Here is a 57,671-nt window from a genome sequence, read left to right on the forward strand (position 1 = left end):
GGTGGACATGGGCGGGACCACCACGGACACGGCGGCCCTCGCAGGCGGCGCGGTCTCCGTGTGCGACAGGGGCTCCAACGTGGGCGGCCACATGACCCACGTGAAGGCCCTGGAAATCCGCACCCGGGGCCTGGGCGGCGACAGCCTGATCCAGATGGAGAAGGGAGAGACGGTGATCGGTCCGCGGCGCGTGGCCCCCATGGCCTGGCTGGGCGCCCATCACCCGGGGACGGACCCGGCCGTCACTTACCTGGAAAGCCGCATCCACCGCTATGCGTCATCGACCCGGGGCATGCAGGTGCTGGCGCTCAACGGGGCCGCCGGGGATATGGACCTCACCGGCCCGGAGCGGGAGATCATAGCCCTCCTGACCGCCCGGCCCTGCAGCATCGATGAACTCCTTGAACGGACCGGGGCCATGATCGAGCGGGCCCTGCCCATCCGGCGGCTCGAGGAATACGCCGTCATCCAGCGCTGTGGCCTCACACCGACGGACCTGCTCCACATCACCGGCCGCTTCGACCGGTGGGACGGCCGGACGGCGGCTCGGTACGCCGCGATCTACGCCGCCCAGGCGAGGACGGACGTGTTGGAGATGGCGCAAGCGATGCTGGAAAAGGTTGTCCGGGAGCTGGCGCTGGAGCTGCTCAAACGCGAACTGGACGGCGAAACCGATCCGGACGCCATCCACACCTGCCCCGTCTGCCGGACCCTGGTCGAGAACCTGTTCGCCGGCGGCAGCGATCATTACCGCGTCCGGATCGACCTGAAGCACCCCATCGTGGGGATCGGGGCCCCCATCCACTATTTCCTGCCCCGGGCCGCCGAATTGTTAGGCGCCAAGGCAGTGCTGCCGCCCGATGCGGACGTGGCCAACGCCATCGGCGCCATCACGAGCGACGTGGTGGTCAAACGCCATGTCCGCATCATTCCGGACCAGGCCGGCGGCTTCCTCATCGAAGGCATCCCCGGCACCCGGCAGTTCCGGCAGTTCGAGGCGGCCGACGAATACGCCCGGGACCGGCTCGTCGCCATGGTCCGGGACCAGGCCGCCGTCTCCGGCACCAGCACCCGGAGGGTCGAACTCGTCACCGAGGACCAGGTCCCCAGGGCCGCCGGCGGCGCCGAGATCTTCATCGGCCGGGTCATCTCGGCCACCCTGGTCGGACGCCCCGACCGGGTGCTCCAGGGGGATTGAACCGGGGCGGCGCGGACTCGGCCGGGGTTCAGCATGCCGCGCTTGTGGAGGCGGGGCTCCGTATCGCCGATCAGCGGGGGGTCGCCCAGCACCGCTTCGGTGACCGGGCTCCCCAGCCGGCCGGCGCAGCCCCCGGGCGTGATGAGCTGGGCGTTGATACCGAAGCGGCCCAGCCCCGACAGGCACCTCGAACACGCGATCCGGCTCGTCCAGCCGGACCCGGGTGACGGCCAGAAGGGGCGGGCGAGGGCCTGGGGGTATTGAGGCCGGCCGACCGGAATTCCTCGAACCCCTTGATGATCCCCCGGGCGCAGCCCCCGGCGCTCATATGCGCACCTTGACCTTCCGGATGAAGAGATCGACCAGGATGCCGGCACCGAAGGCCCATGCCATGTTGGGCACGGCCAGGGCGATGCCCGCGATCAGCAGGGCGACGAAATACTCCTCGTTGGTCTTGAGGCTCCGGAGCAGCGGGCAGAGCTCGAGGCCGGCGAAGACCAGGAGAACCCCCAGGACCGAATTGGGGATGAGGGCCAGGAGGGTGAATCCCAGTTCGCCCAGGACCAAAGCCATGAGGACGAAAAAAAAGCCGATCATGACCGGGGCGCCGCCGGTCCGGGCGCCGAAGCGGTAATGGGCCGCAAGCCCCCCGGTGCCGTGGCACATGGGCACCGCCCCGAAAAAGCCGGCGGGGAAATTGACGAGGCCCATGGTCAGGGCGAATTTTCCGGCGCTGGCCTTGGGGAGGAGGGGGTTTTTCGGAAAGAGGGTGGCGCAGGTGTCCGCCGTACCGACGCAGGCGTTTCCGATGGTGAGGGGGATCTGGGGCAGGATGAGCATGATGAAGGCGGTCCAGAAATCTCCGGCGGAGGGGCGGATGAGGTCCATGCCGGTCGGGCCGATGGACAGGGATCGGCCGCCGAGCCCGCCCAGGGCCAGCCCCGCGGCGATGCCAAGGGCCAGGGCGGCCAGGGCCGCCGGAAACCGCCGGTTATCCAGCAGCAATAAGATCAGGGCGAAGACGGCGAATCCGATGATGAGATTGACAGGGTATCCGGCGAGTCTTCCCTGAATGCCGGAGATGAAGAGGTCGGGCGATACGATCAGTTCGATGCCTTTTTTGAGAAAGATGAGGCCCAGGGTCAACTGGATCCCCCGGACCACTGCCTGGGAAAAGAGCTTCGCGATCCGGTCCACCAGGCCGGTGAGGGAGAGCACCAGCAGCAGCGCGCCGAAAATGATGCCCGAGGCCCCGATCACCGATTCCGTGATGATCGCCGGGTAGGCGATGGCGATGGCGCCCACCGCCTTGAGCGGCTGAACCGGCACCGGGAGCCCGTAATAGAATCCCGAAAGGAGATAAAAGAGCCCGAAGGCCAGAAAAACGGTGGTGGGACTCAGGCCGTTGATCAGGATCATGGCGATGACGATGGGGAGCATCGTCCCCAGGTCCCCGAAGGCGCCGGCCAGCTCCACCCGGTCGAACCGGAGGCTTCGGCCCCCGGCGGCGGTCGCAAGCCCCTCGGATCGCCGGCCCGGGTCGGATGAGCCGCGGGAATGACGCTTTTCGTTTTCGACTCCCTTTTCCATCATGATCACCTCGCTTCTGTTGAAAACAGCACGATTATAATAATTATCGTGATAGTAGTCTGTAACGGTTTTCCGAGGGCCTTGTCAAGTTTTTCAGGGCTGTCTGCAAAAAAGGAGATCGGCCCACGCAGAGGCGTTGACCAGGAGAGGTTTTCGAGCATCGTGAACCGGGATGCCGGGGTGGATGATCCCCGGGGTCAACCGGGAAATCGGGCAGACCATGAAGACGAGGCTGCTGAGGAAGAGAAGCGCCGGAGGTTCACAGCCAGGGAAGGCCGGAGAAAATGGCCGGTCAGGCGGGGGTGCCGGAATCGTCGGGGAGGGTTTGTTTCAAGCCGCAGTTCTCCAGGCTTTTTTCGATGCATTCAGAGCAGCTGGCCCCGGTGATCTTCTCCCGGGAGAAAAAGGTCTTGAAATTGGCGATCCAGTCATCCCCGGCGCGCGGGCATTTGTGCACATACTCGATGAACTGCACGAGGCGGTTGATGGCGATCTTGTCCATGGCATGCTCCATCCTGCAGGCGTTCTCCTCCGCCCGGCCTTCATCCAGCAGCAGGACGCTGTGCAGAAAATCCTTGATGACGTGATGCCGCCTCAGGATTTCCACCGCGATTTTTTCCCCTTCGGCCGTCAGGGTGATGAAGCTGTATGGCTTGTAGTTGATCAGCCCCTTGTCGGATAGAGTTCTCAGGGCGGACGTAACGGTGCCGCTCAGGACACCGATCTTCTCTGCAATGTCCTTGACCCGGGCGACGGTGTTTCCCCGCTGCAGCTCCAGGATCGTTTCCAGATAATTTTCCAGGTTTTCGGAAAGCCCTTCCATGGTTCCCTCTCTCGTTTCTCGGCGGGAGTATGGATGTGGATCGACGACGCGATGGCTCAAAAGATCGCATACAACCAATGATGTGTCAAATATTTTATCAGCCTCACAAGATTGTTACCCTACCGGCAAAAAATGTTTGGGAGGCCATATTTTCAGGCTGTCCACACGTCAACCCCGTCCTGCGGCCGGCGATGCGCCGGTTGGACCATCAAGGCGCAGGATGGCATCCTGAACCGTCCATCTTTTCAACTAATTGCGTTCTTCGCCTGCGCCCGGTGACAGGTTCCTTAAAACCGATTTAAATCCATGAATTCAATGTGGTCATGCTGATGTAAAAAATTGCAATACCCCTTGACACCCGCAACGGGTTTATTACTATCTTACTAAAAAAGCTATCAATAATGTTTTTTGGGTGCAGACATCATTCAAGGAGGTCCCCCATGGATATCAAAAAACCGCCTCCCTGGAATTGCTTCAAGAAGAAAGACGAAAATGCCGGCAGCATCGTCCCCGTGCACCACAGCCGCCGGTGCAACCCCGGACGGCGCCATGCGGCCGAAAAATTTTGATGGAGCGGGATCATGGCCAACAGCTATTTCGCCATTTTAGGCGTCACCGCCGATGCCTCTCCCGAAGAGATCCGTTCGGCCTACCGCCGGCTGGTCAAGGAGTTCCATCCCGACCATTTCGAGGGCGGGAGCGAGCCGTTCATCCAGATCCAGGAAGCCTACGCCGTTTTAGGAGACGACCGCCGGCGGAGAGAATATGAAAAGAGCCTTCGGCAGCGCCTGGAAAACCCCGCGTGGGGGCATGCCCCCCGTCCATCGCCGGAACCCCTCATCCCGAAACAGCGCCCTCCGCATCTTGGGAATATCACGCCCATCGGATCGTTCCAGACCCATGGGCCGCGTATAGAAGACCCATCCCCATCCCCCGGGCACCCCTTTTTCCGCCGGGTACGGGCCGGGTTCCGGGGGATGGAAAACCTGGCCGTCGAGGTGCCCCTGACACGCGAACAAGCCGCGCGCGGCGGAAGCGTGGCGGTGATGATTCCCGTACGCGCCGTCTGTCCCGAATGCGGGGGCCTTGGCGGGGGGGGTTTTCATGTCTGCCGCCCGTGCGCCGGCAGGGGCGTGATTTCCGGAGAGACGCCGGTGCGCATCCCCTTCCCGCCGGGTCTCGCACGGGATCACGCCGTCACGGTTTCCCTGGCGCCCCTCGGGATGCAGGGCCTTCACCTGACGGTCCGGTTCCATCCTGCCGACGTCTTCTGAACAGTCTGACGCCGTCGACCGCCTTCGGAGGGATTTCTGCTCGTTGACACGGACAGGATTCCTTCAATAAGGTTCGGGATCAGCGCTCCCCGGCACCCTCTCAACCCCGCCCGACATTTGGCATCGCCGCCCACTGGAAACCCGGCAAAGGCGACCTATATTTAGGGTGGTTTTTCAGGGTGCGCACAAATTCACGCATGCTTTTTTCGGGTGGCGTCGGGAGGGATGATGATGCGAAGGCTGTTGCAGCAAAAAGTGATCGATCCAATCGTAAAACTGCTCCGACAGGGCATCTCTCCGGAAAAGCTTGCCCTCTGCATGGCTGTCGGGGTCGTCATCGGCGTCTTTCCGGTGATCGGTTCCACGACGCTGCTCTGCACCGTCGCGGCACTTTTTCTGCGGCTGAATCTGCCAGCCATGCAGGTGGTCAATTACCTCGTGTATCCCCTTCAAATTGCATTGCTGATTCCGTTTTTTCATTTTGGGGCCTGGTTGTTCGACATCGAGCCGATCCCCTTGTCGGGAACGCAGTTGATCGCGATGTTCAAAAGCGAGCCCGGGGAAACGGTCCTGCATCTGTGGGATACGACGCTGCGCGCCATTGCGGCCTGGGGCCTCGTCAGCCTCCCGGCTGCGGTGTTCCTGTACTATCTCCTTCGGCTGATTCTGCGCCGCAGCAGCCGATTGACGGCCGACACGCCCGCTTCACGGAACCCTCAACCCCTGGATGCTCGACAATCGAAAGGATGACCTTACCATGGACTTCTATAAGCTCAGCATCGTCTACGCGGCCAGTTTCTTCGTTTTTATCATTGTGGATTTCATCTGGCTCGGATGGGCGGCCCAATCGTTTTATCACCGCCAACTTGGGGAGCTGCTCAGCCAGCGGGTCAACTGGCCGGCGGCCATCGCCTTTTACCTGATGTACATCGTGGGGCTGATGATCTTCTCGATTGCGCCTGCGATAAACCGGGGCTCGCTTTCCAGCGCCGTCGTGATGGGCGGCCTGTACGGTTTTTTCACCTATGCCACCTATGAGCTGACCAATTACGCGCTGATTCGCGATTGGCCCCCCGCCCTGGTCCCGGTGGATATCGCCTGGGGTGTCGTCCTGTGCGTCATCGTCTCCGCGGGCGGATACTCGGTTGGCCGTTGGCTGCAACCCTGAAACGGACATCACCTTGAGCCCGCCCGGCGCGCAGAACCAGGCCAGAAGCAGCAGCCATTTTCCGATGTTCTGCATAAAGGCTCGCCCGGGCGGCAGACGTTTCATTTCCCCCCCCTTCCGAACGGTATTCCCAGCTTCCGCATGCGATGCCTCAGGGTGCTGGGGTTCAGGCCCAGAAGGGCCGCCGCGCCTTTGGGCCCCTGGACCTTTCCGCCAGTAATGCCGAGCACCCGCGCGACATGCCTCCGAACCGCTTCGTCCAGTTCCAGGGCGGCGTCGCCGGGCTCGATAGACCCCCGGGTCAGAGGGGGCGGCGCGGAAACGGGCGCGGCCGCGTCGTCGAACCGGAGGAGCCCGCCGGGGTTCACGGCCTGGTTCCGGATCAGCTCGCGCTCCACGGCATTTTCCAGCTCCCGGACGTTGCCGGGCCAGTCGTAGCGCTGGAGGCGTTCAACGGCGCCCGGCGCGGGCGACGGCCGGTGCGTGAGGTTCAACTCGCGGACCTTGCGGTCGATGAAATGGTAGACGAAGGCGGGAATATCCGCCTTCCGGTGCCGCAATGGCGGAATGGTGATGGGAAAGACATTGATCCGGTACCACAAATCCTCCCGGAAGCCGCCCGCCTCGACCCTGGCGGCCAGGTTCCGGTGGGTGGCGGCGATGACGCGGACATCCACGGGGACCGGTTTGGCGCCGCCCACCCGCTCGATCCGGCGCTCTTGGAGAATCCGCAGGAGCCTCACCTGCGCCGCCGGCGGCAGTTCGGCCACCTCGTCGAGGAACAGGGTTCCGGTGTGGGCGCGCTCGAAACGGCCCCGCCGCATGGCCGTGGCGCCGGTGAACGACCCCTTTTCGTGCCCGAAAAGTTCACTGTCGATGAGGCCTTCGGGGATGGCCCCGCAGTTGACCTTGATGAGCGGACCGTTCCGGCGGGGCGAAAGGTAATGGATGGCATTGGTGACAACCTCCTTGCCCACGCCCGTCTCCCCGAGGAGGAGGACGTTGCTGTCCAGGGGGGCGACCTGCCGGACCATCTCCATGACCCCCTTCAGGCCGAAGTCCTCCCCGACGATCTCGTTTCCCGATATCCGGTGCAGCTCCCGGTGGAGGTACCGGTTATCGTCGGCGAGGAGTTCCTGGAGGCGGAGCACCTCGCGGTACCGCAGGTGGTTGGACATGGCAATGGCGAAGGGGTCGTGAAGGAGGGACATGAGCCGGGCATGCTTCTCGGTGAACCTCCTGCGGCCCCTTGCGACAGCGCCGACAAACCCCAGGGCCGCCCCGCCGATGCCCAGGGTCATGCCGATGCCCGTAAAATCGGAGATGCCCAGGGCGGCGGCCATCTCCCTCGATGGCGCGGACAGGTTCGCCGAGTCGATCCGCACGATCTTTCCCGTGCCCGACTGGATGTAGTCGATGGCTGCCCGGGACAGCCGGACCGGTGCGCTGATATCGTGGGCCACGTCGAAATCGGCATGCCGGGCCAGAACCCGGATGCCCCCGATCTCCGGATCGAAGATGGAGAGATCCACGAGCTCCAGGGGGATGTGCCGCTTGAGGTAGACAAAGCAGTCCCCGAGGGCCTCCTTGAGATCGAGGCTGCCGCAGATCCTCACCGTTCCCTCGTGAAAAAAGATCATGTCATCCATGTGACCGGGCTCCCTGTATCTGCCGTATATACCATTTTTTGTTTAAAGTACCACATGCAACAGTTATTTTCTATCGGATTTGATATCCAGATAGCCCGCCAGACTTCAACTATTTGTAATCAAACATGATAACAATATGGCATGATTATCGCTTACAACAAGACCCGCCAGGCCTTCGGACACCCCGCAGCGCCGCCGAGAAAGCCTCGGGGCAACGCAGGACATGCGGCAGCCTGAAAAGGGAGCGCACAGGCATGAAAAAGAAGCGATCGCAGCAGGAGAGCGGATATCGGTCGGAGCGATGTCTGGAAATCATCAGCATCCGCCTCTACGATCCGGCGGACCGGATGAAGATCATGGACGTGCTGGAGCGCACGGCCGGGCGATCCCCGGCAGTTCGCTTCTCCCTCTTCCGCAATGCCGCGGTGGAGGGGGACTGGGCGATCCACATGTGGCGGCCGCCTGTTTCCCGCGAGGGATGCAAATCCCAGGAAGCCCTCTGCCTGTCCGAACTCCTGAAGGAGCTCGGCCTCGTGCATCATGGCGTCTGGCTGCCGGCCGGCAAAGAGGATCAACCTTAACAGAAAGGGATCAGATGAATACAACACGATCGGAGAGTAACACGGGACGCCCCGGCCTCGGCGCGCTCCCCGGGTGCATGCTGCCCGTTCTGGCCCTGATGGTTCTCTGCCGGGTAAACGGGGCACTGGCCGCGCCGCCCAAGGCCGGTCCGCCCCAGATGCCTCCGCCGGTGGTGAGCGTCGCCGTCATCGCCGAAAAAACGGTCAATCCGCCCATGACGTACGTGGGGAGGGTCGAAGCGATCCAGGCCGTGGACCTGCGCGCCCGCGTGGAGGGAACCCTGGAGCAGGTCAAGTTCAGGGAGGGCGGCAGGGTGAAGTCGGGCGAACGGCTATACGTCATCGAGCAGGCCGCCTACAAAGCCCGGATGGACGCGGATCAGGCCAGGATCGCCGAGGCCCGAGCCGCCCTCGCCAAGGCCCGGCAGTACCGGGAGCGCCTCCAGTCGGTGCGGAAAGGCGGCGTCTCCAAAACCGATCTGGAAACGGCGCAGGCGAACGAACAGGAAGCCCAGGCCCAGGTGGATGCCGCCACCGCCAACCTGGCCCTGTCCCGGCTGAATCTGGAATACACCACCATCGAGGCCCCGATCACCGGGCGCATCGGGGCCACCAACATCACCTCGGGCAACCTGGTCGGGCCGGACTCCGGCATCCTGGGGCGAATCGTTCAACTGGATCCGATCCGGGTGGTCTATTCGGTGAGTGAAACCGATCTGGTGAGCGTTCGCCTGAAATCAACGGCGGAGGGGGTGGACGAAGAGAAGATGAAAGCCCGCCTGGTCCCCCAAATCCGCCTCGGCAACGGCGCCATGTACGAGATCCCCGGCCGCCTCGACTTTTCCGACAACGAGGTGGACCCCGCCACCGGCACCATCGCGGTGCGGGCGATCTTCGACAACCCGGACGGCATCCTCCTCCCGGGCCAGTATGTCACCGTCCTGCTCAGCCTCAGCAACCCCCGGAAGATGCCGGTGGTGCCCCAATCCGCGGTCCTGGAAGACCGGGACGGACGGTATGTGTTCGTGGTGGACGGCGAGAGCCGGGCGCAGCAGCGCCGCATCACCACCGGGGCCCCGGTCGACACCGACTGGGCGGTGTCGTCGGGCCTCATGGCCGGCGAGACCGTCATCGTTTCGGGCGTCCAGAAGGTGCGGCCGGGCCAGGCCGTCAATCCCGTCACGGCGGACAAGCGATAGGGAGATCCGAAGATGTTTTCCAAAATATTCATCGACCGGCCCCGGCTTTCGATGGTGATTTCCCTGGTGATCACCTTCGCGGGTCTTCTGGCCCTCTTCAACATCCCGGTTGCAGAATACCCTGCCGATATCGTGCCGCCGGAAATCCAGGTCCAGGCCGCCTATCCGGGCGCCAACGCCGGAGAGGTGGCGGCGTCCGTCGCGGCGCCCCTGGAGGCCCAGATCAACGGCGTGGACGACATGCTCTACATGGCGTCCTCCTCCACCAACAACGGCAGCTACAGGCTCTCCGTCACCTTTGCCGCAGGCACGGATTCGAATATCGCCCAGGTCAACGTCCTGAACCGCGTCCAGCAGGCCCAGTCCAAGCTGCCGCCCCAGGTGACCGAGCAGGGCATCTCGGTCCGCAAGCGCTCCTCGGACATGCTGGGCGTCATCTTCTTCTACTACGAGGACGGCAGCACGGACATCCTGCCCCTGTCCAACTGGGTCAGCATCAACATCCGGGACGCCCTCCTGCGGGTGGGCGGCGTCAGCGACGCCACGCCATTCGGTTCCCACGACTACACCATGCGGGTCTGGATGGATCCGGAGCGCCTGACCGCATTGGGGCTCACCGCGGACGACGTCATCGGCGCCATCCAGCAGCAGAACCTCCAGGCAGCCGCGGGGGCCGTAGGCACGGCGCCGGCGCCCCCCGGGCAGCAGGTGCAGTACATCATCCAGGCCCGGGGGCGCCTCTCCACCGTGGCGGAATTCGAGGAGATCGTCATCGAGACCAACGCCCAGGGCGGCATCGTCCGGCTGAAGGACGTCGCCCGGGTGGAGCTGGGCAGCGGCAATTACGCGTCGGACGACTCCCTGAACGGCCGGACGGGGGTGCCCCTGGCCGTGTACCAGTCCCCCGGCTCCAACGCCCTCGAGACCATGGCCGGCGTGAAGGCCGAACTCAAACACCTCGAATCCCGCCTGCCCCCGGGGGTGAGCTACGGCGTCATCTACGACGCCACCCGGTTCGTGGAATCGACCATCGAGGAGATCACCTTCACCCTGACCCTCACCTTCGTGCTGGTGGTCGCCGTGACCTTCCTCTTCCTCCAGGACTGGCGGGCCACCCTGATTCCTACCCTGACCATACCGGTCTCGCTGATCGGCACCTTCGCCCTGCTCATGGCCCTGGGATATTCCGCCAACACCGTCACCCTCTTCGCCCTGATCCTGGCCATCGGCCTTGTCGTGGACGACGCCATCGTGGTGGTGGAAAACGTCCAGCGGATCATGCAGGAGGAGGGGCTCGCCGCCAAAACGGCTGCCGTCCGTTCCATGGAGCAGGTGACCGGGCCGATCATCGCCACCACCCTGGTCCTCCTGGCCGTGTTCGTGCCGGTAGGCTTCCTGCCCGGCATCACGGGCCAGCTCTACCGCCAGTTCGCCGTGACCATCTCCGTGGCGGTGCTCCTCTCCTCGGTGAACGCCCTCACCCTGAGCCCGGCCCTGTGCGCCGTCCTCCTCCGGCCGCCCCGGACCATCCGCCGCGGCCCCCTGGCCTGGTTCAACCGCGCCCTCGCCGGATCCAGGAACCTCTATGTGGCCGTGTCCGGCTGGCTCGCCCGAAAATTCATCCTTGCCGTCCTGGTCCTGGCCATCGTGGGCTTCGGGGCGTGGCGGCTCTTCGGCATGCTGCCCACCAGCTTCCTGCCCGAAGAGGACAAGGGCTTCATCATCGTGGATGTTCAACTCCCCGAGGCGGCCGCCTTCACGCGGACCACCGAGCTGGTGGACGCGCTTTCGGCCCGGATCAAGGCGATCGGCGGCGTGGATTTCGTCATCGGGATCCGCGGATTCAGCATCATGAGCGGCTCCGGCGAAAACGTGGGCCTCGCCTTCGTGGGGCTTGCGCCCTGGGGCGAGCGGACCACCCCCGATCGCCAGGTCGGCGCCGTTCTGAACAAAATCCGGCAGATCGCCTTCGCCACTCCGGGGGCCAACATCAACGCCTTCATGCCGCCCGCCATCATGGGGCTGGGCAATTCGAGCGGGTTCGACCTGAGGCTCCAGGCCCTGGAAGGCCAGTCCCCCCAGGCCCTCGACGGCGTGGTCAAGGGTCTCATGGCGGCCCTCAACCAGGACCCCTCCGTCGCCTATGCCTTTTCGACCTACTCGGCCAACGTGCCGCAGCTATCCCTCGACCTGGACCGCACCAAGGCCAGAACCCTCAAGGTGCCGGTGAGCCGGGTGTTCTCCACCCTCCAGGCCCATATGGGATCGCGCTACGTCAACGACATCAACCTGTATGACCGGGTCTTCCAGGTCAGGGTCCAGGCCGACACCCCGTTCCGGGATTCGGTCGAGGACATCGCCCGCCTTCATGTCCGGAGCGACGACGGCCACATGGTGCCCCTGTCGAGCCTCGTGACCCTGTCGACGGTGCTGGGACCCCAGTCGGCGGCCCGCTACAACCAGTTTTCCACAGCCCAGTTCATCGGCGCCGCGGCCCCCATGGTCAGTTCCGGCGAGGCCATCGAAGCCGTCGAGACGATCGCGGCGAAAACCCTGCCCGACGGCTACGCCTATGAGTGGTCCGGCATGAGCTACCAGGAAAAACAGATCGGGGGGGAAGCCGCCATCCTGCTTTCCCTGGCCTTCTTCTTCGGCTATCTCTTCCTGGTGGGGCTTTACGAAAGCTGGACCGTTCCGCTCTCGGTGATCCTCTCCATCTCCGTGGCATCGCTGGGCGCCCTGGCGGGCCTCCTGGCCGTGGGGCTGCCCATGTCCATCTATGCTCAGATCGGTCTGGTCCTTTTGGTGGGCCTGGCGGCCAAGAACGCCATTCTCATCGTGGAATTCGCGAGGGATGAGCGCGAGAACGGCCTCTCCATCACCGACGCGGCCATCAGCGGCGCCCGCCTGCGGTACCGGGCCGTGCTCATGACCGCCTTTTCCTTCATCTTGGGCGTGCTGCCCATGGTGGTCGCCACGGGCGCCGGCGCCAACAGCCGTCGGGCCATCGGGACCACCGTGTTCGCCGGCATGGTGGCCGCCACCCTGGTGGGCATCTTCCTGATCCCGGGCTTGTATGCGGCCTTCCAGACCATGCGCGAGACTTCCACCCGATGGTGGAAACATAAACATCGGTCGCCCCGAAAGGCAGATGCGGGGAGCGAGGTAACCCCATGAGGATCATGCATTTTTTTCAGGCAGGACTTATGAGGAGAATCGGAATTCCGGCCCTGCTGCTTCTGACGGCCGGCTGCGCCGCCGTGGGGCCGGACTATGCCCCGCCCTCCGCCGCCGCACCCGCCGGCTGGAGCACCCAGCTTCAGGACGGCCTCAGGCCCGATCCAGCGGACCCGGATCACCTGGCCCGGTGGTGGCGGATCCTGGACGACCCCGTCCTGTCGGACCTGGTGGCCCGGGCCATCGAGGGAAACCTGGATCTGAAGCAGTCCCTGGAAAGGGTCCGGGAGGCCCGGGCCCGCCGCGGCATCAGCCGGGCCGGCCTCTTCCCGGAGATTGACGCCTCAGCCGACGTCTCCCGAATCCGCAGGAGCGAGAGCAGCGGCAGCGGCGACGAAAACGATTTCTACGCGGCCGGGTTCGACGCCGAATGGGAGATTGACGTCTTCGGCGGCGTAAGGCGGTCCATCGAAGCGGCCGAGGCCGATCTCGGGGCCGTCGAGGCGGACCTCGGGGATGTCATGGTCTCCCTGACCGCGGAGATCGGGCTTAATTACCTGGAGGCCCGGACCTTCCAGACCCGGCTGGATGTTGCCGAAGCCAACATCGCGGCCCAGCAGGCCACATACGACCTCATCCGGTCGCGATACGAAGCCGGGTTGAGCGACGAACTGGCCGTCCAGCAGGCCCGCTACAACCTCGAAAACACCCGAAGCCAGCTCCCCGTCCTGAGGACCGGGCTGGCTTCTGCCAAAAACCGCCTGGCCGTCCTGACCGGACAGGCGCCCGGCGCCCTTCAGGCCGTCCTCGAAAAACGGCGTCCGGTGCCGGTGCCCCCGGCCACCGTCGCGGTGGGCGTGCCGGCCGAAAGCCTGAGGCGGCGGCCCGACGTCCGCAGGGCCGAACGGGAGCTGGCCGCCGAGACCTTCCGCATCGGGGAGGCCGTGGCCGATCTCTACCCCCGGTTCCGGCTCTTCGGCACCATCGGCCTGGAATCCATAGACGCCGTCGACTTTTTAGAGTCGGCCAGCCGCTTCTGGAGCATCGGGCCGGGCGTCACGTGGAACGTCTTTGACGCCGGCGCCATCCGGAACAACATCGCGGCACAGACGGCCGTCGCGGAGCGGTTCCGGTTCGCCTACGAGGCCGCCGTCCTTACGGCCCTGGAGGAGGTGGAAAACGCCCTGACCGCCTATGCCGAGGAACAGATGCGCCGGGAGCGCCTGCTCGATGCGGTGGACGCGGCCCAGCAAGCGGCGGACCTGGCCCAGGACCAGTATGCGGCCGGCCTGGTCGATTTCTCCAGCGTTCTGGACGCCCAGCGGTCCCTGCTCTCCTTCCAGGACGAGCTGGCCCGGAGCGACGGCAGCGTCACGTCAAACCTCATCCGCCTCTACAAGGCCCTGGGCGGGGGGTGGACGGGGAAATTCAACGTGGACAAGAAGAGAGGCTGATCCAGGCGATACGGCAAATCGGACCGTTGCACGGCGCGACGCCTGCTCTCACATCTTCCCCGACCGGAAGATGGAGAGGATGAGCCACAGGCCCAGGAGGGTGGCGATGGAGTAGCCGCTGACGCCCAGCAGCGTCGTTAAGGAGACGGTAATTCCGCCCAGGCTGATGTCCATGACCGCCACGGGGGAGTTGAGCACCAGGGAGCCTGCGATGGTGGATGCGGCGATGATGAGCCCCACGATGGCCCGGTTGAGGCCCCGCTCGAACCTGCCGACCATGGGGTCGAAGCCGTTGTGGCGGACCTCGATGCGGTGCCGCCCCTCGGCGGTCCGCTTCAGGATGGCATAGGCGAAGCGGGGCATCATCTTCAGGGCGGCGCCCATGGATCGGGTGTCCCGGCCGAGGTTTCTCAGGAGCTTTTGGGCGTCGTATCCCCGCTGGAGGAGCTTCCGGGCGTAGGGCCGGGTGACCTCCAGGATGCTCGCGTCGCTGCCCAGGATCTTTCCCAGGGCCTCCGTCTGGACAAAGGTCTTGAGCAGCAACAGGAGGTTTCTGGGAAGCCGGATGCGGTATTTGTAGGCCAGCCGCATGACCTGCTCGTAGACGTCCTTTACCGAAATGGTCTGGAGGGACCGGCCGTAGAAGGGTTCGCTCATGTCCTTGAGGTCCGTCCGAAAGCGCCTCAGGTCGATGGTGTCGTCATCGATGAGGCCGGCCTCCCGGAAGGCGTCCATGACCATGTCGTAGTCGTGCTCGGCATACCCCAGGAAGATGTTGGCCACCTGCATCATGGTCTCTTTGTCCAGGTATCCGATGATCCCGAAGTCGACCAGGCTGACGCGGCCGTCGTACATGACGATGGTGTTGCCGGGGTGCGGGTCGGCGTGGAAGAAGCCGAAATCCATCAACTGGCGCGAGAACGACCGCAGGCCGATCATGGCGACCGCCCCGGGGTCGATGCCCGCCTGCCGGATCCGCTCGACCTGGTCCATCTTGATGCCGTCGATATATTCCATGACCAGGACCGATCTGGCGGTATGCTCCCAGTATACCCGGGCGGTATGGATCTCGTCGCTGCCCTCGAAGTTGGCGGCGAATTTTTCGATGTTGCCGCCCTCGATGTACATGTCCAGCTCCCGGAAAATCGTCCGCTCGAACTCCTTCACGAGGTTGACCGTGCCGACGATACGGGCGAATTCGAAGGCCTTTTCCAGCTTTTCGGCGAAAAAATACATCACGTGGATGTCTTCGCGGATCTTTCTCTCGATGCCCGGCCGGATGACCTTGACGGCCACCCGGTCGCCGTTCATGAGCCGGGCTTCATGGACCTGGGCCACGGATGCGGCGGCCATGGCCTCGGGGGAAAACTCGGAAAAGATGCCTTCGACGGGCGACCCCAGTTCGGTTTCCACCACGCTCCGGATTTCCGTGAACGCGACCGGCGGCACGCTGTCCTGGAGTTTCTTGAATTCTTCGGTGTATTCCGGCGGGAAAAGATCGGCCCGGACGCTCATGAGCTGCCCGAGCTTGATGAAACTCGGGCCCAGCTCCTCGAGCATCCGCCGGATGCGGGCGGGGGAATGGAACGCCGGCCGGGGAATCGAACTTTTGTCGGCGTCGCCGTCGGCCCCGGGCCGGGGCCGACGGAACAGGCGGTCGACGACATTCCCATAGCCGTGCTTGGCCAGGACCCGGCTGATGGTCCCGAAACGGCGAATTCCTTTCATCTGGTCTGATCCATCGTCATGCCACCCCCGGTTCGCGCTATTTTTTGCCTTCGGCCCCCGGGTCGACTTTGTCCCACCGCCGGGCCACCTCTTCAAGCTTGGACGATTCGGCGATGTAGCTCTCCACCAGGCCGCAGGCCGTGCAGACATAATTATCCAGCGCGGCCATGGAGGTGAGGCCTAAAGGGATGGCGTTGCTGGAGAACGGACCGCTCTTGAGGGGGATGTTCGCCCCGGAATAGACCTCTTTCGAACCGCACTTCGGGCATTGACCGTTTTTCATCTTTTTGACTCCTGGCCAGGGATTGGCAGACACGGTTGATGATATTCCATGGAAATTTAGTAACGGAAAGCGGGTGTGGTGTCAAACGATAAGCGACGCGGGTCGGCATAGAATGTCCAGGAGATCGATGGGATGTTCGACCAGGAGCCTCGCGCCGCTCTCCGTGAGCTCCCGGGCCGGACGAAAGCCCCAGCAGGCCCCGACGGGGAGCATCCCGGCGGCTGCGGCCGTCTTCATGTCAATCGGGGTGTCTCCCAGAAAGAGGAAGGCATCGGGCGGGAGCCCGAGCCGGTCTGCGATCTCTATGGCGCCCGCGGGATCCGGCTTCCGGGGGATGCCGTCCCGCTGCCCCAGGACCGCCTCGAAGCGCCATCCGGGGAGAAAGCGGTCCACAAACGCCCTGGTGAAGGGATGGGGCTTGTTGGAGAGGACCGCGAACCGGAGGCCCCTTTCCGACAGCCCGTCCAGGAGCGCTGGAATGCCGGGGTAGGGCCGGGACCCATGATACCAGTTCTCTTCGTATTCCCGGAAGAAGGCCCGGACGCCCGCCTGGATCCGTTCCGGCGACCGAGCCGACCCGGGCAGGGCCCGCCGCATCAGTTCGACCACGCCTTCGCCCATGAACCGGTAATACGCCGCCGTGGGGTGTACGGGAAATCCGGATTCGGCCAGGACGCGATTGACGGCGTCCCCCACGTCGGCCGCCGAGTCGATCAGGGTGCCGTCCAGGTCGAAAATGACGGCACGATAGTCTCCCCTCGTCATGGATGGGTCATCCTTTCCGTATCGAGTTGAATCCGCACCGGTTGAATCAGCTCCGGCCGTGCCGATCCGTTTCGCCGCGGTTACAGCGACGCCCCGATCATGGCGGCGAGATCGACCATCCGGCTCGAATAGCCGACTTCGTTGTCATACCACGAGAGGACCTTCACCATGTTGCCGACGGCGTAGGTGTTGGGTCCGTCCACGATGGAAGACAGTTCACACCCGTTGAAGTCCGCCGACACCAGGGGAAGCTCGGTGTACCCCAGGATGCCTTTGAGCGCTCCCTCGGAAGCCTCCTTGAGAGCGTTGTTGACGTCGGTCACCGTCACCCCCGATTTCGCCACCGTGCAGACAAAATCGACCAGGGAGACATTGGGCGTGGGAACGCGGATCGCAAGGCCGTTGAGTTTACCCGAGAGTTCCGGGAGCACCAGGGCCACCGCCTTGGCCGCGCCGGTGGTGGTGGGGATCATGGAAAGGGCCGCGGCCCGCGCCCGCCGAAGGTCCTTGTGGGGAAAATCGAGGAGCCGCTGGTCACCGGTGTAGGAATGGATGGTCGTCATGAGGCCGTGGGTGATGCCGAAACGTTCATGGAGCACCTTGGCCGGCGGCGCGAGACAGTTGGTGGTGCAGGAGGCGTTGGAGAGGATGTGATGCTGGTCCGGCCGGTACTCGTGGCTGTTGACCCCCATCACGATGGTGATGTCGGGCTCCTGGGCCGGCGCGGAGATGATGACCTTGCGGGCCCCGGCGATCAGGTGCTTGCCGGCGCCGGCGCGGTCGCGGAAGAGTCCGGTGCATTCCGCCACGATATCGACGCCCAGATCCTTCCAGGGAATCTGGGCCGGGTCCTTGATGTCGGTGTAGGGGATCTCCCGGCCGTCCACGACAATGGCGCCGCTCTTTGCGGTGATGTCGGCGTCCAGCCGGCCGTGGACCGAGTCATACTTGAGCAGATGGGCCATGGTGGCGGCGTCGGTGAGATCGTTGATGCCGACGACCTTGACATCCGGGTGTTTCATGGCGGCCCTGAACACCACGCGGCCGATTCTTCCAAAGCCATTGATACCGATGTTGATGCTCATCACTTCTCCTTTTGGATATTTCGTTCAGCGATATGGGGATGGGGATGCGTATGCTTTTCTCACAATAATCACCCTTTGACATTTATAAAGGGCGAGACCGGGATTGTTTCGAAATACCCGTTTCCCTAACATCTCTCAGGAACCCCTGTCCCCGGGGCGTGATTTTTTCGAAAACCCGCCGAGATTGCCTGTTGACATTTGACCTGTGCGCTATAATAGATTCAGGAATATCAGATCATACTTCAAGGGAGAACCTCGTGAAAGACTACATGGTCCGGGTCGTCGCCCGGTACGAGAACGTTCGCGGCATGGCCTGCGTCACCACAGGCCTGGTCCGGGAGGCCTGCCTTCGCCACGACGCCTATCCGACGGCGGCCGTGGCCCTCGGGCGGGCCCTCACCGGCGGCGCGCTCATGGGGGCCCTGACGAAAACCGGGCAGCGGACGGCACTCAAGTTCGAGGGAAACGGCCCCATAGGCAAGATCATCGTCGAGGCCGACAGCGACGGGAGCGTGCGGGGGTATGCGGGCAACCCCCACGTGGACCTGCCGCCCGCGGACGGCAGGTTCGACGTGGCGGGCGCCGTCGGAAGGGCGGGGTTTCTCACCGTCACCAGGGACCTGCACATGAAGGAGCCCTACCGGGGCATCGTCCGGCTTTACACCAGCGAGATCGCGGAGGATATCGCCTTCTACCTCCTGGAATCGGAACAGATTCCATCGGCCGTGGGGCTGGGGGTTTCCGCCGGGCCTTCGGGGATCACCGCCGCCGGGGGGTTCCTGATTCAGACCCTTCCCCCGGCGGACGAAGCGGTGATCGAAACTCTGGCGCGGCGCATCAAGACCCTGCCGTCCGTCACCGAAATGCTTCAGGGCGGCCTCGCGCCCGAGGGGATCATCGACACGATCTTCAAGGACATCCCTGTGGACGTGCTGGAAAAACGGGAGCTGGCCTTCCGGTGCGCCTGCAGCCGGGGGCGGATGGAGAAGGCCCTCATCGCCCTGGGCCGGAAAGAGCTGGAGACCCTCATCGAAACACAGGAGCCCGTCACACTGACCTGCGAATTCTGCCGCAAACCTTACTCTTTTGCCGCCGACGCGATTCAGGGGCTGATCGACGATCTTTCCCGTGCGTGACCGAGGCCCCACGGAGGACTGAATGCCCGATCGTTTCCATTCCATATATTCCCACGGCTTCATCCGGGCGGCGGTCTGCGTCCCGACGCTCCGGGTCGCCGACCCGGTGTTCAATGCCTTACGGATCTCGGAGCTCGCCCGGGAAGCCGCAGAAGCCCATGCCGCCGTTGCCCTGTTCCCGGAGATGGGCCTCTCGGCCTACTCCAATGAAGACCTCTTTCACCAGGATGCCCTCCTGTCGGCCACGGAATCGGCCCTGTCCCGGATTGTGGAAGGCAGCCGGGACCTGTCGCCGGTGCTCCTGGCGGGTGCGCCGCTACGGTTCGAGGGGAAGCTCTTCAACTGCGCGGTGGCGATCTACCGGGGAAACATCCTGGGCGTCGTCCCCAAAACCTATCTCCCCAACTATCGGGAGTTCTACGAGAAGCGGCAGTTCACCTCCGGGATGAACGCCCTGTCCCGGGAGGTCCGGCTCCTCGGGCAAACCGTCCCCTTCGGCACCGACCTGGTCTTCGAGGCCGGGAATGTCCCCGGCTTCTGCATGGCCGTCGAGGTCTGCGAGGACGTCTGGACCCCCATCCCGCCGTCCACTTACGGCGCCCTGGCCGGCGCCACGGTGCTGGCGAACCTCTCGGCCAGCAACATCACCGTGGGCAAGGCCCAGTACCGGCGGCTTCTCTGCGCAGGCCAGTCGGGCAGATGCCTGGCCGCCTATCTCTATTCTGCGGCAGGACCGGGGGAATCGACCACGGACCTGGCCTGGGACGGCTACGCCCTGATCTACGAAAACAACGAACTCCTGGCGGAATCGTGGCGCTTCTCCGACGACGAGCAGATCGTCCTGGCGGATATCGACCTGGAGCGCCTCGTCCAGGAGCGGATGCGGACGACGAGCTTCAACGACACCGTCGGCATTTACAGGGAGAGGCTCTCGCGCATCCGCCGCATCCCTTTTGAATTTGTGGTTCCCAGGGGAGACATCCCCCTGATCCGGCAGGTGGAACGGTTTCCGTTTGTGCCGAGCGACACCGAAAAACGGGACGAACGCTGCTACGAGGCTTACAACATCCAGGTCCACGGCCTCATGAAGCGCCTTGCCGCCTCCGGCATCGACCGCCTCGTGATCGGCGTATCCGGCGGCCTCGACTCGACCCACTCCCTGATCGTGGCGGCCCGCACCATGGACCGCCTGGGCCTCTCCCGGAAAAACATCCTCGCCTACACCATGCCCGGATTCGCCACCAGCCGGACCACCCATGAAAACGCCCGCAGGCTGATGGCGTCCCTGGAGGTTTCGGCCGGGGAGATCGACATCCGGCCGTCGGCCATGCAGATGCTGCGGAACATCGGCCACCCCTTCGCCCAGGATCAGCCGGTCTACGACGTCACCTTCGAGAACGTCCAGGCCGGGGAGCGGACCTCCCATCTCTTCCGCCTGGCCAACCGCCACCACGCCCTGGTCCTGGGCACCGGCGACCTGAGCGAACTCGCTTTAGGCTGGACCACTTACGGCGTCGGGGATCACATGTCCCATTACAACGTCAACGCCTCGGTACCCAAGACCCTGATCCAGCACCTGATCCGGTGGGTGGTCGACACCCGCCAGTTCGATTCGGAGACGAGCGGCATCCTGACGGCCGTCCTCGACACCGAGATATCGCCCGAACTGGTGCCGGCCCTCACGGCGGATGCCGATCAGCCGGCCCAGCGGACCGAGGAGAAGATCGGCCCCTACGAACTTCAGGACTTCAATCTCTACTACATCACCCGCTACGGGTTCCGGCCCAGCAAGGTCGCCTTCCTCGCCCTCCACGCCTGGGGGGACGCCGAGCGGGGCCGGTGGTCCGACCTCATCCCGCCGGAAAAAAGACATCAATACGACCTTCCCGCCATCAAGAAATGGCTGGACCTCTTTCTCTACCGCTTCTTCAAAATCAGCCAGTTCAAGCGGTCGGCGATGCCCAACGGCCCCAAGGTGGGTTCCGGCGGATCCCTCTCCCCCCGGGGGGACTGGCGGGCGCCCAGCGACGCCGAGGCCTCGGTCTGGCTTGAGGAACTCCGGGAAAAGGTTCCGGACCCGCGAGTTGAAAAAGGCTCGACTTGAAATTTTCTGCCGGACCGTGTATGACGGGCCGTCTTTGTTGGACACCCTGACCTCTTTACGCTCGAAGGAAACCCATATGACCCCCCCATCCAAACACACCGCGCCCGAGGCGCGCTATTCCAAATGGTTCCTGATGACGACCGCCCTGTTCGTCACCTGCCTTATCACCGCCAATATCATCGCCGTCAAGCTGATCAGCGTCGCCGGATGGATCCTGCCGGCCGCCGTCATCATCTTTCCGGTCAGCTACATCGTCGGCGACATCCTGACCGAGGTCTACGGATACCGGCAGGCCCGACAGGTCATCTGGCTCGGGTTCTTCTGCAACCTCATCGCCGTCGCGGCCATCTGGATGGGCGGGCTCCTGCCGGCCGCCGGATTCTGGGACGCCCAGCCCGCCTATGACCGGATTCTGGGCTATTCCCCGCGCCTCCTCGCCGCCTCCATCGCCGCCTACCTGGTGGGCGAGTTCACCAACGCCTATGTTCTGGCGAGAATGAAGGTCGCCACCCGGGGCCGCTGGCTCTGGACCCGGACCATCGGCTCGACCCTCGTGGGTCAGGGGCTCGATTCGGCGGTCTTCATCACCCTGGCCTTTGCCGGCACCATCCCCATGGCGGGCATGGCCGCCGCCGTCGTCACCCAGTGGCTTGTCAAATCGGCCTACGAAGCCCTCATGACGCCCGCCACCTACGCCGTCGTCAATTTTCTGAAGCGACGGGAGGGGATCGACGTCTATGATGTCGACATCCGGTTCAGCCTGTTCGGTACAGACGCATGATGGATCGCCCCTGGCAGGAGATTCTCGGGGAGAGCATCACCACGGCCGATGACCTCTGCCGAAGGTTCTCTTTGCCCCTGGAAGCCGTTGATCCGGTCATCCGCCGATACCCCATGCGGATCAACCCCTATTTTCTCTCCCTGATCCGCAGACCGGGAGACCCCCTGTGGCGTCAGGCGGTCCCGGACCCGGCCGAACTGAGCGACGCCCTTCCCGATGCCGACCCCCTGGCGGAAGAGGCCCAGTCGCCGGTGCCCTGCCTGATCCATCGCTATCCCGACCGGGCAGTCTTTCTGGTGTCGTCCCAGTGCGCCATGTTCTGCCGCCACTGCATGCGGAAACGCAGGGTGGGGCATCCGTTCACCGTCACCCGCGACGCCATCGCATCGGGGATCGGGTATATCCGGGAAACCCCCGCGATCCGAGATGTCATCCTGTCGGGCGGGGATCCCCTCCTGCTCTCGGACGACCGGATCATCGACGGCATCCTCGCGCCGCTCCGGGCGATCCGCCACGTCGAGATCCTCCGCATCCACACCCGGGTGCCCTGCACCCTCCCCCAGCGGGTGACCGAACCCCTGGTCCGCAGGCTCAAGGCGCTGGCCCCCCTGTTCGTCAACATCCAGTTCAACCATCCGGACGAGATCACGGAGGCCTCGGCCCGGGCCTGCGCCCGGCTCGCCGACGCGGGCATCCCCCTGGGGTGCCAGACGGTGCTGCTCAAGGGCGTCAACGACGACCCCGACACCATGAGACAGCTCATGCGCAAACTACTGACCATCCGGGTCAAGCCCTATTACATCCACCATGGGGACCTGGTGAAGGGCACCGGCCATTTCCGCACCGGGATCCAAAGGGGGCTGGAGATCATGGCGGCCCTGAGGGGGCATCTGTCGGGCATGTGCGTACCGCATTACATGATCGACCTGCCGGGCGGCGGCGGAAAAATTCCCCTGCTGCCTGAATATGTGCTTGAAAAAAGGAATACCGAATGGTATATTAAGACGTTCGATAAAAAGATCGTCGCCTATCCCGTGTAAATTAACGAGCGACCGTCCGGAAATGATGAAAATTGCTTCTTCAAAAAATAGTATCCTTTAAGCAGTTATAATTTAAATCATACTATTTCGGCAACGTATTCATCTTTTCCGGAGGGCCACTGAACAAGGGGCTCTTATGAAATCGACCCAGATTGCCAACGGCATGGCCGTTGTCCTGGCATTTGCCTGTTTGACCGGCTGTGGTTCATTGACGCCGCTGATCCAACCCCGCGTTGCCTCCCATCCCGAGATATACCCCTGCCGGCCGCTCCCGGACACCCAGCCGAAAACGGTATCCGCCAATTTCTGGAAAGAGATCCGGAACTGGCAGGGCGTTCCCTACCGCCGCGGCGGCATCAGCACCAGCGGTGTGGACTGTTCGGGGCTCACCTACCGCTTTTACGACGACCTCTACGGGATTCAGCTCCCCAGGACCACCGAGGAGCAGATCCACACCGGCAAGCCGGTTTCCCAGAAGGCCCTCAAGCCCGGGGATCTGGTTTTTTTCAAGTTCCGGGACAGAACCGGCCATGTCGGCATCTATCTCAACGAGCGTCGGTTCATCCATGCCTCGGGAAAGAAAAGGGGCGTCACCATCTCCTGCCTGGACAGCCCGTACTGGAAGGCCCGCTTCCGGGGAGCCCGGCGGGTTCTGGAGAGCCCGCAGAAACAGGTCGCCCGGAACCGGCCGGGGATCACGCTTTCCGACCGGACCCGATACTGACTTTTCCCGAGACCCGAAAAAGATCACCGAAACAGGGGACGCTATTTCAGCGTGCCCTGCCCCATCCGAACCATTTCCAGCGCATTTTTTTGATCCAAGTCAATGACCCCGGCGGCGCCGTCGACTATAGACGGGAGCGGACAGCCTATTTTCAGACAGGAGGATACGCCGTGAAATGGACGGATGAAGCGGAAACGGAGATCAAAAAGGTCCCCTTTTTCGTTCGCAGGAAAGTCAGGCAGCGGGTGGAAAAAGAGGCGGCCGCGGCCGGAAAATCGACGGTCGGTCTCACCGAGGTAAATACGACGCGGAAAAATTACCTGGAAGGAATGGCCGGCGAGGTCAAGGGCTATCAACTGGACCTCTGTTTCGGCCCCGGCGGGTGCCCCAACCGGGCAGGCGATGCCGAACCGCTGACGGCGCGGATCGAATCCCTCCTCCGCGAAGCCGATCTCCTCACCTTCCTCCGGCGGGAGGTGGACGGGCCGCTCAAGTTTCACCATGAATTTCGCGTGACCCTGGCGGAATGCCCCAATGCCTGCTCCCAGCCCCAGATCAAGGACGTCGGCATCATCGCCGCCGCGCCGCCGGTTCTGACCGACATCGACTGCACCCGATGCGAGGCTTGCAAGGAGGCCTGCCCGGACGATGCCGTCACCCTGTCGGCCGACATGGAGAGGCCTGTCATCAGTGCCTCTCGCTGCCTCTCCTGCGGCCGGTGCGTATGGGCCTGCCCAACGGGCACCCTTGCGGAAGAGCGACGCGGGTTCAAGGTCCTCCTGGGCGGCAAGCTGGGGCGGCACCCCCGCCTCGCGTCGGAGATCCCGGGCATCTTTTCCGAAGACGAGGTCATGGAGATTCTGGCGGCATGCCTCGATTTCTACAAGCGAAACAGCCGGAACGGCCGCCGGTTCGCAGAACTTCTCACTCCGTCCGCACTGGAAGACTTCATCGCAAAATTCGGCAGGCCCGAAACATCGTCCCAACTTCCTTCCTGACCTGTCGCGGCCGGGCATGAGGCATATCCCCATCGGACGCCCCTGCCCGGCGGGTCAAATCAATCCGTCCGGCCCTGCCGTTCACGGGGCATTTTACGGGTTGTCTCCCTCTCCTATCTTTCGTATAGTATCCAACAATTCTTCCATGGATTTTCTGGAAGCACAGATTACCCCTGCCTGAACAAAGGAGGAAGAATGCGCCGTATCCTGACCTTCACATGGCTTGCCGGCCTGTTCAGGGTCGTACTTTTTCTGCTGGCCGTTTCCGGCGCAGCACATGCGGACCCGGATGAGACTTCATCCCCCGCGCTTTCCAGTCCTTCCGACGCCTCCAAAGACATCCGCAACCTGGTCGAGGCCTCACTCACCACCCAATCGGATGATATCAAAGATCTGAAGGCTAAGCTATCCAGCCTCGAAGAGTACGAGAAGGCCATCAATGCGACCCTGAGCGCCATATCCATTCAGCAGACCGCGCATACCACCCTCCTTCTCGCATCCGAATCCGACCTGCAGCAGATCATCCAGGCCAAAACGGACAACGATGCCGCCATTGCGAACCTGTCCGGTCTCATGGACAAGCTGCGGATCGACATGTCATCCACCGGCACCCGCCTCGCCCAGGCCGAAGAACTGATTCTGATGAACCAAAAAGACCTTTCGACGGTTCAGGAGGGAATGCCCGAAACGCCGCTGACTGCGAAATTGATCCGTAAGATCAGGACACTCGATGATCTGCTCACCACAAAAAAAAACCTTCTCCAAAAAATGGCCGGCATCCATGAGACCGCCTTCAAAAACCTGAAGGAATCCCATGACCGGCTGACTGCGATGAAGGCGCAGTTTGATGAAAAAATATCTCAAAAAAAGAAGGAAGTACTCTTCATACGGAAAATCCCGTCGATGGAGGCATTTGACGTAACGGTTCTCAAAGGTCTTGTAGCGGATGTTCCGGCGCGCATCGTCTCGAATCTGAAAAACGATTACCAGGAGATTCTCAAGGAAGGATATCTGCGCATCACCGGGGTGACCCTTTTTGTGGTCATGGTCCTGATCGCGATGTTTCGGTTCAAGCAAAAGATTTACCGCTGGGACAAACAGCAGGATCTTGTGAAGCATTACCCCCGGCGCCATATGGCGACCCGAATGGCGATCCGTTCCCTGCCCCTGGGATGGACGGCCGCCGTGCTCTATTTTTTTGCATTCGTTCAAAATTTTTACGCCAGGATATCTCTTTCCGGGATCGGGTTCGTGGTGGCGTTCGTCTGGTTGTTGACCCGCTGGGGTCTTGACATAACCCGCCTGTGGAATCAGGCCGTCGACCATCCGATTCCCGAACCCCTGGCGGTCCGCCTCCGCTGGCTCATGCGCATGGTGCGCGGCATCACCATCCTTGCGGCGTTTCTGATCTGGATATATGGTCGAACGAGCACCATCTCGGCGGCCATGGACATCGTATTCCATCTGATGCTGGCCGCCTGGGCCGTCGCATTCAATCGGAGATTCAAAACAGTTCTCACTGAAAAGGCCCTTTCCCCCCTTCCCCTGGCGGCGATCTCAAAACTGCTCATCCTTGTCATCTATCTCATTCCCCTGGGCGGGATCGTCATCAATCTTTCAGGTTACAGAGTGCTTTCCGGCTACTGGATAACATCGTGGGGCATCAGTTCAGCCATTGCCCTGTGGTCGTGGCTCACCTTCAACCTGATCCGGGAATGGCATGGCCAATTCAGGAAAACGGGGGCTTCAGCAGCGACGGAAACTGAAAAAAACCGGCCGTTGAAGTGGTTTTTCATTCAAACATGCTATCTGGCCTGGTTCTGGATCTCCCTGATCGGCATCATTTTCGCCTGGTATTTCGACAAAACCCGTTTTTTCGTTGGCATCGGGGAGATGATGACCCTGTCCCTGAGCGTGGGCAACATGAACTTCAGCCTGTTCAATGTGATAGAGGTTGCCATCGTTTTGCTGATGACCCACGTTCTGACCCGGATCTGGCCCAACATCTTTCAGGAAAAATTCATGGGCGACAGCGGGATGGACGCCGGCCTCAAGAGTTCCATCACCGTCATCACCATCTATGTCATCTGGTTCCTCGGATTTCTCATGGTATTGAACATCCTGGGCTTCGACTCCCAGTCCATGGCCGTCGCCTTGGGCGGATTGGGCATCGGCCTGGGATTCGGCCTCCAGGCCATTTTCAACAATTTTTTAAGCGGCATCATCCTGCTCTTTGAACGCCCCATCCAGGTGGGCGACATCATCGAGGTCGGCGGGGTCCTGGGAGAGGTGAAAAAAATCAACGTCCGCGCCACCCTGATTCAGACCTACGACAACGCCTCCCTGCTGATCCCCAATTCCGAATTCATCAGCGGCCAGGTCACCAACTGGAGTTTCAAGGATTTCCGGGTGCGGCGGTCCATCAACATCGGCGTTGCCTACGGCAGCGACGTGGAACGAGTTCGAGAAATCCTTCTTGAGATCGCCGACGCCATCCAGGATGTCTACAAATACCCCAAACCGGTGGTGCTGTTCACGGATTTTGCCGACAGCGCGCTGCTGTTCCAGCTTCGGGTGTGGACCCATGTGGACAAGGGGATTGCCGTGGAGACCACGATTCGATTTGCCATCGACCGGGAGTTCAGGGCAAATCAGATCGAAATCCCTTTTCCGCAGCAGGATGTTCATATCCGTTCCATCAATCCCGGAGTGTTCAAGCCCATATGCAAGAACGATGTGGCGGATGAAACGCAATAGTCCGGCCGAAGGATCTGCAGGATATGTCTCCGAAGGCTTCTATGGCAACGGGGATTCGGTGACCGGTCGGGGGAAACGGGTATCTCTATATTTAAGATATCTGTATATAAAATATTTATATTCATATACCTTGTCGATAACCGTGATAAGATTTTAATCTATTGATATGTTTAATTAAAAATGCTTTTTATATTGATCATGTTCTGTCCACAACCGGTCGACAACCCCGGTGTTTTGAACAGGGTCTCCGGATGTGTCAATAACTTGACGGTTATGAAGTTGTTATCAACAGAAGGCTGACGATAACGGGGTATGTAATATTTTTGAACATCAGGGGCCAAAAAAACGGTTTTTGGGATCGGTATTTTTGCAAAACGACATGTTGTCGGGGAGTTAAGTTTGAGGATCCTGTCGGCTTGATGGATGCGCCCTCGGTATCCGACGATTTTCATCCGGGTTATGAACATGCCTTGATCACAAGTCACGCTTTCAGGTTTTCTGGATATGACGGTTTCAAAAATCGAAAAAACTTGGTAAGATGCCCCTTCTGATTTTCAAGGCCTCTGGTTGACATGAAACAGGGGATCCGGAACAAACCATGAACACGGGAACTGCTGTATGACAAAATCTCTGGTGGAACAAATCCAGTTGGATAACGGCCTGGTGTTGAACCTTTACAACGCCTCCAAAAAGATTGCCATGGATCGATGGCAGGTGGTGTGTATCGCCGGCGTCGAGGTTCCCGTCGATTATTCCGATGCGGAGGCACTGTCAAGCGCCGGCATCCATCGGGATGATCTGAGGGATGCCCTGGGCGACCCCGTGGTATTTGAGAAGCATATTGAAAAGAATTTTGTGGACGATAAAGAAGCGGATCAGGTGAGGCGTGATTTTTTTGAGTCCATGACCGAAAGCCTCATCCCTTATCTCTCCCGTCCGGATTTTCCCGTGCGGTTTTTGATCCGAAGGTATCGGGAATTTCAAAAACAGTCCTCGTGGAGAAAAACGGCTGGATAATTTTTTGCTTGATTTATCCGAAAATCTATAATAAAAATTATAGTAATTTTATCCAAGCTGTATTACCGGGTTCAACTTCGGAGGATTGCGTTGTCTATTATCCCGTCCATAAAACGAAAACAGGTCTGGTCGGCGGGCATTTTCAGTTTTTGGCTCCTGTCGGTTTCCGCAACAGCGCTTTATGCCGATATCTACAAATACGTGGATGAAAGCGGTGTGATGCATTTCACCAACGTGCCCACCTCCGAACGATACGAGCTGTTCATCAAGGGCGCCACCGAACCGCCGCCGGAGGCTTCAACCGATGCGCCGGGCCAACCCTCCAAATCCCCGGAGGCGCAGACCTCTCCCGAAAGCGGCGGCGATTACGCCATCCAGAAATTTTACGGCACCGATATCTACGATGACTATATCTCCATCGCAGCCCAATCCTACGGCGTCCCGTTCTGCCTGGTGAAATCGATCATCAAAGCCGAATCCAATTTCAACTGCAGGGCGGTATCGGTGAAAGGCGCCCAGGGGCTGATGCAGTTGATGCCCGATACGGCAAGGCTCATGAATGTCGACAATCCTTTTGACCCCTATGAAAACATCATGGGGGGAACCCGCTACTTCCGCATGATGCTCAACCAGTTCAACGGAAAGGTCAAACATGCGCTTGCCGGCTATAATGCCGGCCCGGGAAATGTCGAACTGCACAATGGGATTCCCCCGTTCAGGGAAACCCGGGATTATATCGGCAGAGTGGCCAGGTTTTACCGTCAGTTGAAATGGAGGGAGGTCCTCCAGGAGGAGCAGGCAACCGGTGAGTATCGAGAGGCAGACAGAGAGGTCACCACTCAACCGATCAGGGTTCCGGGCGGGCTGACGCAGCTCACCCGAGTCAATTAGCCGCCCGATATCCGTATTCCCGTTCCATCCGCTTCTGCCGTCCCGCTCCGGTCTCAACCCTCCTTTTAAGGCCACATCCCATTCCGCGGTCATCCCGGGCAGCCTTCTTATAGTTTCAGGGCCGCCCGGATCCTGCCGATCTGTTGATTGATGTGGTCGGCATGCCGGGTATTGGCGAGCGTCATGAGAAGGCGGGCGGCTTCGACGGGAGATTCCTGCCGGTTGCCCAGGAGCATCCGGTACCAGTGGGGAAGATCCAGATCGAATGAATCAGAGAGCAGGTCGGCCTGCTTCCGCAGGGCTTTCGAGTAATCCGCGACGGTCATGCCGTCTGATCCCTCCGGTGCCTCTCCTGCCCGGGCCGCCCGGTATCGGGGCAGGAGGCCTTCGACCGCTCTTTTGCGTGTTTGATATCGACCGATGGGGAGCACCCAGTAGCGGACGATGATATAACTCGAGGCTCCCAGAACGAAACTGACGAATGCGGAAAAGTAGATCAATTTCATAATCACCCTGTTCGGTATTTGAGAGACACGGCGGCATGAAAATGATAGGGATATATAGAACCGGCCTGAAAAATGCCACCTCTTTTTTGCCCGCGGATTTCGATCGGGCTTTGCTTCGGCCGCCCCGGAGCGGCATCAGCGGACCGGATGTACGGCATGGATAACCCATCAGATTCCCTTGCATCGGCCCTTGACGCCGCCATACGCATTCTGACGCGGCGAAACCACTCCCGGCATGAGATGGCGCGCAAGCTCAGGCAGCGGCGATTCACGAAGGCGGTGATCGATGCAGCGATCGCCCGGTGCGAGCAGTTGGGATATATGGACGACGCCGAGACGGCGGCAGGTTATTTCAGGGAGCTGATTCGAAAGGGAATGGGTGGGGAGCGCATCCGATTTGAAATGAACAAGAAGGGGCTTTCCGGGGATACTGTCGAGCGCCTGCTTGAGGCGTATGCGGGCGGCCCCGATGAAACGGCGGCGGCCTGCGGGCTGCTCACCCGGAGGATGGCGAGCTTTGAAAGGGAATCGGACCCGCAGAAGCGCCGGGAAAAGATCTTCCGGTTCATGTATTCCCGGGGATTCTCCGCCGATATCACCATTGAAGCGCTCCAAAAAAATGTTGAAAAAACCCCGTCCGGTTAAATGTATCATTTGGACGGGACCGCCGGGTGTCATGCCCCTCAGGGAGAAATGAATGAAGCGCACGAAGATTGTTGAGCTGCTCAACACGGATCACCCGATGAACGATGTCGTGGTCAAGGGATGGGTCAGAACCCGCAGGGATGCCAAAGGATTCTCCTTTATCGAGCTGAACGACGGCTCCTGCCTCAAAAACCTCCAGGTCGTGGCGAGTGAAGCCATCGCGGGCTATGACCGTCTGAAGGAATTGAACACCGGCGCCGCAGCGGCCGTCACCGGCCGGCTGATCCCGTCCAGGGGCGGCGGCCAGGCATGGGAGATCCAGGCGGAGCGTGTCGAGGTCATCGGATCGGTCGATGACGACTATCCCCTCCAGAAAAAGCGCCACAGCGACGAATTTCTGCGGACCATCGCCCATCTCCGGCCCCGGACCAACAAGTACGGGGCGGCCTTCCGGATACGGTCGCACCTCGCCTATGCCGTCCACACCTTTTTCAGGGAGCGCGGGTTCACCTACATCCATGCCCCCATCCTCACCGGGTCGGACTGCGAGGGCGCCGGAGAGATGTTTCATGTGACCGCCCTCGACCTGAACAATATTCCCAGAAAAGACGGGAAGATCGACTATTCGGCGGATTTTTTCGGGAAGGAGGCCAGCCTCACGGTGTCCGGCCAGCTCTCGGCGGAGATGTTCGCCCTGGCCCTGGGGGATGTCTACACCTTCGGACCGACCTTCCGGGCGGAAAACTCCAACACCAGCCGCCATGTGGCCGAATTCTGGATGGTCGAACCGGAAATGGCCTTCTGCGACCTGGCCGGAAACATGGCCCTGGGCCAGGAGCTGATCCAGTACCTGATCCGCTATCTGCTGAACCACGCCGCCGAGGATATCGACCTGTTCGCCCGTTTTGTGGACAAGGGGCTGAGGGCGTGCCTGGACGGCATCCTGGCGTCGGATTTCGTGAGGCTCCCCTATACCGAAGCGGTGGAGATCCTCACCTCCGCGAAGCGAAAATTCGAACACGAGCCGGCCTACGGCAGGGACCTCCAGTCGGAGCACGAGCGCTATATCACCGAGGAGCATTTCAAAAAGCCGGTCATCATCCACGACTACCCCCGGGAGATCAAACCCTTTTACATGCGGGTCAACGATGACGGTCGGACCGTCGCCGCCATGGATGTCCTGGTGCCCGGCATCGGCGAAATCATCGGCGGCAGCCAGCGGGAGGAGCGCCTGGAGGTGCTGACCGCCCGGATGGATGAGATGGGATTGCGCCGCGAGGATTACTGGTGGTACATCGATTCCCGCCGCTACGGGAGCGTCCCCCACAGCGGGTTCGGGATGGGCTTCGAGCGGGTGATGATGCTCATGACCGGCATCCGCAACATCCGGGACGTGCTCCCCTTTCCGAGGACGCCCGGCGGTATTGAATTCTGATCCTCCTCCGGCAGGAAATGTCCCGGAAAACCCTAATCAAAAAAGACGAAACCATGAAACCCATAGTCAGTGTGATCGGCCGCCCCAACGTGGGGAAATCGACCTTTTTCAACCGCGTGACCCGCGCAAAAAATGCCCTGGTGGACAATTTTCCGGGGGTGACGCGGGACCGGATCTTCGGAGACGCCGTCTGGAACGACGTTGAATTCACCCTGGTGGATACGGGCGGGTACGCCGATGACGATCAGGACCTGTTTGCCGGCCCCATCCGCGCCCAGATCAACCAGGCCATCGCGGAAGCGGAAGCGGTGATCATGATTTTGGACGGCAAGGGGGGCGTCTCCCCGTTCGACCGGGACCTGATGGCGCTGCTGCGGTCTTCCGATAAACCGGTGCTCTATGCCGTCAACAAGATCGACGGAGAGGAGCAGGAGGATCGGCTCTATGAGTTCTACAGCCTGGGGATCGATGTTCCCTTTCCCATTTCGGCGGAGCACGGCTACGGCATTTCCGATCTTCTGGATGAACTCGTTTCGGTCATCCCGACATTCAGAACCGACCCGGCCAAAGAGATGATCCGGATCGCGGTGGTGGGGCGGCCCAACGCCGGGAAGTCCTCCCTCATCAACCGGATTCTGGGCGAGGAGCGCCTGGTGGTCAGCGACATCCCCGGGACCACCCGGGATGCCGTGGACACCATCTGCAAGGTCAACCAGAAATCCTATTGCCTGATCGATACGGCGGGAATCCGCCGCAAGGGAAAGGTCACCGAAAAAATTGAAAAATTCTCCATCATCAAGGCCTTGAGAAGCCTGGACCGGTGCGATATCGCCCTCATCGTCATCGATGCCGCCGACGGCATCACGGACCAGGACATCAGCATTGCCGGCTATGCCCACGAGCGGGGATGCGGCTGCATCCTGCTCCTCAACAAGTGGGACCTGGTGGAGAAGGAAAATAACACGGCCAAAACGTATTATGAACGCCTGCGCCTGGCCTCAAAATTCCTGAGTTTTGCCCCCGCCATGACCATATCCGCCCTGACGGGGCAGCGGGTATCGAAGATCTTCTCCCGGGTCGATGCCGTTTATGAACAATACAGCACCCGGATCGGCACCGGCCAGTTGAACAAGATTCTCTCCGAAGCCCTTGTCCGCAACGAACCTTCCCTGCACCAGGGCAAGCGGCTCAAGTTCTATTACGCCACCCAGGTCTCCACCAAGCCGCCGACCTTTGTATGCTTTGTCAATTATCCGGAGGCGGTCCATTTTTCCTATGAGCGATACCTGATGAACCAGATCCGGGAAGGCACCGGTCTGACCCAGACGCCCATCCGCCTCCTGCTGCGCCAGCGCACCGGCCGCATCGAGTTCGGAAAGAAAAAGAAGGAAAGAGACCCGAAAAAAAGCAGAAAGTAGCGGGATGTCCGGCTGTCTCCCCAGGGCGCATCAGCGCAGGATCTTCCGGATCTCGCCCAGGTTGCGGATATGGTGGGCCGCCTTCAGAGAGGGGTTGGCATAGGCGATGAAGGGGATCCCCGCGGCGGCGGATGCCGCTTCGTCCACCTGGGTGTCCCCCACGTAGACGGCTTCGCCGGGGCTGAGCCGGAAACGGCCCAGCACCTTGTTGAGCCCTTCGGGCGCGGGCTTGGGACGCTGGACATCCCACGCCGTCACCACCATGTCGAAATAGCCTTCCAACTGGAATTGAGACATGATGGCGGGCATGGTGTCCGTCCGGTTGGTGACGATGGCGGTCTTGAAGCGGGGCCTCAATTCTTCGATCAGGGGCTTCAGGTGCGGCTCGATCTCCATAACGGGGATGAATTCCATGTAGTTCATGGTCCTGCGGAAGGCCTGGGCCGCCTGGAAGCTCTCTTCGTCGTCGAACAGGTAGGCGATGCTCTCGTCCCCGGTGTGGGCATGGACATAGGCAAAATCATCGTCGGTCATCTCCGGACGGCCCAGGTGGGCCAGTACCCGGTTGTAGTAAGATTTGTTGATGCCTGCCGTATCGAACATCACGCCGTCGCAGTCGAAGATCACGATACGGGTGTCGTTCATCCCTGGCCGTCGCTTTTCACCCGCGGTTTTTCAGCGAGATTGCAATAGACGTTGATGGTCAGCTCCGGACGGATCTTGCTGTCGGTCTTGACGATGATGGTGTCGTAGTACCGCACCTTTTCCTGCTTGAGGTTGAAGACGGTGAGCATGTAGGCCTTTCTGCCCTCTTCCTTCGATACCTCCACCCGGATGTTGCCGTCCTTCTCCGGTTTTGCGTCCAGAATCCTGAAGGGATATTTATCCATGGGGACGATGGTCACCTTCGCGGAAACGTCGTCCCCCGCCTGACCCGTCATCCTGACCCGAGCGGGAGTGATGTCGACAAACTGCTCCACATTTCCCTCGATCTGAAGCATCAGGGTTTTCTGGGTCGGGTCATTGGTCAGGACGCTGATGGTCTTGCTGAGCTTTTTGCTGCCGTATCCCTTGGTGTTGACCTTGATGGTGATGGATCCCTCGCCGCCGGCGGGGATTTGCCTCGAAAACGAGGCGGCCGTGCACCCTCAGCCGGTCTGCACCTTTTCTATCTGCAGTTCTGCGGTTCCCCGGTTCTGAATGATGAAGTCATGGACGACCTCTTCACCGTCGACGACCGGTTTGAACTGGAAAATCGGCTCCAGGGCGACGGCGAGCGGCGCATCGGACGACCCGCCGGCGGCTCCGAAACAGGCAGCGGCAAGCATGAAAACGATGCCCACGGATATGCCAACGCATTTCAGTTTCATTGAAAAAACTCCTTGTTGATGCGAAGTAAAGACATATAACGAAATATAACATCCATAATACGTAAACCACTAAATAAGGACGGTCTTCGGGTCATGTCAAGGGTTCTTTTTCGGGCGGACGTTACAGAGGGCCTTCTGAAGCGCAGCAGCCCCCATGCGCGGCATGGGGGCTGAGACGGAGGGACTGCGGTCCGGGGATCGGATTCCCCGCAAAATGAAATTGTTGCTTTTCAGCGCCTATTTTTTCGCGATGACGTCATAGTAGGGCTGCCCGGAAACAGCGCCCCAGCCGCCGATCTGCTTTTTAAATTTCTTGAAGGCCTCGTGGACCTTTTTGGACACGGGGTCCTTGGCCGCCTCCTCCTCCAGGACCTCTTCCGACAATTTTCTCAGGTCTTCCAGCAGGGGATCGGGGAACCGCACCAGATTGACCTTGTGGACGGTGATCAGCTCCTCGAGGGCCTGGCCGTTGCCGGCCTCGGCCTGGCACAGGCTCCAGAGGTTGGTCTGCATGGCGCATGTATCCAGGGTCGCCTGGAGGTCCTTGGACAGGGATTCGTAAGCTTTTTTGTTGAAGATCACCTCGAGGGTCGTGCCGGGCTCATGCCAGCCGGGATAATAGTAGTACTGGGCGGCCTTGTAAAGTCCCATTCGGAGATCGAGCAGGGGCCCCACCCATTCGGTGGCGTCGATGACGCCGCGCTCGAGAGAGGTGAAGATTTCACCGGCGGGCAGAAGGACCACCGTCCCGCCGGCCTTGGCCACGACCTTGCCGCCCAGTCCGGGGATGCGCATCTTGAGGCCCTTGAAGTCCTCGATGGTTTTCATCTCCTTGCGGAACCACCCGCCCATCTGAACGCCGGTGTTCCCCTGGGGCCTCGGGATCACGTTGAAGGGGGCGTAAACCTCTTCCCAGAGCTGGAGTCCGCCGCCGCTGTAAAACCAAGTGTTCATGCCCTGGGGGTCGAGGCCGAAGGGGACCGATGAGAACCATTGGGCGGCCGTCGATTTTCCTGCCCAGTAATAAGAGGCCCCGCTGCCGCACTCCACGGTGCCGTCGGAAACCGCATCAAAGGTTCCCAGGGCCGGGACCAGCTCGCCTGCGGCAAATACCTGGATTTTAATGCGTCCGCCGGTGGCGGCGTCCACCGACTTGGCGAACATCTCGGCGCCGGTCTGAAGCACCGGGGTGTTGGGCGGCCAGGTGGTGACCATCTTCCATCGATAGGTTTTCTCCGCGGCCAGCACGGCCGGAGCAGAAACGGCCGTTCCCGCGACCGCCGCGACGGTTGCACCGGTTTTTTTCAAAAAATCGCGTCGTTCCATACGATCAGACTCCTTTCATGGTGAGGTAAAGAGACGATGTTGTTTGGAAATCCAACGGTGTTGCCGATACGGATCAACCCTTTGCCCCTGGCGCCGATACCCCGGGTGGGGGTCAATTGCCGAAAACCGCCTTCGGCAGCCAGGTGGCCAGAATCGGAAAAAAGACCACGATCAGAAGACCGATGGCCTGTAAGATGACAAACGGGATGATCCCCCGATAGATGTCGCCGGTGGAGATCTCCGGCGGCGTGACGGCTTTCAGGTAGAACAGGGAAAACCCGAAGGGCGGCGTCAGGAAGGAGGTCTGGAGGTTCACGGCGATGAGGATGCAGAACCAGACCGGGTCGAACCCGAACTCCAGCATGATGGGCGCCAGAACCGGCACATGGATGAAGGTGATCTCGATGAAATCGAGAAAAAAGCCGATGACGAAGATGAGGCCCATGACGACGGCGAGCACGAACCATTTGCCGTGGGTTTCGGCCATGGCGCCCAGAAATTCCCGGACGAGGCCGTCTCCGCCCAGCCCCCGGAAGACCAGGCCGAATGCGGCGGCGCCCACCAGGATGATGAAGACCATGCAGGTGAGCTGCATGGTGGAGTCCATGACCTCCTGCAGAATGCCCAGGGTGAATTTCCGGTTGGCGATCGTGAGAACGGTGGCGCCAACGGCGCCCACGGCGGCGGCCTCGGTCGGGGAAGCGACCCCCCAGAAGATGGAGCCCAGGACGGCGACCATGAGAAACAGGGGCGGAAAAAGGGCCCGGGAAACGCGTTTGAAGAGATCCATGCGGCTCATGGCCGCCAGGGCCTTCCTGGGGATCGCCGGCGCGATTTTGGGTTTGAGCCATGCGGCCACGAGGATGTAGAGGATATAGAGGGCCACCAGCACCATGCCCGGCAGGACCGCGCCCATGAAGAGATCCCCGACGGGGACGCCGACGATGTCGCCGATGAGCACCAGGACGATGGACGGCGGGATGATCTGGCCCAGGGTCCCCGAGGCCGCAACCGTGCCCGTGGCGATTTCGTGATGGTATCCCCACTTGAGCATGGTGGGCACGGCGAGGAGTCCCATGGTGACCACGGTGGCCCCGACGATGCCCGTCGACGCGCCCAGCAATGCCCCGACGATGACCACCGATACGGCAAGCCCCCCGCGGACCCGGCCGAAGACCATCCCCATGGTGTCGAGGAGCTCCTCGGCCAGGCCCGATCGCTCCAGCATCACGCCCATGAAGACGAAAAGCGGCACCGCCAGCAGGGTCACGTTGGTCATGACCCCCCAGATCCTGAGGGGCAGCAGGTTGAAAAACGACCACCCGAAGCCGATGAGGCCGAAGCAGAGGGCGGTTCCCATCAGGGTGAAGGTGACCGGAAAGCCGAACATCAACAGAATGGTCAGGGCCAGAAACATCCATCCGGGCAGATATTCCATCAGCGTTCCCCCTCCGTCTCGAGTTCTTTTCCCTTACTTTCTTTTCCGATGATCGTCAGGAAGCTTTTGATTCCCATGGAGATGCCCTGGAGAAGGATGAGGATGAACCCCGCGGGGATGCAGGCCTTGATCAGATAGCGGTAGGGAATGCCGCCGGGGTCGGGGGACCCCTCCATGACGCTCCAGGCGTTGTGGACAAATTTGAATGATGTGATGATGATGAGGCAGCAGCCCGGGATCAGAAAGAAAATCACGCCGATCAGGTTGATCCACGCCTGGTTCCTGGGGCTCATCCGCTGGTAAAAGATGTCCACCCGGACATGGCCTTCCTTGAGAAGGGTGTTGCCGGCGCCCAGGAGAAAGATGAACGCGAACAGGTGCCATTCCAGCTCCTGAACGAACACAAAGCTCGTTTTGAAGACATAGCGCATGACCACATCGACAAAAACCACCATCACCACCAGGAACGTGACCCATGAAACGCCCCGGCCGACCCGAGTGTTGAGGGCGTCGATCCAGCGGCAAATCGATCTCAGGAACGTCATAGCGCCTCCATGTCCGATGCGATGGATGTTCATGCGGATCAGGCCATATCGGGCATTCCGATCCCGAAGCAAAGCCGGTTCAATTTATGACCATGGAGACTTTAATGAAATAATGAATAAAAATCAATCATTAATTCTTGGTTTAGCCGAATCATGGGATGTTTCCGATCAGGAGGGTCGGCCGCAGCCCGCCGTGGGAAAAGGGATGATGGAAGACCGGAAACGGGATGTCGCCGGTCCATTCCGCCTCCGGCGCCACCAGAACGACCTTCCACCCGGCATAGGCCTCCCGGAGACGGCTGCACACCGATCGAAACAGGGCCCTCCCCTGCCGCCGGGTCCCCAGGCGGTGCCCATAGGGCGGGTTGACGGCGACCAGCCCCGGTTGCGAAAACCTGTCCCCGGGGGAGAACGCGAAAAAATCCCGGCAGGACACGTCGATCATGGGAGACAGGCCGTTCTCTTCCAGGTTTTTCCGCAGGGACCGGCAGACGTCGGGGTCGATGTCGGCGGCAAAGATGGTGGGGGTCTCTGGAAGGGGAAGACTGTTTTCGGAGGTGCGCTTGAGATAGGCCCATTTCCGGGGGGCGAAGGACGGCCATCCCATGAATGCAAAGCTCCGGCGCGAGCCCGGGGGGATGCCGCCCGAGATCATGGCCCCCTCGATGGAAAAGGTGCCGGAGCCGCACATGGGGTCCAGGAGGGGCAGGCGGCCGTCATAGCCCGCAAGGGTCAGGGCCGCTGCGGCGATGGTTTCCCGGATGGGGGCCTTTCCGCCCCCGGTCTTGAATCCCCGCTTGTAGAGCAGCTCCCCGCTGCTGTCGATGGACAGGGTGAAATGATCCTCCGCCGCGCGCACGAAAATCCGCTGAACCGGGACGTCCGGAACGTCACCGGCCTCCTCCGGCCGAACCTGTTTGAAGCGGTCCCGGATGCTCGCCTGGACCCTTTCGGCGACGGCGTCCGTGTGGTAGAGGCGGCTTTTCGCGGCGGCGGCGTGGATGACGGGGGCGCCACCCGGCCGGAGGTAGAGCTCCCAGGGAATGTCCGCCAGTTTCTTCTCCAAGCGGGGAAAGGACGACGCGCTGAATTCATCGATTCTCATGAGAATCCGGCCGGCCGTGCGGAGGTGGAGATTGGCGAGCCAGCAGTCGTGCAGCCGCCCTTCGAAAACGATCCCGCCCGGAACGACGGCTCCGGTGGCGATGGAAAGGGGCGGGGCCTGGAGCTCCGCCAGGCAGACGCTTTCAAGCCCCGGCGAAACGGCGACGAAGAACTCCCTCGTCCGTCCGGCGACGTGCCGTTTGATGCGCTTGGACAGCGGGGTTTCAGGGGTCATGGGGCTTATTTCTCTGCGGGTGCCCCTGGCTGACCTTCTAGTAGCGTTTGAAAGCTTTTCATGGAATGATCCCTGAAGATCCGGCCGTTGACGAACACCGTCGGTGTTCCGCTGACACCCAGCCGGGCAGCCTCCGAGGCGTCCCGGTTCAAGGCGGTCATCACTTCGGGATGGCTCATTTCCCGGGTCAGGCGCGCTTCATCAAGTTTCAGTTCCCTGGCGATCTCATTGATTTTCTGGAGAGATAGCCGGTTATAGTTGTCGAAAAGCGCATCGTGAAATTCCCAGAACCGGTTCTGCCTGCCCGCGGCCAGCGCCGCGGCCGAGGCAGCCCGGGAAAAGCGGTGGCTGCGGAGCGGGAAGTTCATGAACACCACCTTGATCCGCTCTGGATACTCGGTCATGACTTGATCGAGAACCGATGACAACTCGGCGCAGGAGGGGCACTCGAAATCACTGAAAACAACCACTTCGAAGGGGGCATCGGCTGGGCCTTTAGACGGCAGACCGCTGGAATCGATGGTCTGGATCAGGTCCAGCAGGATGACCTTCAAGGTCTGCTCTTTTGAATTCCCTATGAGCAGCATGTCTTCTCTGGGCGTGGCCTTGATGCTGTCCGTGCCTTCACCGACCCGGACTTTCTCCTGAAGCCGACCATCCGGGGAATAGATCAGCAGATAGCCATTTTCGGTCAGCGCAAAGACCCGCATGCCGTTCAGGGAAATGGCAACATCCATCGGTTTGGCATCCAGTTTAAATGTCTGCAGGACATTCAATTCGATTTCAGCATTAGCCCGGCTGAGCGCCAAGGATGTCAGCATCACGACCGATACCATCAGGATCTGAGTTATTTTCCGCATACCGGGAACCTTTCTGTCGTTAAAATGGAGAGCTATGTATCATATATTTTGTATGGCGAGAAGATAGAACCGCAATTTTCAGAGGAGTGGCACCCCACCCGCTCCGGGATCAAATCCGGGTGCCGGCGTTACGGGGGTGAAGAGCAGAAGTGAACTGTCTGCATTTCCGGAGATAGCCACCCCGCAGAGCCCTGCAACAGAGGACACGGCGATAATCCGCTCGATCTGTGTAAAAGCGATACCGGGAAACCAGTTGGTGTAGTAGCCGGTACGTTTGTCATAGGGATTGATCGTCATGACAACGCTGTCCAAAATCTGATCCGCGCCGACGGCATGGAGGGTTACGGATGCAGGAGCATCGCTCATGTTGGTGACGGTGATGGCCTTCCATTCGATTTTCGGGCTGAGGTCGTTGAAATAAAATCCTATTTGTGTGTCCTTGGCTTCGGCGAGCGTAAATTCGGCCAAGCCCCCGCCCTGCAGGTTTTCGTAAAAAAGACGGAAATTGAACAAGCTGTTGTTGTAAAGGATATATCCGGTTCCGGAAGTGATACCAGGAACCAACTCTCTTAAATCAATGATGGTTCTGCCGAGGCCAGCCGTGGAGAACAACCCGGAATAAACCTCCGTTCCTCCGTCGTGGAGGGCGATGCTGAATGATGCCTGGGTCGGGGCGTTGTTGTCGACCTGAAGAATCGTTTTCCAGATTCCGCCGTTCCCCGTGACGTGGGGGATACCCACCCCCAGGGAGAAGCTTTCTCCCCCGGTGCGGCCGATGATGGCATCGTCGAAAAAAATGAATTTGGCATCCTCGGTCTTCCCTTCGGTTTCGTAAACCTCGAAGGTGCTGAAACCGCTTGTATCGATCACGCCGTAAAAGAGGGTTTCGGTGGTCAGGACGGTATCTTCGAAGTCAACGGTCACGCCGTCTATGATCATTCGAATTCTGGCGCCGGGGGTGTTGGAGCGGACCCAAATTCCCAGGGCGTGAATCGTCCGGGGAGTCGCTCCTGCGATGCCGTCGCGCTGGGAATCGAAAGGGGCGCCGATGAGATCGCCATGTGGGGTCGAAAACATGCCCCACAGACCGCTTCTCGCGGCACCGCTCGATGTGGTGATCCGGTTGCCGCTCAGGTTGGCGCGCCAGGTGATGCCCTGGCTGGTAGCGCTCTCGGCGTTGTCCGGTGTCCGCAAGGCCCCCCAGACGCCGGCGTCCTCAAAGCCCTCCTGAAACGTGGCATATCCGAATGATGCCGCGGCGGCCATGAACTCAGATTCATTTCCGTAGGTGAGGACTTCCGAATGGGCCGCAACGGACGCAAAAAACAGAAATGCGCCCAAAAGAAGCCCGCATTGCATTTTTTTCATGGTACACCTCCTCTTCCGGTGATTTCGGAGTATGTTGATGGGATTCATCTTGATAAAAGAATACCTTTTTACCTTAACCACGAACGTTGCATCGCGCCACCACTGTGCGGTATAGACCGTCCAAGCCGCGAGCCCCTCCCCCGGCCGGGCGGCGCTCTCAAGATCGTCGTACCCGTCCTGTTCCGCCTCGAGTCCTGAGCGGGCTAATACCCTTCGAGGATAAAATCGGAGAAAACCATAGGCCAGGTCGATATGGCCGCAAAGACGAAGAATCCGATCATTGCAACGAGGCAGAGCCGCTGCTGAATCGAAGGCAGGCGGCGTTCCAGGGATTCGGGACCCCTGACCCGTTCAAGCATCCCCACGCCCATGCCCGCGATGCCCGCCGTGAGCAGTGATGTGTAGAGGGGGTAGCCGATGTAGTGGTATTCCCGCTGGAGCAGGCAGAAGGGGCAGTGATGGGTGGGGAGCTCGTAGAAGTAGAGGGAGATGAACGAGATGATGGAGACGATGGAAACGAGGAAGAAGAGCGCGCTAAAACCCGCGAAGAGGGACGCCGACCGGCCGGTGATGCGGAAATGGATGCCCGCACGGAGGGTCAGCACCAGGCTCAGGTAGAAGAGGATCTTGGCCGGGACGGACGGCAGCGCCGCCATGCTCCCCATGACGCCGCCGGCCTCGGCGTTGAAGAGGATGCCGCAGCAAGAGGTGAGGATGTTGGCCTTCATGTTCAGGAAATACTGGGTGACGAGATAGGCGTCGAAGACGCACAGGGCGGTGACGGCGAAAAGGAGCCGGTATTTGGGTTTGATCAGCGGGTAATCGGGGCATTGATTGTCGGCGTGGTTCAGGATCAGCCACAAGCCCGACAGCACGGCGGCCGCGAGCTTCACGACAAGGACCGGATATCCGTATTTGTTGACGTTGAGGGATCCGGCGGCGCACATGGCCCCCGTGAAGAGCGGATGGATGCGATCGGCGGTATAGACGAAAAAAAACATGGAAAAGAGCCCGATGGCAAAGAGGTGGGTCAGGACCGACGAGACGAGGTAGGTCTGCTTTTCCAGCGCCAGTTGGCCTTCACTGTCGCTCTCGATGTCCCAGTCCCGGAGGATGCGGTATCCCAGGGTCGATGCATAGATCGCAAAAAGCGCCGTAAGCAGCGCTGTCAGGATCAGGGTGATGATGGCCGGGTTCAGGATCAAAGGCTCTGGTGCTCCTCTAAAATGCTGCCGTCCCGCATGTCGATGACCGCATCGACGATCCCGGCCTCGAAAACCAGCGGATCATGGCTCGCCATCAGGACGGTCTTTTTTTCATGGGACAACTGGGCGACGATGTCCAGGAATTCTTTTGACAGGGCCATGTCGAGATGGGCCGTGGGTTCGTCTGCGATGATGATGGCCGGGTCGTTGATGAGCGCCCTTGCGATGGCCGTCCGCTGCTGCTCGCCGCCCGAGAGCTGCTCCACCTTTTGCCCGGCCTTGGAATCAATCTTCAGCCGCGCAAGAAGCCTCAGGGCGTCGGCCTTCACCCGGCCGTGTTTTCTTCCCGTGGGATAGGCGGGCAGCATGGTGTTTTCCAGGACGGTGATGCCTTTGATGAGGTTGTAATTCTGGAAAATGAACCCGAAGGTGGAGCGCCGGATCTCGGAAAGAAACCGCTCGGGAAGGCTCGTGGTCTCCCGTCCGTCGACGAAGATCCGGCCCGACGTGGGGCGGATCATGCAGCCGATGAGGGAGAGGAGGGTGGTCTTTCCCGATCCGCTGGGACCCTTGAATACGGTGATCTTTTCGCGGCCGATGGTGAGGTCCACGTCCCGCAGGGCATGAAATTCATTGGATCTGCCGGCGTTGAAGGTTTTGGAGACGTTTTTCAGGGAAATCATGGCGACGGATCATCCTTCCGGGGGTGTTCAGACATTGCGCATGGCCGCATCGGGCTCGGTAACGGATACCTTCCAGGCGGGGATGATCGTCATGATCGAATAGGGAACCACTGTCAGGGCGAAAACGGCCGCCAGTTGAAAGGCATCGATGTCCGGGTGGAGCTTGAACGAGGGATAGAGCACGGACCAGCCCTTCAGGGCATGTTCGAAGAGCGGGGCTCGGGAAAAAAAGACGTGGACGTACGCGGCCGCCACCCCCGCGAGAAAAGCGCTCAGGGAGATGAAGAGGCCCTCCTGGAATTTGAGCAGCAGGATGTCCGACGTGCCCCACCCCAGGGCCTTGAGGATGCCGATCTCCGTCCGCTCCTCGCCCGTGAGGCCGGTGGCCTTGTCCCAGGCGAAGATGAGAAAGGCGAGCATGGCCCCGAAAAGCTGGACGATGATATAGCCGCTCCGCCAATCGAAGATGGAGGCATAGGTTCGCAGAATATCCTCTTTCAGCACCGGCCGGGTGTCCGGGAGGCGGACAAACACCTTCTGGGCGATGGTCAGGGCCTCCTTCGGGTTCCGGATCCGGGCGACCATATCCGTGGCAAAGCCCGCCGGGACCCCGAAAATGCGCCGGAAGGCGGCTTCGGTGATGAGGATGAGGTCCGCCGCCACCAGGTCCGTCTCCGCCGTGAGGACGGTCTTGATTTTCAGGACGACGGGCGTTCCGTCATATCCCCGGATGTAGAGTTCCTTGTCGCGGATCGTACCCCAGGTCCGGAGCACGCCGTTGCCGATGGCGGCCTCGTCATCCGCGAGATCGAAGTTCCGGGTCGCCGTCACCGTGTAGCTGGATGCCGCGGCCTGATGGTAGTAGTACCCCCAGAGCCGCGGCTGGACATCGTTCACGCCCCGGATCTCTGCTATGGCGCTCTGGTATTCCATGGGGATCAGGTCGTGCCTGCCGGCCATATTCCGTTGAATCACCATCTCCGGCGTCTCTTTCAATACCGCCGCGGCCTCTTTCCGGATGGCGTCGGCAAAGAAGACCACCGAGGTGAACAGGAACACCATCGCCGTGTAGACCAGGGCGAGGGACAGGTTCTTCCATTTCCTGCGAAGCAGGGAAGAGATGGCGAAATCCAGGAAGTATCGCTGCTTTTCGATCATTGCCCCTCCCCTGTTCCCTGCCCCGGGGTCATCCACGCCGGGGGCCGGGTCATCGACCCCGAGGGATAATGCTCCAGGGCCAGGGGCGATTCCTGAAAGGCCGAAAAGAGATCCGCCTGGGACAGGTGCCGCGTATACCGGACCTCGGTAAACAGGCAGAGATCGGTGATATCGAGTTTCTGGACCAGCATGGCGTTGTTTTTCACGATCATCTCGCGGGACGGCAAATTCAGGCGCGGATGGATCGCAATCATCAGCACGAGGCCTGTTCCCAGGACGGCGGTGTGGATCAGAAATATCGTCGATCTTCTCATGAAAAATCCGTTGTCTGCTGTTGCCCGGGTGCATGGGGAGGGCAGGCACGGGGGCCTGCCCCTACGGCTATTTTTTCAATGCAGGGGCAAGTCCCTTGTCGTTGCCCGGGTGCATTGGGAAGGGCAGGCACCCAGGCCTGCCCCTACTGGTGTTTCATCTTTTTCTTCTTTTCGCGGATCATGTTGATGTCGTTGTACATGTCTTCAAAGCTCGCCTTAAAGGCATCGTCGAAGGTCGCCTTCGTACCGCCGTTTTCAGCGATGAATTTCTGGGCGGCGGTGTCATCCGCGAAGGCCCATTTGGCCCGGTGGGTCATGACGCCCATCTTCGATCCGCCGATGACCCAGGTCGCCTTTTCGGCGTCGATGAGGGTCTTGGTGTTGTAATCCCCCACCATGATCTCCCGGGGGGTTTTCCCGACGTTGACGGCCATGTCGATGGCGGCGCAGTGGATGGAGCAGGTGCCGATCTTCGCGCCGTCGTCATAGACGACATAGACCCGGGAGTGTGCAAACTTGGCGCGGTCCATGCCGCAGAGCGGGCAGGCGGGGTGTGCGGCGATGTCGTCTTGAGCGAAGGCGCTCAGGGCACCGGTCAATAAAAACATCATCATGCCGAACATTACCAGCTTTTTCATGTTGGTCTCCTTTTTTTTGTGGGTTGATGGATATGGATCGTAGAATTCATAATGGATTTTTCTCCATTTTAAACAAGAGACGCCCATGCAGGTCAAGGGATTTTGATGTTGCCGGATTCTTTCAAACTGAGCCCACCGGACACCGTCATCCTTTCCTTGAGCCGCATCTCCTGGATTGCGCAATAGAGCACCGGCACCACCAGCATGGTCATGACCTCCAGGATCATGCCGCCGAAGGTGGGGATGGCCATGGGGATCATGATGTCGGAACCGCGACCCCGGGAGGTCAACACCGGGATGAGGGCCAGGACCGTGGTGGCGGTCGTCATCAGGCAGGGCCGTACCCGCCTGAGGCAGGCGCCAATGGTGGCCTTGCGGATCTCTTGAACGGTTTGGGGCGAAGCGCCGGCAAAGGTCTGGTTCAGGTAGGTGGCCATGATCACGCCGTCGTCTTCCGCGATGCCGAAAAGGGCCAGGAACCCGACCCAGACGGCCACCGAAAGGTTGACCGGGTGAACCTGGAAGAGTTCCCGCAGGGAAATGCCGAACACCGAAACGTCGAGAAACCAGGGCTGGGCATACAGCCATATCATGATGAATCCGCCCGACCAGGCCACGGCCACGCCCGAAAAAATCAGCGCGCTGGTCGTCACCGATTTGAATTCGAGGTAGAGGATGAGAAAAATGATGGCGAGGGCCAGCGGCAGAATCACCCGGAGCTTGCGGTCGGCCCGGACCTGGTTTTCATAGTTGCCGGTGAAGCCGAAGCTTACACCCGGGGGTAGTTTTATCTCACCGGTCTCGATTTTGTCGATAAGATAGGCCCGGGCTTCTTCGACCACATTGGTTTCGGCGAAGCCGGGCTTCTTGTCGAACAGGACGTATCCGACGACAAAGGTGTTTTCGGTCTTGATGACCTGGGGGCCGGGCACATAACGGATCTCCGCCAGCTGAATCAAAGGGATCTGGGCGCCGTCCTGCGCGGGGACGAGCACCTGGCCGATGGTATCGATGTGATCCCGCAGCTCCCGCATATACCTTACGCGGACAGGATACCGTTCTCTTCCTTCAACCGTCGTGGTAATCTGTTTGCCGCCGATGGCGGTTTCAATGACATCCTGCACCCGCTGGAGGTCTATGCCGTATTGGGCGATGGCGCGGCGGTCGATCTCGATTTCGATGTAAGGTTTACCGACAATGCGGTCGGCGATGACCGACAGCGGATCAATGGATCCCACGTCTCTCAGGTGTTTTTCGATCTGTCTGGCGGCGTTCTCAATGGAGGCCAGGTCCGGGCCGGAGACCCTTACGCCCATGGCCGCCCTGATCCCGCTGGACAGCATGACGACTCTGGCGGAAATGGGCTGGAGCTTGGGTGCCACCGTTGTCCCGAGAAGGGTCGCCGCTCTCAGAATTTCCCTCCAGATGTCATCTTCGTTATTAACGCCGGCCCATGCTTCCCTGCCGGCGTTGATCCTCGGATCCAGGGCCGGCCGCCACAATGGAAACGGATGGCCGCCAGGGTCGGGTATCAACTGACGATGCTCGTCCCTTTCATAGCGGCCGTTGATGTGATAGGGCTTTCCGTCCGGAGCCGAAAGCGGGCGTCCATCGGGGCTCCGGAAGAAATCTGCCGCATCGGTGGTATATCGAAACCGCAGGATGGCGCCGTTTTCATCTGCCAGGAATCTCGGGTGATATTCGATGAGGGTCTCGATCATGGATACGGGGGCCGGGTCCAGGGGGCTTTCGGCGCGGCCCAGCTTGCCCACCACCGTCTTGACCTCGGGGATGGCCTCCACGGCCCGGTCCTGCCGCTGCAGGATATCCAGCACCTCCCCGATGGACGCATGGGGCATGGTCACCGGCATGTACAGAAAGGCGCCTTCGTCCAGCGGGGGCATGAACTCCTTGCCGAGGCCGGGAAATTTTCGCGTCAGGTACTCGGATGTCGGGGTTTCGGTAAAGAGCCGGGGCAGCCATCCGAAGACGGCCCCGTATCCCAGCCAGACAACCACCCCCAGAACCAGACAGGCGGCCGGAAGGGATAGAAAGATGACCTTGTGTTCCAGGCACCACCCCAGGATGCGGTCGTACCAGTGTTGAAACGCAAGGAAAGCACCCAGGATCAAGCCGATGGCGGCGCCGACGAAAACGAAATTGCGCAACAGGCCTCGGGACACGCCGACAGGCTGCCAGATGTAAGCCAGCAGCAGGGCCGCACCCATGAAGATGATCGCGGTGTTGATTTCCCCCGCCCATTTTCCGAACGTTGGGGGGAGCCGCAGCGCCACGAGACTCATCCCGCCGATGAGGGCGATGAAAAGCCCGATTTTCCAGTTCAGGGCAAAGGCAACCACGGCGCCGGCGTAAATTACCCCTTCCCGGAGCAGCCATTTCGGTATCCTGAGGTTTCTTCTGCGGACGAAGACGGCATAGGCCAAGGGCGGCAGGACGCAGAGGGCGATCCCCATGGATGCCATCAAGGCAAACGTCTTGGTGAAGGCAAGGGGCCGGAACAGCTTTCCCTCGGCGGACACCATGGTGAATACCGGCAGAAAGCTGACGATGGTGGTCGACACCGCCGCGACGACCGCCCCGCCCACATCCCGGGTGGCCCGCAGCACCAATGCCATCCGGTCCTCTTCCGGGCCTGCCGTTTCGAGATGCCGCAGGATGTTTTCGGTGATGATGATGCCCATGTCCACGATCGTGCCGACGGCGATGGCGATGCCCGACAGGGAGACGATGTTGGCGTCGACGCCGAAGAGCTTCATCGGGATGAAGCATAACAGAATCACCAGGGGCAGCATCCCCGAGATGATCAGAGCGGAGCTCAGGTGGCGCATCATGATCAGCACCACGATGATGGTGATCAGCGTTTCCTGGGTGAGGGTCGACTCGAGGGTCCCCAGGGTTTCCAGAATCAGCCCGGTACGGTCGTAGAAGGGAACAATGTTGAGCCGGCTGACCCTGCCGTCGGGCAGGGTGCGGCTAGGCAGACCCAGAGAGATTTCAGCGATCTTTTTTTTGACCCGCTGGATTACTGCGAGGGGGTTTTCCCCGTACCGGACGACGACAACACCGCCCACGGCCTCCGACCCGTTTTTATCCAGTGCTCCGCGCCTTGACGCCGGTCCCAGGGAGACGCCGGCGACATTTTTCACCAGGATGGGAATGTCATTTTCAAGCCGGATAAAGGCGTTTTGAATATCCTCGACGGACTTGGCAAAGCCAAGACCGCGGATAACGTACTCGACCTTGTTGACCTCGATGGTTCTGGCGCCCACATCCACGTTCGCCCGGCGCACCGCATTGACAACCTCCTCCAAGGTGACGTTGCGATATCGCATCCGATCAGGGTCCACGTCGATCTGGTATTCCTGAACAAACCCCCCTACGGAAGCCACCTCGCTCACGCCCGGCACCGACATCAGGGCATACCGAACGTACCAGTCCTGAACGGTCCGCAATTCATGGAGATCCCAGCCACCGGCCGGCTTCCCCCCGGAATCCAGGCCCTCCAGCGTATACCAGAACACCTGACCCAGCACGGTGGCATCGGGTCCGAGGGTGGGCTGGACGCGCTCGGGCAACTCGCCCGACGGAAGGCTGTTGAGGCGCTCCAGGACCCGGGACCTGGACCAGTAAAAATCGATCTGATCCTCAAAAATCATGTAGACCAGGGAAAAGCCGAACATCGAATAGCCGCGGATGGTTTTGACGCCGGGGACGCCCAGGAGGGCGACGGTCAAAGGGTAGGTGATCTGATCCTCAACATCCTGGGGGGACCGGCCGGGCCACTCGGAAAAAACGATCTGCTGGTTTTCGCCGATGTCCGGAATGGCATCCACGGGAACGGGGTCGCGCCACAGCCCGCCCATCTGCCAGTCAAACGGCGCCACCACCAGCCCCCATCCAATGAGGATGACGACCACCAGAAAAACAATCATCCCGTTTTGCAGGCAAAACCGTATCATCCGTTCGATTGGTGACGCGGATCCTGTCCTGTTGGATGTGCGCTCGGGCATAACACCGGCCGGATTATTTTGATGTCAGTATCTTGAAAACGGCGTGCCGATCCAGATTGCTGGTGAAAAAGATATCCATATCGAATGATTAACGCGGCAACCATGTCTTGACTGACATCCAGTCGCCACGGAACGGCCTAACCGGGGAGCGATTCCTGCATACCCTGATTCTCATCAAAAAGCAATTTCCAAAAAAATATTGCGGGTCAGTTAATAATGTCAGGTTTTTCTCCCCCCAAAAACAGGGAAACCCTGATTTATTCCGTTTGGCTTTTGTTTTACGTTGCGTCTACTGGAAATGTTAAATTTTCCCCATGAGCATCGGGAATATTACCTTCTTCCCCCGAGTCTGCTGACAGCGCCTGCATGCCTTGAGCGGTAGGGTTTGACATAAGCAGGACGGTCTCTATTCTCAGCGCTGTCCAGCGGCTCCTGTGCACTATTTGCCGATCAACGGAACCTGTGGACGAATCAACATCCCGCGCGGTGGTGAGCGATTAATTCCTGTTGATCTCTCATAATCAACTGATTCCAGCCTGTCTCGGCGGAGAGATCCATGGCGGCCTCTGCTGATGCTCTTTGTGATCTTACCGTTCCCAAAACAATAGATGAAACCATAAGGAGGCAGAATGATGCAAAGTTACTTCGATTCAATTCCAAAGGTACGGATCGGTAGCTGGGTGTTGCTCACCCTGGTTATCGGCGCATTTTTAGGTGCGAATGCCCTGGCGGCGGTCAATCTGACAGTCAACGGGGTCAACAAGGACGGCACGACCACAGCCCTGTCGGAATACCGCTGGCTGATCGAGGAGGACCAGACCTATCACGTCCAGCGAAACGCCAGCGGCCAGGTTCAGACCGATGCGGCCGGCAACCCGATTCTCGACCCCAACTGGCGGGTGGGCGACCCCCTGAAGAACACCCTGTCGGTGAGCTTCCACCGCAGTTACATGCCGGTAGTGGCCAAGGGATCGGTTCCGCTGGATACAGCGAACCCTCGAGAGACGGCGCTGGCCTCCCTCGATTTGGATTCCGACAAGAACTACCATGTGTCCGTGATTCCCAAAGAAGCGGGAACTTATTCCATCGGCGGTGCGGCCGTTGAGTTCGACGCCGCGGGCAATGCCAGCGCCACCGTCTACCTTAACGAAAACCCCATCCCCACGGCACAGATCACCATCTTTGTTTTCGAGGACACGCTACCCATCAACAACGCCCCGGATGCCACGGAGCAAGGGCTTGCGGGCTTCTCGATCCTGCTTGAAGACGCCTGCGGGAAATACGGCGCCTGCGCCGGTGCTCAGTCCAAGGACGCCTTCGGAAACAATCTGGGCACCGAGTACCTCAGTACCTGCGACGCCTTCGGACAGCCGGACGGCGACCCCAACACGAACTTCGGGTGCCTTGACGCCGACGGCAACCCCATCATCAGCGGATCCCACCCGCTCGTCACCGGTCCGGACGGCACGATCACCATCAAGAACCTGGCGCCCGGCAAGTACGGTGTCCAGGCCGTGCCGCCTGTGGGCAGCGGATACCAGCAGACCGCCACCATCGAGGGCAAGAAGGTCATCGACGCCTGGGTCAAGGCCAACGAGCCGCCTTTTTTCGCGGAATTCGGCCCGCCGGGATATCATGCCTTTATTGGCTTTGTTAAAGAATTCAACAAGATCCCATCAGCCAACGGAAGCAGCGCCACCATCTCCGGCCAGGTCACCAATCTGCACATCTCCCGGCCGCCGGGCAGCGCCTTTTACAGCGGCGCCCCCTTCACCCACACCACCCCATGGATCGGCCTCAACAACAACGCGGGGCTGGCCGGCGCATCCGAGGGCATCTATGTGGCCCGAACGGACGGCGGCAGTTTTGACATCCCGGCCGTTCCCCCGGGCGATTATCAATTGGTCGTCTTTGACGACAACATGGACCTCATTTTCGGCTTCCACGGCATCACGGTAAAGGCCGACGGTACCTGCAACACCGTCGACGGAGACTGCGACCTGGGAGACGTTCCGGTTTTTCAATGGTTCACCCGGCTGGAGCACGAGGTCTTCCTGGATACCAATGAAAACGGGGTTCGCGACGCCAACGAATTGACCCCGATCCCGGAGCAGGCCGTCAACCTGCGCTGGCGAGACGGCACTGTCTACCAGTCCTTCCCCACCGACAGCGAGGGCTTCGTGCCCTTTGACGAGGTTTTTCCGTTCTTCTCCTGGCTCGTTGCCGAGGTGGACTTTTTACGGTTCAAGGCCACCGGCGTCACGGTCACGGTGGATGACGGCGGTCCCATCCCCTTCGGTGATCCGTCGACATTCGGCAGCCAGCTCAACCCGCAGCCCCAGGGAAATCCCCCTGATCAGGACATCGGTGTGACCACGGCAACGAACCGGACCGAGGAAGGGCCGGTGCTGACGCAGGGATTCCAGGGCTTTTTAGGACAGACCAGCGTCATGCAGTGGGGCAAGACATCCTATGGCCGCGGCGAGAACGGCGGCATCTCGGGCGTGGTCTACTATGCGGTCACCCGGGCCGAGGACGACCCCGCCAAGGCCGCGGTCGAGTTGTGGGAGCCCGGCATCCCGAGGGTGCAGGTCACCCTGTATGAAGACAAGGTCATCAACGCCACCGGATTGCCGGGATCGGACCAGATTCCCGATGATCGCAACAACAACGGCCTCAACTATGCCGATATCGACAACTATCCCTTCAACTGGAACCCGAGCTTGTGCGGCGATACCTGTACCGGCATGGGTCCGGAAGACGTCAACCGAAGCGGAAACACCACCAATTTCAATTTCGGCGACGCCATCATGATCACCACCACCGACAGCTGGGACGACAACCTGCCCAGCAACTGCCAGTACGGCGCCAACGCCTCAGTTCCCGGTGAAGCCCCCTTCGAGTTCCGGGGCGTGCGCACCGACTGTTACGACGGCATCCGCAACTTCAATCAGGTGCGGCCCGGGGTTTTCGACGGCGGCTACGCCTTCACCGAATACTTTATCAACCCCAACAACGGGAATGTTCTGCCGCCATGGAACCCCAACGGCGTGGCGACCCCCCTTCCCGAGGGCTTGTACATCGTGGAGGCCAGTCCGCCTCCGGCCTACGAGATCGCCATGCAGGAGGACCGAAACGTGGATTTCGGCGAAAGCTATATCCCGAGCCCGGGGCTGCTGCCCCCGCCCTGCGTGGGTGGCCCCCATGAGGTGCCGGCCGAGCTGACGCTCTTCCCCGGCGTACCGGTGGGCTCCAACTTCGGCGGCACGACCCAGCCCCTCTGCGACCGCAAGCTGGTGACCCTCAGCACCGGCGCCAATGCGGCGGCGGACTTCAACTTCTTCACGGAAGTGCCGGTTGCGGGCCACATCATCGGCTTCATCCTGGACGACACCGCCAACGAATTCGATCCGGCCGCGCCCACGTTCGGCGAGAAGTTCGCACCCCCCTTCCTGCCGGTATCCATCCAGGACTGGCAGGGGCGGGAGATCTCGCGGACCTACTCCGACGAGTACGGGGTCTACAACGCGCTGGTGCCCTCCACCTACACGGCGAACCTGCCGCAGCCCAGCGGTATGTCCCCCAACATGCTGACCACCTGCATGAACCACCCGACCCTGGCGGACGGGACCGAGGATCCGCTCTTCAACCCGCAGTACAGCACGTTCTGCTACACCTTCCAGTACATGCCCGGGTCCACGACCTACCTGGATACGCCGGTGGTGCCCACGGCGGCTTTCGCCGGACCCGGCCAGTACCCGCTGGACTGCGAGTTCCCGGACGCGACGCCCAGAATCCGACGGGTCACTGTTGGCGGCAACGGGGTGGGCGGCGGGCCGTACATTGCCTTGAATTCTAATGGAACGATCAGGGCGGGGCAATCGATCACGATCCAGTCCATGGGCCAGGTTTCCGTTCCGAATCCCGAGTATGAAGGCGTGGGCGGAACAACGCCTCCCACCATCTCGCGCAACTACGGCTTCGGCGGGCAGCGGGGCACCGTGACGTTAGGTGGGGTGCCGCTGACGAACATCACCACCTGGAATAATGGAAGAATCGTGGCGGCCCTGACTCCCGCGCAACTGAACGCGCTCGCCGTCGGCGGACATCCGTTGGTGGTAACCCGCGCCACCGGCGTCTCCACCATCATGGGCATGACGGTCCAGAAGGGCCTCCGGGCCGGTGCGAGCGTCAGAACTGTCTCTCCCGGCCCCGTTGACGCCCAGGGAAACGGACCGATCCAGCGGGCCATCGACCAGGCCGGCATCAACGATCTCATCCTGGTAAGACCCGGCAACTACAACGAGATGGTGATCATGTGGAAGCCCGTCCAGCTTCAGGGCTGGGGGGCTGGAGACACCCTCATCAACGCCATTAACCAGCCGGCCGAGAAACTGCAGGCATGGCGGGAGAAGCTTGAACAACTGGTGACCAACGGCGATGTCGACCTGCTGCCCGGGCAGGAGGTCGCTTTCGGCGGCATTGAACCCGGGACGCTCTTTACCGAGGAGGGCGCCGGGGTGCTGGTGCTGGCCAAGGCATCCGGTCCCAGAGCCTTTAACAGGAATCAGGCAGGCGTCCAGGTCAACCGGGGGGCCCGAATCTCCGGCTTCACCATCAAGGGCGCCTCGACCGGCGGCGGCATCGTCGTCAGCGGGTATGGTGATTTCATAGACATCGCCAACAACGTGGTCAAGAACAACAGCGGCTTTTTCGGCGGCGGCGTCCGTGTGGGCCACCCCGAGATGATCAACCCGCTGGCCGAGAATTACCAGGATGCCGACAATGACAACGTCCGCATCTTCAACAACCAGATCAGCCAGAACGGCGGCCAGGGCGGGGCCGGAGGCGGCGTGTCGCTCTGCACCGGGTCCGACAACTATGAAGTCACCAAGAACTGGATCTGCGGCAACTTCTCCCTCAGGGACGGCGGCGGCATCGGCCACCTGGGGCTGAGCAACAACGGCCTCATCGCCAACAACAAGGTTCTCTTCAACGAAAACTTCAACCAGGGCCAGACCTTCAACGGCGGCGGCATCTTCATCGGCGGCCTGGCGCCGTTCGGGACCGATACCCTGACCCAGGGTTCCGGCCGGGTGACGGTGAACGCCAACCTGATCCTGGGCAACGCGGCCGGCGCCGGTGACGGCGGCGGCATCCGCACCAGCCAGGTCAACGGCCAGGATGTGCAGGCTTCCGGAGCCAACGAGAACGGGTGGCATCTGATCGACATCGCCAACAACATGATCATCAACAACGTGGCCGGGCTGGCCGGCGGCGGCATCTCGCTGGGAGGCGACACCGCCCGGGTGCGGATCATGCACAACACCGTGGCCAATAACGACAGCACGGCGACTGCTGCCGGGGCCTTCTCCCCCAGCAGCCCCAACCAGTCCAGCCCGCAGCCGGCAGGCATCGTTGCCCGGGCCCACAGTGCCGGGCTGAGCACCCTGCTCGCCACCATAGGCTGCACCAGCCAGTTCTGCGACCCGGAGAACCCCAACCCGTTCCTGCTGGACAACGTCATCTGGCACAACCGGTCGTTCTACTTCAAGATCGACCCCAGCCAGATCCCGGCGACCACGGGGCTGGTGCCCGATGTGGGTGCCGGCGGCGCAGCCCCGGTCTACGACGACCTGGGGGTGCTGGGGACGCTGACGGCGCAGTATTTAGATCCGCGCTGGAGCATCCTCACCGACAGATCTGAGGACGCGGGCCACACCTATGTGGCCAACAACCAGGATACGGCAAGCGGCGCCAACCCGGCGTTCGTGAACGAATACTTCAACGGCGGACGCGGCACCACCGTGGTGCCGGGCGAGCCCACCACCGCGATCGGCGTGCCGGCGGCCTTCGACGAAGGCGGCAACTTCATCCGGGTGCGCTTCGGGCCGCTGACCCTGTGCGACGATCCGAACCCGAACAACAACGATCCGGGTACCTGCGCGGATTACCATATCGGCATCGCCTCAACGGCTTTGAACGCGGGGTTTGCGTCAGGCGCCGTGATCCTTGGAACGGATTTCGACGGTGATCCCCGGCCCATCGGCCCGGGTGTCGATATCGGGGCCGATGAAAATCTGTTCGGCGGATTTTAGCCATGGATTTAAAGAGATAGACCATCCCCGCCGGCTGGCGAACCACCGGCGGGCCCAACTTGGTATCCCCGCAGCCCTGCCTGTATCAAGACAGGCAGGGCAGGACGGTAAAGATATTCAAAAGATTCAACTCAGGACGAAGTTTTCCGCAGACCGCCACGGATATGGACATACCAAGATCACATCCCGGTAAACTCCGTCCAAAACGAAAGGGGTGTCACCATGAAAAAACCTTATCGATTTTTAATCCCGCTCCTGATGATCGGTATGCTCGTGTTTGTCGCGATGCCGTCCGGAGCGGCGGTTTCCGTTCAGTGCCCGGGCGACACCGACGGTGACGCCGCCTGGAACTCCCCTGGAGAAATCCAGCCCGCCGACACCAAGTGCTTGCACCTGACCGGCGGCGACGGCTTCATCACCATGGCGGACGGGCGCCCCATGTACATGTTCGGTTTTGCCGACGTCACGGGAATCCCTGAAAATCAAGTCCTGCAGAAAGGTCTGCTGGCGCAAACCTTCGCGGCACCGCCCATCGTTCTGGACGAGGGAGACCATTTTTACCTGACCCTGTCCAACGTGGGCATGGTGATGCGGCCGGACCTCTTCGATCCCCATACCGTCCATTACCACGGCTTTCCCGAGTCGTCGAACATCTTCGACGGGTTGCCCGAGAGCGGTATTGCCATCAACATGGGCTCCAGTCTGACCTATTATTACCTCAACAACGAGCCCGGCACCTACATGTACCACTGCCACGTCGAGGCCACGGAACACATGCAGATGGGCATGCTGGGAAGCCTGTACGTCCGGCCCGCCCAAAACGGCAAATCCATCGGCGGGTTCACCCAGTTTGCCTACAACGACGGTGACGGCTCCACGGGCTACGACGTGGAGGTTGCCATCCAGCTCGGCTCTTTCGATTCCGCCTTTCACGATTCCAGCGAGGGGGTCCAGCCCCTGCCCTTTGCCCTGATGCGGGACGACTACCCCATGCTCAACGGACGGGGCTACCCGGATACGGTGGGGCCCGCGCCGGCAGCGCCGCCGGATGCCAAACCGATTGCTCCGGCCACGACAACCCAGCCGCTGAGCGCTCTGGTGGAGGCCAATGGGGGCGACAGGATCCTGCTGCGGCTCTCCAACCTGGCGGTCACGCGCTTTTACACCCTGACCAGCCTCGGCATCCCCATGCAGGTGGTGGGCAAGGACGCCAGGCTGCTGCGGGGCCCGGGCGCGAACGGCAAGGACCTATACTATACGACCAACTCGGTCACCATGGGCGGCGGGGAATCTTACGACGTAATATTAGACACCACGGGCGTGGCCGCTGGGACGTATTTCCTCTATGCGGCCGACCTGAACTACCTGGCCAATGGTGATGAGGATTTCGGCGGCATGATGACCGAGATCCGCATTGCACCCTAAGGAAAGGAGAACGGCAATGAATAAAACAACCTATCGAATTTCAAGGGTTCCCATCCTCGTTGCGGCGGTGCTTCTATTCCTGCTGACGGGCAGCGCCGGGGCCGCAATCGACGGCATCAGCGGAACCAGTTTCAACCTGACGGCCAGGGTCGACCGGATCAGCACCGCCGACGGCGGCAGCGTGCTGCTCTGGGGCTACGCCAACGGCGGTGCCAGGGCACAGTACCCCGGCCCCACGCTGATCGTTACCGAAGGCCAGACCATTACGGTTCAGTTGACCAACAACTTGGCCGTAGCGGGCGGCGGTGCAATCCCCAACGTTTCCATGGTCTTTCCGGGACAGGCGGTGACGGTTGAGGGTACGGATCCCGGAGTTCCCGGGCTGCTGACGAGCGAGGCGGCCCCCGGTGGCACGGTCACCTATCAATTCACCGCCGGCCATCCCGG

47 protein-coding genes (1 of these 47 running past the window's edge) are annotated in these 57,671 nt (G+C 61.0%); 25 read left to right on the forward strand and 22 right to left on the reverse strand.

What is annotated here, in order from left to right; translation table 11 throughout:
- Together ACEW8N_RS13480 and ACEW8N_RS13485 are read left to right on the forward strand one after the other, a co-directional pair.
- The coding region (locus ACEW8N_RS13480; protein WP_373500353.1) for a hydantoinase/oxoprolinase family protein at positions 1-1,198 on the forward strand (1,198 nt) is incomplete at its 5' end.
- 33 nt (positions 1,199-1,231) lie between these two features.
- Positions 1,232-1,462 carry a hypothetical protein gene (locus ACEW8N_RS13485; RefSeq protein WP_373500354.1) on the forward strand — a complete coding sequence of 77 codons (231 nt, stop codon included), beginning with the start codon at positions 1,232-1,234 and terminating at the stop codon, positions 1,460-1,462.
- Between the two features lie 60 nt (positions 1,463-1,522).
- Here the strand turns inward: ACEW8N_RS13485 and ACEW8N_RS13490 are convergent, their stop codons facing one another.
- Both ACEW8N_RS13490 and ACEW8N_RS13495 read right to left on the reverse strand, forming a co-directional pair.
- Complete coding sequence (locus ACEW8N_RS13490; protein WP_373500355.1) at positions 1,523-2,791, reverse strand: putative sulfate/molybdate transporter; 1,269 nt, start codon at positions 2,789-2,791, stop codon at positions 1,523-1,525.
- 289 nt (positions 2,792-3,080) lie between these two features.
- Positions 3,081-3,611 (reverse strand): metal-dependent transcriptional regulator, encoded by a 531-nt coding sequence (locus ACEW8N_RS13495; RefSeq protein ID WP_373500356.1) that lies wholly within the window; start codon positions 3,609-3,611, stop codon positions 3,081-3,083.
- Positions 3,612-4,051: 440 nt separating this feature from the next.
- Here ACEW8N_RS13495 and ACEW8N_RS13500 point away from each other — a divergent pair, with 440 nt between their 5' ends.
- From ACEW8N_RS13500 to ACEW8N_RS13515, 4 genes are all read left to right on the forward strand, one after another.
- Positions 4,052-4,180, forward strand: a complete 129-nt coding sequence (locus tag ACEW8N_RS13500; RefSeq protein WP_373500357.1) for a hypothetical protein — start codon at positions 4,052-4,054, stop codon at positions 4,178-4,180.
- Between the two features lie 12 nt (positions 4,181-4,192).
- A complete protein-coding gene (locus tag ACEW8N_RS13505) occupies positions 4,193-4,885 on the forward strand; it encodes a J domain-containing protein (RefSeq protein WP_373500358.1) in 693 nt (230 codons plus the stop codon).
- Between the two features lie 231 nt (positions 4,886-5,116).
- Entirely contained in the window at positions 5,117-5,635 is a 519-nt protein-coding gene (locus ACEW8N_RS13510; protein ID WP_373500431.1) for a DUF2062 domain-containing protein, read from the forward strand.
- Positions 5,636-5,642: 7 nt separating this feature from the next.
- A complete protein-coding gene (locus ACEW8N_RS13515) occupies positions 5,643-6,053 on the forward strand; it encodes a DUF2177 family protein (protein WP_373500359.1) in 411 nt (136 codons plus the stop codon).
- 101 nt (positions 6,054-6,154) lie between these two features.
- Here the strand turns inward: ACEW8N_RS13515 and ACEW8N_RS13520 are convergent, their stop codons facing one another.
- Positions 6,155-7,702 carry a sigma-54 interaction domain-containing protein gene (locus tag ACEW8N_RS13520; protein ID WP_373500360.1) on the reverse strand — a complete coding sequence of 516 codons (1,548 nt, stop codon included), beginning with the start codon at positions 7,700-7,702 and terminating at the stop codon, positions 6,155-6,157.
- Between the two features lie 254 nt (positions 7,703-7,956).
- Between ACEW8N_RS13520 and ACEW8N_RS13525 the strand changes: the two genes are divergently transcribed.
- Genes ACEW8N_RS13525 through ACEW8N_RS13540 form a run of 4 tightly spaced genes read left to right on the forward strand, consistent with a single transcriptional unit; the run spans position 7,957 to position 14,113 of the window.
- Positions 7,957-8,283, forward strand: a complete 327-nt coding sequence (locus ACEW8N_RS13525; protein WP_373500361.1) for a hypothetical protein — start codon at positions 7,957-7,959, stop codon at positions 8,281-8,283.
- Positions 8,284-8,297: 14 nt separating this feature from the next.
- A complete protein-coding gene (locus ACEW8N_RS13530; protein ID WP_373500362.1) occupies positions 8,298-9,482 on the forward strand; it encodes an efflux RND transporter periplasmic adaptor subunit in 1,185 nt (394 codons plus the stop codon).
- Positions 9,483-9,494: 12 nt separating this feature from the next.
- Complete coding sequence (locus ACEW8N_RS13535; protein ID WP_373500363.1) at positions 9,495-12,659, forward strand: efflux RND transporter permease subunit; 3,165 nt, start codon at positions 9,495-9,497, stop codon at positions 12,657-12,659.
- Positions 12,660-12,688: 29 nt separating this feature from the next.
- On the forward strand, positions 12,689-14,113 hold the full coding sequence (locus ACEW8N_RS13540) for an efflux transporter outer membrane subunit (protein WP_373500364.1): 1,425 nt from the start codon (positions 12,689-12,691) through the stop codon (positions 14,111-14,113).
- A gap of 48 nt (positions 14,114-14,161) precedes the next feature.
- Here ACEW8N_RS13540 and ACEW8N_RS13545 read toward each other — a convergent pair whose 3' ends face one another.
- The 4 genes from ACEW8N_RS13545 to gap form a co-directional block, all read right to left on the reverse strand.
- Positions 14,162-15,841, reverse strand: a complete 1,680-nt coding sequence (locus tag ACEW8N_RS13545; protein ID WP_373500365.1) for an ABC1 kinase family protein — start codon at positions 15,839-15,841, stop codon at positions 14,162-14,164.
- Between the two features lie 37 nt (positions 15,842-15,878).
- Positions 15,879-16,124, reverse strand: a complete 246-nt coding sequence (locus ACEW8N_RS13550; RefSeq protein WP_373500366.1) for a hypothetical protein — start codon at positions 16,122-16,124, stop codon at positions 15,879-15,881.
- An 81-nt stretch (positions 16,125-16,205) separates the two neighbouring features.
- Positions 16,206-16,889: an HAD family hydrolase gene (locus ACEW8N_RS13555; protein ID WP_373500367.1), complete on the reverse strand. Its 684-nt coding sequence runs from the start codon at positions 16,887-16,889 to the stop codon at positions 16,206-16,208.
- Between the two features lie 80 nt (positions 16,890-16,969).
- Positions 16,970-17,974, reverse strand: a complete 1,005-nt coding sequence (gap, locus tag ACEW8N_RS13560; protein ID WP_373500368.1) for a type I glyceraldehyde-3-phosphate dehydrogenase — start codon at positions 17,972-17,974, stop codon at positions 16,970-16,972.
- Positions 17,975-18,231: 257 nt separating this feature from the next.
- Between gap and hslO the strand changes: the two genes are divergently transcribed.
- The 9 genes from hslO (at position 18,232) to ACEW8N_RS13605 (ending at position 29,422) form a co-directional block, all read left to right on the forward strand.
- Positions 18,232-19,110, forward strand: a complete 879-nt coding sequence (gene hslO, locus ACEW8N_RS13565) for an Hsp33 family molecular chaperone HslO (RefSeq protein ID WP_373500369.1) — start codon at positions 18,232-18,234, stop codon at positions 19,108-19,110.
- A gap of 22 nt (positions 19,111-19,132) precedes the next feature.
- A complete protein-coding gene (locus tag ACEW8N_RS13570; RefSeq protein WP_373500370.1) occupies positions 19,133-21,214 on the forward strand; it encodes an NAD(+) synthase in 2,082 nt (693 codons plus the stop codon).
- Positions 21,215-21,290: 76 nt separating this feature from the next.
- Positions 21,291-21,995, forward strand: coding sequence for a queuosine precursor transporter (locus ACEW8N_RS13575; RefSeq protein WP_373500371.1), 705 nt, complete (start codon positions 21,291-21,293; stop codon positions 21,993-21,995).
- A complete protein-coding gene (locus ACEW8N_RS13580; protein ID WP_373500372.1) occupies positions 21,992-23,035 on the forward strand; it encodes a KamA family radical SAM protein in 1,044 nt (347 codons plus the stop codon). Before ACEW8N_RS13575 ends, ACEW8N_RS13580 begins: the two co-directional genes overlap by 4 nt.
- A gap of 136 nt (positions 23,036-23,171) precedes the next feature.
- Positions 23,172-23,759 carry a C40 family peptidase gene (locus ACEW8N_RS13585; RefSeq protein ID WP_373500373.1) on the forward strand — a complete coding sequence of 196 codons (588 nt, stop codon included), beginning with the start codon at positions 23,172-23,174 and terminating at the stop codon, positions 23,757-23,759.
- Positions 23,760-23,929: 170 nt separating this feature from the next.
- Positions 23,930-24,757: a 4Fe-4S dicluster domain-containing protein gene (locus ACEW8N_RS13590; RefSeq protein ID WP_373500374.1), complete on the forward strand. Its 828-nt coding sequence runs from the start codon at positions 23,930-23,932 to the stop codon at positions 24,755-24,757.
- Positions 24,758-24,952: 195 nt separating this feature from the next.
- Positions 24,953-27,514, forward strand: a complete 2,562-nt coding sequence (locus ACEW8N_RS13595; protein WP_373500375.1) for a mechanosensitive ion channel domain-containing protein — start codon at positions 24,953-24,955, stop codon at positions 27,512-27,514.
- Positions 27,515-28,132: 618 nt separating this feature from the next.
- Positions 28,133-28,531 (forward strand): hypothetical protein, encoded by a 399-nt coding sequence (locus tag ACEW8N_RS13600; RefSeq protein ID WP_373500376.1) that lies wholly within the window; start codon positions 28,133-28,135, stop codon positions 28,529-28,531.
- Positions 28,532-28,621: 90 nt separating this feature from the next.
- A complete protein-coding gene (locus ACEW8N_RS13605; RefSeq protein WP_373500377.1) occupies positions 28,622-29,422 on the forward strand; it encodes a transglycosylase SLT domain-containing protein in 801 nt (266 codons plus the stop codon).
- Between the two features lie 107 nt (positions 29,423-29,529).
- On the opposite strand, the gene ACEW8N_RS13610 is transcribed toward ACEW8N_RS13605, so the two are convergent.
- Complete coding sequence (locus ACEW8N_RS13610; protein WP_373500378.1) at positions 29,530-29,928, reverse strand: hypothetical protein; 399 nt, start codon at positions 29,926-29,928, stop codon at positions 29,530-29,532.
- 156 nt (positions 29,929-30,084) lie between these two features.
- Between ACEW8N_RS13610 and ACEW8N_RS13615 the strand changes: the two genes are divergently transcribed.
- From ACEW8N_RS13615 to der, 3 genes are read left to right on the forward strand one after another with little or no spacing between them, the layout of a single operon-like run.
- On the forward strand, positions 30,085-30,573 hold the full coding sequence (locus ACEW8N_RS13615; RefSeq protein WP_373500379.1) for a regulatory protein RecX: 489 nt from the start codon (positions 30,085-30,087) through the stop codon (positions 30,571-30,573).
- Positions 30,574-30,625: 52 nt separating this feature from the next.
- Positions 30,626-32,008, forward strand: coding sequence for an asparagine--tRNA ligase (gene asnS, locus ACEW8N_RS13620; RefSeq protein WP_373500380.1), 1,383 nt, complete (start codon positions 30,626-30,628; stop codon positions 32,006-32,008).
- A gap of 53 nt (positions 32,009-32,061) precedes the next feature.
- Entirely contained in the window at positions 32,062-33,426 is a 1,365-nt protein-coding gene (der, locus tag ACEW8N_RS13625) for a ribosome biogenesis GTPase Der (protein WP_373500381.1), read from the forward strand.
- 30 nt (positions 33,427-33,456) lie between these two features.
- On the opposite strand, the gene ACEW8N_RS13630 is transcribed toward der, so the two are convergent.
- The 14 genes from ACEW8N_RS13630 to ACEW8N_RS13695 form a co-directional block, all read right to left on the reverse strand.
- Positions 33,457-34,071: an HAD family hydrolase gene (locus tag ACEW8N_RS13630; protein WP_373500382.1), complete on the reverse strand. Its 615-nt coding sequence runs from the start codon at positions 34,069-34,071 to the stop codon at positions 33,457-33,459.
- Complete coding sequence (locus ACEW8N_RS13635) at positions 34,068-34,796, reverse strand: OS_HP2 family (seleno)protein (RefSeq protein ID WP_373500383.1); 729 nt, start codon at positions 34,794-34,796, stop codon at positions 34,068-34,070. The genes ACEW8N_RS13630 and ACEW8N_RS13635 overlap by 4 nt, the downstream gene beginning before the upstream one ends.
- A 237-nt stretch (positions 34,797-35,033) precedes the next feature.
- The gene (locus ACEW8N_RS13640; RefSeq protein WP_373500384.1) at positions 35,034-36,122 is read right to left on the reverse strand and encodes a TRAP transporter substrate-binding protein; all 1,089 of its coding nucleotides are present in this window, start codon (positions 36,120-36,122) and stop codon (positions 35,034-35,036) included.
- A 112-nt stretch (positions 36,123-36,234) separates the two neighbouring features.
- Complete coding sequence (locus ACEW8N_RS13645) at positions 36,235-37,560, reverse strand: TRAP transporter large permease subunit (protein WP_373500385.1); 1,326 nt, start codon at positions 37,558-37,560, stop codon at positions 36,235-36,237.
- Positions 37,560-38,105, reverse strand: coding sequence for a TRAP transporter small permease subunit (locus ACEW8N_RS13650; protein WP_373500386.1), 546 nt, complete (start codon positions 38,103-38,105; stop codon positions 37,560-37,562). The genes ACEW8N_RS13645 and ACEW8N_RS13650 overlap by 1 nt, the downstream gene beginning before the upstream one ends.
- Positions 38,106-38,256: 151 nt before the next feature.
- Positions 38,257-39,444: a class I SAM-dependent RNA methyltransferase gene (locus ACEW8N_RS13655; RefSeq protein ID WP_373500387.1), complete on the reverse strand. Its 1,188-nt coding sequence runs from the start codon at positions 39,442-39,444 to the stop codon at positions 38,257-38,259.
- 5 nt (positions 39,445-39,449) lie between these two features.
- Complete coding sequence (locus ACEW8N_RS13660; RefSeq protein ID WP_373500388.1) at positions 39,450-40,304, reverse strand: thioredoxin domain-containing protein; 855 nt, start codon at positions 40,302-40,304, stop codon at positions 39,450-39,452.
- A 78-nt stretch (positions 40,305-40,382) separates the two neighbouring features.
- Complete coding sequence (locus ACEW8N_RS13665) at positions 40,383-41,672, reverse strand: hypothetical protein (RefSeq protein ID WP_373500389.1); 1,290 nt, start codon at positions 41,670-41,672, stop codon at positions 40,383-40,385.
- A 203-nt stretch (positions 41,673-41,875) separates the two neighbouring features.
- On the reverse strand, positions 41,876-42,877 hold the full coding sequence (locus tag ACEW8N_RS13670; RefSeq protein WP_373500390.1) for a hypothetical protein: 1,002 nt from the start codon (positions 42,875-42,877) through the stop codon (positions 41,876-41,878).
- Complete coding sequence (locus ACEW8N_RS13675; protein ID WP_373500391.1) at positions 42,874-43,560, reverse strand: ABC transporter ATP-binding protein; 687 nt, start codon at positions 43,558-43,560, stop codon at positions 42,874-42,876. The genes ACEW8N_RS13670 and ACEW8N_RS13675 overlap by 4 nt, the downstream gene beginning before the upstream one ends.
- A gap of 27 nt (positions 43,561-43,587) precedes the next feature.
- The gene (locus ACEW8N_RS13680; protein ID WP_373500392.1) at positions 43,588-44,718 is read right to left on the reverse strand and encodes an ABC transporter permease; all 1,131 of its coding nucleotides are present in this window, start codon (positions 44,716-44,718) and stop codon (positions 43,588-43,590) included.
- Positions 44,715-45,032 (reverse strand): hypothetical protein, encoded by a 318-nt coding sequence (locus tag ACEW8N_RS13685; protein WP_373500393.1) that lies wholly within the window; start codon positions 45,030-45,032, stop codon positions 44,715-44,717. Before ACEW8N_RS13685 ends, ACEW8N_RS13680 begins: the two co-directional genes overlap by 4 nt.
- 143 nt (positions 45,033-45,175) lie before the next feature.
- Positions 45,176-45,670, reverse strand: a complete 495-nt coding sequence (locus tag ACEW8N_RS13690; protein WP_373500394.1) for a nitrous oxide reductase accessory protein NosL — start codon at positions 45,668-45,670, stop codon at positions 45,176-45,178.
- 92 nt (positions 45,671-45,762) lie between these two features.
- Positions 45,763-49,623, reverse strand: coding sequence for an efflux RND transporter permease subunit (locus ACEW8N_RS13695; RefSeq protein WP_373500395.1), 3,861 nt, complete (start codon positions 49,621-49,623; stop codon positions 45,763-45,765).
- Between the two features lie 707 nt (positions 49,624-50,330).
- Here ACEW8N_RS13695 and ACEW8N_RS13700 point away from each other — a divergent pair.
- From ACEW8N_RS13700 to ACEW8N_RS13710, 3 genes are all read left to right on the forward strand, one after another.
- Entirely contained in the window at positions 50,331-55,799 is a 5,469-nt protein-coding gene (locus ACEW8N_RS13700) for a hypothetical protein (protein ID WP_373500396.1), read from the forward strand.
- A 222-nt stretch (positions 55,800-56,021) separates the two neighbouring features.
- Positions 56,022-57,224 carry a multicopper oxidase domain-containing protein gene (locus ACEW8N_RS13705; RefSeq protein WP_373500397.1) on the forward strand — a complete coding sequence of 401 codons (1,203 nt, stop codon included), beginning with the start codon at positions 56,022-56,024 and terminating at the stop codon, positions 57,222-57,224.
- 16 nt (positions 57,225-57,240) lie between these two features.
- Positions 57,241-57,671 carry the start of a multicopper oxidase domain-containing protein gene (locus ACEW8N_RS13710; protein WP_373500398.1) on the forward strand. The gene runs 958 nt beyond the window's last position, so 431 of the gene's 1,389 nt are visible here — the first part of the coding sequence; it begins with the start codon at positions 57,241-57,243; its stop codon lies beyond the right edge, outside the window.

It is taken from the genome of Desulfococcus sp., from assembly GCF_041737845.1.
Taxonomy (GTDB): Bacteria; Desulfobacterota; Desulfobacteria; order Desulfobacterales; family Desulfococcaceae; genus Desulfococcus.

What these genes read in the sequence shown, in the direction of transcription:
- ACEW8N_RS13525 (WP_373500361.1), top strand. Translation starts at nt 7,957, where the DNA reads ATGAAAAAGAAGCGATCGCAGCAGGAGAGCGGATATCGGTCGGAGCGA.
- ACEW8N_RS13690 (WP_373500394.1), bottom strand. Translation starts at nt 45,670, where the DNA reads ATGAAAAAGCTGGTAATGTTCGGCATGATGATGTTTTTATTGACCGGT.
- ACEW8N_RS13490 (WP_373500355.1), bottom strand. Translation starts at nt 2,791, where the DNA reads ATGATGGAAAAGGGAGTCGAAAACGAAAAGCGTCATTCCCGCGGCTCA.
- ACEW8N_RS13610 (WP_373500378.1), bottom strand. Translation starts at nt 29,928, where the DNA reads ATGAAATTGATCTACTTTTCCGCATTCGTCAGTTTCGTTCTGGGAGCC.
- ACEW8N_RS13540 (WP_373500364.1), top strand. Translation starts at nt 12,689, where the DNA reads ATGAGGAGAATCGGAATTCCGGCCCTGCTGCTTCTGACGGCCGGCTGC.
- ACEW8N_RS13645 (WP_373500385.1), bottom strand. Translation starts at nt 37,560, where the DNA reads ATGGAATATCTGCCCGGATGGATGTTTCTGGCCCTGACCATTCTGTTG.
- ACEW8N_RS13535 (WP_373500363.1), top strand. Translation starts at nt 9,495, where the DNA reads ATGTTTTCCAAAATATTCATCGACCGGCCCCGGCTTTCGATGGTGATT.
- ACEW8N_RS13510 (WP_373500431.1), top strand. Translation starts at nt 5,117, where the DNA reads ATGCGAAGGCTGTTGCAGCAAAAAGTGATCGATCCAATCGTAAAACTG.
- ACEW8N_RS13700 (WP_373500396.1), top strand. Translation starts at nt 50,331, where the DNA reads ATGATGCAAAGTTACTTCGATTCAATTCCAAAGGTACGGATCGGTAGC.
- ACEW8N_RS13555 (WP_373500367.1), bottom strand. Translation starts at nt 16,889, where the DNA reads ATGACGAGGGGAGACTATCGTGCCGTCATTTTCGACCTGGACGGCACC.
- ACEW8N_RS13570 (WP_373500370.1), top strand. Translation starts at nt 19,133, where the DNA reads ATGCCCGATCGTTTCCATTCCATATATTCCCACGGCTTCATCCGGGCG.
- ACEW8N_RS13585 (WP_373500373.1), top strand. Translation starts at nt 23,172, where the DNA reads ATGAAATCGACCCAGATTGCCAACGGCATGGCCGTTGTCCTGGCATTT.
- ACEW8N_RS13680 (WP_373500392.1), bottom strand. Translation starts at nt 44,718, where the DNA reads ATGATCGAAAAGCAGCGATACTTCCTGGATTTCGCCATCTCTTCCCTG.
- ACEW8N_RS13675 (WP_373500391.1), bottom strand. Translation starts at nt 43,560, where the DNA reads ATGATTTCCCTGAAAAACGTCTCCAAAACCTTCAACGCCGGCAGATCC.
- ACEW8N_RS13485 (WP_373500354.1), top strand. Translation starts at nt 1,232, where the DNA reads ATGCCGCGCTTGTGGAGGCGGGGCTCCGTATCGCCGATCAGCGGGGGG.
- ACEW8N_RS13695 (WP_373500395.1), bottom strand. Translation starts at nt 49,623, where the DNA reads ATGATTGTTTTTCTGGTGGTCGTCATCCTCATTGGATGGGGGCTGGTG.
- ACEW8N_RS13655 (WP_373500387.1), bottom strand. Translation starts at nt 39,444, where the DNA reads ATGACCCCTGAAACCCCGCTGTCCAAGCGCATCAAACGGCACGTCGCC.
- ACEW8N_RS13520 (WP_373500360.1), bottom strand. Translation starts at nt 7,702, where the DNA reads ATGGATGACATGATCTTTTTTCACGAGGGAACGGTGAGGATCTGCGGC.
- ACEW8N_RS13550 (WP_373500366.1), bottom strand. Translation starts at nt 16,124, where the DNA reads ATGAAAAACGGTCAATGCCCGAAGTGCGGTTCGAAAGAGGTCTATTCC.
- ACEW8N_RS13515 (WP_373500359.1), top strand. Translation starts at nt 5,643, where the DNA reads ATGGACTTCTATAAGCTCAGCATCGTCTACGCGGCCAGTTTCTTCGTT.
- ACEW8N_RS13640 (WP_373500384.1), bottom strand. Translation starts at nt 36,122, where the DNA reads ATGGAACGACGCGATTTTTTGAAAAAAACCGGTGCAACCGTCGCGGCG.
- ACEW8N_RS13530 (WP_373500362.1), top strand. Translation starts at nt 8,298, where the DNA reads ATGAATACAACACGATCGGAGAGTAACACGGGACGCCCCGGCCTCGGC.
- ACEW8N_RS13660 (WP_373500388.1), bottom strand. Translation starts at nt 40,304, where the DNA reads ATGCGGAAAATAACTCAGATCCTGATGGTATCGGTCGTGATGCTGACA.
- ACEW8N_RS13505 (WP_373500358.1), top strand. Translation starts at nt 4,193, where the DNA reads ATGGCCAACAGCTATTTCGCCATTTTAGGCGTCACCGCCGATGCCTCT.
- ACEW8N_RS13500 (WP_373500357.1), top strand. Translation starts at nt 4,052, where the DNA reads ATGGATATCAAAAAACCGCCTCCCTGGAATTGCTTCAAGAAGAAAGAC.
- ACEW8N_RS13600 (WP_373500376.1), top strand. Translation starts at nt 28,133, where the DNA reads ATGACAAAATCTCTGGTGGAACAAATCCAGTTGGATAACGGCCTGGTG.
- ACEW8N_RS13580 (WP_373500372.1), top strand. Translation starts at nt 21,992, where the DNA reads ATGATGGATCGCCCCTGGCAGGAGATTCTCGGGGAGAGCATCACCACG.
- der (WP_373500381.1), top strand. Translation starts at nt 32,062, where the DNA reads ATGAAACCCATAGTCAGTGTGATCGGCCGCCCCAACGTGGGGAAATCG.
- gap (WP_373500368.1), bottom strand. Translation starts at nt 17,974, where the DNA reads ATGAGCATCAACATCGGTATCAATGGCTTTGGAAGAATCGGCCGCGTG.
- ACEW8N_RS13615 (WP_373500379.1), top strand. Translation starts at nt 30,085, where the DNA reads ATGGATAACCCATCAGATTCCCTTGCATCGGCCCTTGACGCCGCCATA.
- ACEW8N_RS13665 (WP_373500389.1), bottom strand. Translation starts at nt 41,672, where the DNA reads ATGAAAAAAATGCAATGCGGGCTTCTTTTGGGCGCATTTCTGTTTTTT.
- asnS (WP_373500380.1), top strand. Translation starts at nt 30,626, where the DNA reads ATGAAGCGCACGAAGATTGTTGAGCTGCTCAACACGGATCACCCGATG.
- ACEW8N_RS13705 (WP_373500397.1), top strand. Translation starts at nt 56,022, where the DNA reads ATGAAAAAACCTTATCGATTTTTAATCCCGCTCCTGATGATCGGTATG.
- ACEW8N_RS13495 (WP_373500356.1), bottom strand. Translation starts at nt 3,611, where the DNA reads ATGGAAGGGCTTTCCGAAAACCTGGAAAATTATCTGGAAACGATCCTG.
- ACEW8N_RS13595 (WP_373500375.1), top strand. Translation starts at nt 24,953, where the DNA reads ATGCGCCGTATCCTGACCTTCACATGGCTTGCCGGCCTGTTCAGGGTC.
- ACEW8N_RS13545 (WP_373500365.1), bottom strand. Translation starts at nt 15,841, where the DNA reads ATGAAAGGAATTCGCCGTTTCGGGACCATCAGCCGGGTCCTGGCCAAG.
- ACEW8N_RS13685 (WP_373500393.1), bottom strand. Translation starts at nt 45,032, where the DNA reads ATGAGAAGATCGACGATATTTCTGATCCACACCGCCGTCCTGGGAACA.
- ACEW8N_RS13630 (WP_373500382.1), bottom strand. Translation starts at nt 34,071, where the DNA reads ATGAACGACACCCGTATCGTGATCTTCGACTGCGACGGCGTGATGTTC.
- ACEW8N_RS13650 (WP_373500386.1), bottom strand. Translation starts at nt 38,105, where the DNA reads ATGACGTTCCTGAGATCGATTTGCCGCTGGATCGACGCCCTCAACACT.
- ACEW8N_RS13575 (WP_373500371.1), top strand. Translation starts at nt 21,291, where the DNA reads ATGACCCCCCCATCCAAACACACCGCGCCCGAGGCGCGCTATTCCAAA.